Source organism: Brevibacillus centrosporus (genome assembly GCF_003710815.1).
Classification (GTDB): Bacteria; Bacillota; Bacilli; order Brevibacillales; family Brevibacillaceae; genus Brevibacillus; species Brevibacillus centrosporus.
This window is the reverse complement of record NZ_RHHP01000011.1, coordinates 57291-102375: the sequence shown is the minus strand read 5'-3', so window position 1 is coordinate 102375 and position 45085 is coordinate 57291. Positions and strand designations below refer to the sequence as shown.

Below are 45085 nucleotides of genomic sequence, written 5' to 3'. Positions count from 1 at the left end.
TGAGCTGCGAAAGTTGAGTTATTAATTATAGAATCGCGGGTATTTAGTCGTGAGCTTTTCCGCATGGCTCATTATTATTTTTTTAGTCACGTCATTTCCATGTCCTTGTATAAATACATTCTCATCGGGCCAAAAAGAAACGATAAAACTAGAGTCGTCATGAAGTTGGAAACGCAAAAAATATTTTTCACTCCTAAACATTGAAGTTTTGTAAATGTCTTTAAATGGAACATATTCTAAATTCAGAAATTCATCAATGAATTTTTTCGTAGCTTCTTCTGGAAATTCGACTGAAGGGGAGTTTTCAATAGGGTACTCGATAGTGATCTTCTTTATTTTTCCGGATATATCGAAAATGTCCCCAATTTTTTTTGCATAGGGATTTTCCAATGCTTCGTACAAATCATCACCTACGAAGATCCGAAATTTTTCTGTATATCCTTTTACTTGATAGATGGGGGTTCCAATCTCTGCCCATGTTGCATCTCCATGTTTCCTTTTGTAACCTAGGCAAACATTCCCGTTCATTTTAAACAATACTTCTCCGATTTTCTTGCCACGTTCTAACCCTTTCGTATCTGATTCATAGTTCTTCAAATATTTGATGTTATTCCACATCAATTCAGGATCATACTCATCGACTAATAAGCCGCATTCACCAGTAAATTCATTGTATTTTGATAGTTCTTCCTGCGTTACAGCATGGTGGTAGGAATTAAAAGAGTTGCTATCCATCAAGAAGATTAGTATTAGGGGAATTAACATGAGTTTCATAAGGTCACCTCCATATACTGCTGATCTTTAGATGATACTAACTTCTCTATTGTTACATCTTTATTTACGTTCGCGAATTTATATTAAAAATCCGAATGGAATTATTCCCAATCGGATTTTCATTTAATCAATCTACCAATTTATATTTTTTTACCACCTGCTCTTTTAATCTTTTAAAATGCTCTACATTTCCACCAAAGTAATCGACCTCATTTAAATCTTTATAGTCGAAACTTCTCTTCACACTTTTGCCATTTCCCTGTACTTTATTATAGTATTTCCCTTGATACATGCCAGCAATCGCGTAACCCTTTTTGTTTTTAACTGGTTTTAAAAACAATGTGTAGGTTTCCTTCTCGTCCATAAGATTATATCCATCGATAGTTACAAAAACGTCATTTTCATCTAAATAGGCTGGCTCGTACACAACGATTTGATCCTTTTTATTTAGATCGCCTTTAAATACTTTTTTGATTTCGACTAGCGAATCTGATCGGAAAAGTCTTCCTTCTGTTATATTCGGATAAACGGTTTCACGATCTCCAGTAAAAGTTGCCTGAACAATTATTGGAGCATCCTTTTCAAGATCATTCAAATCATCATACTTTATAATCTCACCAGGGTAAGAAATTATTTTTTCCTCTTTACTAGCTTCAGCAGTTAAATCATTTGTTGATAAAACGATAAATCCAATAGCTAGGACTAATATAGTAGTAACCATCGGGATTTTATTCTTAATCATAATTATCGCCACCTTTAATACTTAAATTGTAAGTTGCTAATATCTAGAGAAGTTGGACTTGTAATTGTTGATTTTCCGCCTACCATTACAGAATCGACACCGACAGGTTGGTGAACTAAAGCATAAGCATGACCTATTTCATGTACGATGGTCTTGTGTCTGTTTGTTTGGTTATAACCTTTCAGATCCATATTATCTGGAAATAAAAATACCGCCGCAGTGTCCCATCTACTCTGATAGCGTGTCTTTTCACAAGTAGGTGTTCTAGACCAGTCGCAAGGAATCATAATTCCCGGTAACCCATCATACGTGCCATCATCTTGTGTATTGAGAATTATTAGTTCTGCTTCATCAGCCCAATCAACTTCTTGGAAGTCAAAGTCGACTCCTGGGATAGAAGAATAATCAGAAAATGCATCCTCAATATAATCTCCAAATTCGTTCCAAGCATCTGGTGTTACATAATACTTCAAGTTCTCTGTTACACTCAGAACTTTGTATCCTCCTCCACTATAAAATGCGTCACTATTTCTTAGTTCTCCAGCTGCAACTGCTATCGTACTTAAAGATAGAGTCAATGCGAGAAATGTACCAATAACAAAACGCCTTTTAAATCCCATAAAAAACCCTCCTTTTACATTTTTTACTATAATATCTCAATTCCATCAATAAAACTGTCGATTTATGTCGAGTATACAGAACTATACATATGATATTTTCGACATGCGCTTACGGAAAACGCAAGGTAAACTCTTAGCACGAGCCATCCTCTTTGGCAAGTAAAGAGAGTTACGACATTGGGCGTTAAAAGATCGCTCCAACGCGCCAGTGCCCTAAACATTCTAATTAACGTTAACAGTGTTTGAAATACAGTGTTTCTGGCAAAAGCAGGGGCATCAAAAAGAGAGTGGTACGTTACGTGAAGTGCTTCTCCATCATATTTCCCCACTCGGATGGAACACATCTATTTCTTGGGCGAGTACAAGTTTAACCTAAATCAGCTAGGGGACCTACAGTCATTACGGCCACTTCGTATGTAAAACAGAAAGCCGGTATTCCTTAACAAAGGAAAAACCGGCTCTTTCACTATCGTGGGTCTGACGTCGTTTCGGTGGTGGGACCCTGGTATGAGTAATTAATCCGCGATGCAAAGCTTCACTCGATATGTAATCTAGAACAAATATGGTCCTTTCGAAACGTCCCATTTTACGCAACGCTGTGGCTAGTCGGTTTTGACGTGCAAAGGAACCGAGGTTCCGCATGATAAGTAAGGCGGACACTGTTCTGTTCCGGATGGAATGGGCCAAGCGTAGCACGTCATCATAATTTTCTTTAATGATCTTTGTATTGATTTGCCCGCGCAACTGGTTATCCAGCTTTTGCAAGTCGTTCCCTTTTCCAATAGTATATAGTTTGGAATCGGCCGATCACGCAGCTGTGGAGCAAAACGAAAGCCCAACAGGTGCGTCAAACCAAAAAACTTGATCCGTGTAACCTGCTGTATTAGTATAGAATTCCTCGATCATCAGATCTGTCTCATTATGTAAGCGTCCGTCAATGATGTGATCAGCATCACGTGAGTTCTTACTTAATTACCCCTGGAGTAAACGCTGGAGAACTGAACCCTTATGAATCGGTAAATCGTTGCTCATTTACCTGAGCAGTTATAAGGACTGGCATTAGCATGTAGGGCCACAACGTCAACTTGTACACGCATCCCGTCCAAGGAGGACGCGATTCCGTCTCCCCAGTAAGACAACAGTGCTAACTTATGATGGATATTGGCGAGTACATCCTGAACTTATTATTGCATCCTCGTAAAGCCGCCATTATGCAGCGTTGGTCATTTGATGATACGAAATACCTTTTGTGAAAAAACATGAGAAATATCTCAAAATGGCTGACACAACGACTTAGGGAAGTTCCGACTATAATTTGAAATCGGAATGTGGTGACTCTGGAGGATATAAACCCGGAACGTCAACTTGAAGACAGGCTGTGAGTTAAGGTTTTGTTCAAGTACTCATTATTTTAGGTACTTCTTCAAGTGTATTACCAATTTCTTTAAACGTTTGCCCCTGGCACCATTGGAATTTACATTAATTGCCAAAACAGTTCTTTCGCCCCTTTTTAATCACCAAATATTATAATATCATTCAAATGTAGTAAAAAAGAGGAGGGATCTTGATGTTGAAGAAACTTGTCCCATTCTTCTTGTCAGTCATAATTTCTTTAACTGGTGCTTCTGCATTTGCAGAATCTCCGAACTTTGGTGAAAATGGTGTCGCCGTAAAAGAAAATCCACCTGCCATTGAAGACATCGTACCAGAAGGATATGACTATGTTCAGTTGACAGATGAGGAAATCCAAAAGAACGCGAAAACCAAAAAAACTTATGACGAATTAAAGAAGCTTGAAAACCAAAAAACAAAAGTTGAAAAAATTGAGATCTTCCGGATATTCCCGAAAGATGGATCAAAACAGACAAGCCCCCTATATGATTCAGCTGCCGAATTTAGCACTGCTGCTACCTGTGATTATGGTAGTGGATATGATCACACAGCCCATGTGACAACTTCAAGCCAATACGATAACTACGCCGTGAGACAGTACTTAGATGCCTTTATGAACGTTTACAATGCTCCTCCTGGTAACGTTGGAAGCTTGTATAAATCCACTTCACTTACCACCTGGTGGACACGATCATCTACCGCCTACACAGTTAAAAACGCAAGAATAATTCTCGACATTTTCGGTACTAACTATTGCGGTAATTCTGTAAATATAAATACAGGAGCACCAAGCAACCCGTGGACACCTACTTGGAAAGACAATTCTACATCAAATTCATGGACATGGGCTACATCAACTGTTTCGGTAGAACCGGTGTACATCAATTCCCCAAGCTATATTCAACAAGTGGTTCTGTCCGATATCTACAAAAACGGAAGCAAAGTAAAAACAGACCAAAAAACAACAATCGATCCTTCAGGAATATAAGGATGGGGCATTTTGCCCCTTTTTTTATTTGATGTTGAGAAATAAAATTATAAGAAAAGGCGGTGACACCTTGAATAAAAAATGGCGGTACATTATCCTAATCGCAATTATTGTACTATTCGTTCTCATCTATAACTCTTTTGGAAAAGGAATCAAATTAACGGGTTCGTCAGAACATTGGACGGCGACCTTCAGCGCCCATGTAATAGACGAACGTTTACAGGTAAATGACTTGGAATTATCCTATCGAAAAGATGATATACCTATCTTGATTGAATCCATAGATGCACAATTATCAGGACAATTAGATCTACATAAGCAAATAACCTATCCCAACGCTTATAAATATGACAAAAAAATTTACACCATATCGTTTTCCCCTTCAATTGAGAAGAATCCACTACTGGATAATTTAAAGAATATGTTTGAGAACTCATCTGTCACTATCAATTGGAGTGACAAAAATGGAAAATTCTATTCGGAACGTATTGAGTTACAAACACAATGACTTCTTCAAAACTCCTATTTACGGTTTACAGGAATAGGAACATCAGCTGTACATGCAAACAGGGGTAGTACCAGTGCTGGTACTACCCCTGTTGATAGACTTTTCTTACTTTTCGTTGCTCCCGAATACGGGACGACCAATCGTATGAGGCGTCTGCCCTGATCCCCAAATAAAAATCGGAACTTCCCAAAATCGTTTTGGTTTCAGTGTTCGCGGTAATTACCATGCATTTTCATGCATTTGCGTTGCACTACGCTGATATTGTGCCAAAATTAGGGGCGAACAACAAAACTTAACTGGCTTTCCGGGGTCTGAAGGATAATCCATTTTATGTAAACAAGCGTCTGAATGTCCAAATTCGGGCGTTTTTCGCCGTTTTCAGCGATTAGCACAAAACAAGCAACCATCATTTGTCCGTCAGTGGTGGACAAACCGGCTTGCACACTAAATTTTACGAACTCATTGTAGCTCCAGAATGCTCCTCTTTGCGTAAGTTGAGAAACGGAGCTGTCCGCGCTAGTTGATTACGCAAAAGGCAAGGAGCAAAACATGATTAGCTTCCCCCAAATAGAGTTAAAGTTAAGGAAAGCTAGGGCCAGGATCGGCTAGTTGCCTCTGGACAGAAGCAGGCAAGCGATCCACGCTATAGCCGCGCACAACCAGGTCAAGCAGAGCAGAAGACATAGCCTGCCGTACGTAAGCAGTCAGATGAGCAATGCGCTCACGCTTGGTAGTACGGAGACAAGTCATGAGCGTCTGCTTGAGAATGAGCCAAGTATGAGTGGCAACTTCCTTCGCAGAGAGAGGATCCAGAGAGGCAGAAGCCCAACAAGATACAGTATCACGGTAAAGATCGCCAAGGTAGAGAGGGAGCGAAGCAGAGTAGGGCGCGATCAGATCCGCAGCAGAGCCAGGCAGAACAATGCCAACAGGCACAGCCCCACCCATCGCCACTTTAATGACAACTAGATGCTCTGGCTAAAGAAAGAAAAGAATATGATTCTCTCCGAATTATTCCCGATGGGGGACAAGATTGCTACAACAATTTTGCCAGAGATTGAGGAAACTGAACGGTTTGACCACCCCAATAGCGTTTCTTAATTGTACATAAAAGCCTTATTATGAATCATTTATGTACAAATATTTATTTAAGTGCATTTTTAATTGTGTTGTCTAACCTTAGATAAATAAAGGAGTGGGATAAATTTATTGTAGTGTACATAATTAATTTATAGAGATAAACCTGGATCTGTCGCGATGACGATCTCTTTCACGTCGTTTCGCCTCATTTGCTGTTTCACGCTGTGGAACTGCTTGTTGCTTTCCTTGATCACTACCAGCTTCAGTGGAGAAGGCATGATCGGCAAATCTTCTATTTTCCAGGAGCTGTAATGCTGCCCATACACCTCTGGATCAGCCAGAGTGACGAGATGCCCCAAGACCCACGTCACGATATATTTATCGCCTTCCAAATAACCGTTTCCTTTTTTCTGACACTGCAGCACGCGCGCAATGTCCCGTCCTACAGAAGGCTTTTCAGCCAGCACCAGTGTTTTGCTCATGTCCAACACCCTTTCCCACCAACTCATAACCAATAGTACCACACTAACTAGAAATTGCTCGGGAGTGGGTAGAAGGGGATATGAGAGCATCAACGCTTTGTGCAAAAACAATTAGAACAATCAGAAGGATCTAAAATATGGAGCATAGCGGTTTTAACGGATGGATGAGATACGTGGACGACAGAGGTAAAACAGTTTCTGTTACCTAAAGAGATGATGTTGTTGTTGGGCAAATTCATTGTGGAACCTGTATAGAAAACCGGGTTGTGTTCCCTAACAACTGTATTAGGTTCTGTGAATATTGTCCGAATTTCATTTTTAATCCTGCCATCAATGAACGGGAACAAGCAATCCAATGGTTAGCAGATTCATCGAAGTTTTAAAAGTGAAAATTCGTGAGTCCATCGAATTATTGAAAGAGATTTCAACGAGTCTGGCTAACTCATTAAGAAATGCAAATAATGATGTCTTAAAAACTTCAAGACAGTTATTATCCTATATGGATATAAAGGCAACCATTGACTTTAAGCTAATGGAGGAATCTGCATATGATCAAAAAAGCACCCGTTATACAAGAGGAAAACCACAAGAGTGGACTGATGAGCTGCTTAAAGAACTAACCTTAGAAGTGAAACATAAAAAAGAATAGTATAAAATTGACCCCTTCCCTTCTCCAAAAGGAAACTGAAGTCGGTAGAAATACTTAGAGTCGTCGAATGAAAGACTTTATTGACGAACTAAATCAACCTGTCATGAGATCTCATGAGCTTCGGGATAAAAATACAGTTTACCTTCCAAGTAAAGAGCTAATCCGCCAAAAGCACGGCAAAGACAAACAGGCTTTAAAAAACGAATTGCTGAATATGGAACTTACATTTCTTAAACAGTATAACGAGTTGAGGGAATATAAAGAAAAGGACAGACACTATCAGGAGTCATCAAAAAACAATTCAAGCGTTAAGAGATGAAGTAGTAAAGTATAAAAAGAAAGCACTACAAAAGTCAATTTTTTCAGAACAACAAAACGTATCAAAGATAAACGAGCCTCTTGTATCACTTCTAAGGCTCGTTTCGCATTTAGGAAGACCTTATTTGTCCCCCAAAATGATTTGACTTTTCCAAAGACAATCCATTGCAACAGTCTCACATAGAGAGGCCTATTATATTCACTTGTTTTATAAACCATGTGATCCTCTAATCTATGAAGAATTCATATGATCTTTGACACTATTCAGGGTATTACTGGATGCCCTTTCTAATAACGTCGAAAGTCGAGATATAACAGCCCCCTCGTCAGTTCCTTTTTGAAAAGGGAACTGGTTGTTTCTTGTTTTTATTCCTAATATTGTAAATTTTTACAAATATGATAGAATTAGGTTGTATAGAGTAAAAATTTGGAAAAGGGGTTGTGAAGAAGTGAAACGAGTTACACTTGGATTGTTTGCTGCTTTATTATCGCTTAGTGCTTCTAGTGCTGCGATCGCTCAAACTAAAAATGTAGATGAGGTTATTCCTATGTCTGATCCTGATGATCCTTATGGTTCTTTAGGATGGAGATGGCCAACAACCCTTTATACTATTACTGGAGATTATGGTGAAAGCCGCTCGGATGGACGACATAAAGGGATCGATATTGGAGTAAAACTTAAACCAGTCTATGCAGTTGCTGATGGTGAGGTAGTTGCGGTAGGAGAATATACTTCTGCTCCTATTAAATATGTAACAATCAAACATGATGATGAGGATCCAAATGGTAATAACCTCATTACTCGGTATCTTCATGTAAATGATTACTATGTTAGTAAGTATGAAAATGTTAGTAGAGGCGAAGAAATCGCAGAATCAGGTAATACAGGGGCGCCTGGAGAGGAAGAGGACAGAGGATATCACCTACACTTTGATGTAAACAATGAAAATACTAAAACTCCGTCCTACTCAGATACAATTAATCCAGAATTTTTTTGGCCAAATGTATTGAATTTTGCTACATTAACAGCTGAAAGTGATCATGATCATTTCGATAAAAACATTGATAATCCTGAGTATTACATCGATCAGATTTTGATAGACCATGTTGGCCAAGATAAGTTCTACGAGTGGATGAACAATAATGAGCCAGACGACAGAACATTGACTAATTTTAAAAAGCACTTTAATGTAACGGACAAGGATATTAAAAAAATTGACAATGAGGCAAAAGAAAAAGCAAAGGAGAAGAACAAAAAGAAAAAATTGAAAAACAAATAATTGATCTGAGGGGGTAAATCACCCTTATATGATATAACGTTCGGTATACGACGTTGATTTTGTCTACAACGACATCAAATTATACCACTACGATTCTAAGTCCTTGATTTTACCAGTACGCAATACCAAAGGCATAGGATGCTGCTGGTGTCTGAAGACCTCCTTACATGGCCAACGACTATACTAATAAGGAATCCCCTTCAGGGAAAGCAGGCAGGGCGAGCTACTGCCTGTTCACATGAAGGGGATTTTTCAGTCGTGCTGGGAAAAGAACTATTCTTCTTCCCCTTTTTCTTTATTATCCGTAACCGCCTTGGCAGTTTAAGTCTAATGCCTCTCCCTTTTCCGTGATGCTTCACATACGGAATGTCGACGTCGTTAGGTTCTTTGCCCAGTGTTGGTGCACATTGCGAATATCGGGCTTGTGTGATCAGTTTGTCATCCAATTGGTTGAAATCTGGAAGGTCGTGTTGTACAGTTATTTGATTTGCAAAGTTATATATTTTACAGGACTATTAGAGGTATCAAAGGTTATCTTAAATAAATAGTCACTCACAGAATACTCCAAAATGAAAGTGTTATCACCAGTATCATCTTGTATCTCCCGTGAAGGGATTCCCAGGATTCCCTTAATTTCATCAGGTGATCCGGTAAGACCGACAGTCTTTGGGTCAGCATTCATAAGTACAACTTTACTAGTTTCTTTTACCTGATCAATTGAATCAGCATAATCCTCAAATTCTAGACTAAAACCATCATAATAAAAAGTAAATCCATATTCAGAGTTCCCCGAGCGAATTGGATCCCCATATTTATCTAATACCTCTTTTTTCGTTGCTCCTAAATTGATTGAGATACCTTCTAATTCACCATTTTTCACCTTATCCAAAATACTAGATTTAACAGGAGTGGTTAAGCTATCTTCCGAGTTTATCGTGCAGCCAAATAACACCGCTACACATAACATACCCATAAAAAAAATGATCCTGTACTTTCTAATCAATGTAATCACCCTTTCCATTCTAGGGATGATTTTACCATTTTTTGGTCAATTTTCAATTAAATAACTTAAATAGGGATTTTAGAACCATATTTAGCGACTGAGTAGCCATCTCAATATCCCCTCGTATGCTTGTACTTTGGTAAAATACACCCATCCGCCAAATGTACAAATTCCCTGCATAAAATTGGAATTACATGGCTGAATTTTTATCCCCATTCAGGGACTCCAAATGTTTTCTAATTATATCTGTAAGAAATATTTAATTGCTGTATCTAAATTATAGAGAGGAGGAGAGAACACTGAAGGAAAATGAAATGATACCCGGCATGACGCTGTTAAACGAAACAATGGACTCGTCATTCGAACATCTAATGCAAGCACATCTTTACAAAGTGTATAGGCTATGTTACTGGTTAGTCAAAGATCGAACAGCTGCAGAGGATATTACACAAGAAGTGTTTTTGAGGGCATACAAGCATCTCTCAACTTTTCGAGGAGACAGCCGAATAGAGACCTGGTTATATCGAATTGCTGTAAATGAGTCTAAACGATACGTACGTTCATGGTCGTTTCGTAACATATTCTATTTCGCTCAGCCAGTGGACAAAGGAATTATTGATACTGAATCGCAAGTTATCCGAAAAGACGAACTTGCTAATTTAGCTTTACTAATTGATAAACTCCCTTTTCGACATAGGCAGATACTCATCCTCCATTATTATGAAGAGTTGAGTATTGAGACCATTAGTGAAATTCTCGGTATTTCGACAGGAGCTGTATATACACGATTGCATCGGGCGCGCGAACAAATAAAAACCTTGATAAGTAAGGAGGGAGAAATATGGATGTAGAGGACATGTTACGAAAACTTGGAAAGACTAGTCAACTGAATTTCGAAAATGACAGGGTACATGTTAAGGAGGTAGAAGAAAGAATCAATTTACGGATTAAACGTAAGGGGTCAAAATTGTTTAAGTTACCCATTCCTGCGATAGTCACTTTACTTGCTATCACCATCATAATACCAAGTTGGATGGGTTGGAATATCAGCCAGCAAAAAGGTATGAATTCTGTAACAATGCATTCCAACCTATCAATTGAAAATAATGATGCAGTTAATAACATTATCAAGATACTGCACGAATATTCTGATATAGAAGTTAATGATATAAGTAATTCTCAACTTACGAATGTTTTCTTGAGTGTAGAGAAAGTCGTTCAATTGAAGACGAACAAAGGACAAATTGATGTAGCCATATTCCCGGAAAGTGTTGATGTAGAGAGTGTAAAATTGGTTGAGGATTTTAGTGTGCCTGGGAATGTAACTTATACCTTTACAGGATTGGATATAAAGGAAGAATCTACACCACTGAAAGCTTCCGGGCCAAATTATCTGTTTAAGAAGAATCATACGTTATTCCTTACAAACAACAGTGCAATAGTAAAAAAACTGCATGATGTATATTATTTGATCGAAGTTCATGATGAAATATTTCATAGCTTCGGTCTCAATAAAGACGATTATCAGTATTATCGTCCACAAAATAACTCAAAACAAGAATTCGTTGAATCCGAAAATAATTTAGAAAAGCTTTCCTTAGAATCAATGAAAATCATTAGAAGTAAACTGAAGAAGGGGGACTTAATGCCAGCGATTTTTGTCAACAAAGTGGGAACAGAAGCAATTGTAATTTACAAGTCTTCAGATAAAACAAATCATATGTATAAATTTACATTTGAATCAACTAGTGAAAAGTGGATACTTAAAGATAATTTAAGCGTTCAGGGGGTAAAAAGCATTCCCACAAATTAGTGGAATACCTCCTTGAAAAACTCTCGTCATATCAGATCCTTTTCCTGCTTGATTTAAATAGAAAAAATACAGTCGGGTTCTCCCAACTGTATTTTTTTTGCACACAGATTGACAAAATGCTACTTGTCAATATTCTCTTTAACAAACTCTTTAAGCTTCTTTAGCTTGAGTTTTTCTACTTTTTTCCCTTTCTTTTCAGCACTTTTATCTAATTCCCATTTCCCCTTGGAAGCCGGTTTGAACCAGTAAATATGATTCTCACCAGTATCCCCCTCTTTAAAGGTAACAAATGCATCAGATCCATCATTCTTGATAAAAATACCAGGTTGGAAATCACCAGCTTTGATATCTTTCATGGCTGTTTTAAATATAGCCTTTTTAAGGGAGAGAACCGTTTTCTGATCGATTCCCTCCTGTTCTGTTGGTATAGCATGAATGCTATGGTATGTATAATCTGAAAGATTAACACCAAAACTATCAGTCGAATCTTCATAAGTATCGAACAATTTATCTTTGACCGATTTGTCTACATATTCCTTCCATGCTTTTTCTTCTTTTGTTTTAGCAACAAACTTATCAGTGCTTGCTTCAGTATGTCCTGATCCATTAAATACTACTAGCAATGCTAGTACACTTGTTATCATAATTCCTTTTACTTTCATAATTCCTTTTACTTTCATTATTTACACCCTCCGATTTCTCAATAGATTAAATGCCAGGATGTGTTTCTCCATCATAGTCCTCATCGGAATCTATCTCTTCACCATCTTCATAGAGATAACCATAAACAGACAAGTCCCACGTTATACTATCGCCTTCACGATCACTTCTGAAACTTAATGTAACAGGACTGGATCCTTCACGAGATTCATCAGAATCTATTACTTCTCCATCTCTTGTAAAAACGGAGTAGTTTTCAAGTGCTTGCGATCCAGTATTCGAACCTGATGAAGATACCTTCCCTGTGCCTTTTGCATAATAATATGAGGCGTAGTCAGTAAAAGTAACTGTTGCGTAAGCACTTACACTTGACCATGCAAAAGCCGGAGTAGCATAAGCAATTAATGCTGTAGCAACAAAAACCTAGTTTTTTAAGTAATGTCTTCTTCAAGTTGATTCCTCCCATATTAAGATTCTTACAAATATTACAATAAACTACATATTTTTACATGTAAATAAATTACAATTATATTTATTAGCTCTACACAGTTAAACTTGCTTAATCAGGACACAAGACTATTAACAAATCGCAGCAGTCGTTGAATATAGATATGACCATTCAGGGCATCTATAATCTTTTCAGATAATAGATGCCCTGAATGGTCAAACAAAAAGTGAAAGTGATCTTGCGAAGAGTCAGTGAGTCGTTTCGTCTTGTCGAGCGCCCAAGCTGAGAGCAACTTTCTCGGAAGGGCAGGTGAAATTTTAGCGCTTCTAAATTGCACATAAAGGAGCTTATAATCTATCATTTATGTACACCAATTAATTATGTGCATTTTGAACAGTGTTGTCTAACCTTAGAAAAATTCAGGTATAGGATAATTTTTTGTAGTGCACATTATTAATTTATAGGGATATAGCTGCATCTGTCGCGATGACGATCTCTTTTACATCGTTTCGCCTCATTTGCTGCTTCACGCTGTGGAACTGCCTGTTGCTTTCCTTGATCACTACCAGCTTCAGTGGAGAAGGCATGATCGGCAAATCTTCTATTTTCCAGGAGCTGTATTGCTGTCCATACACCTCTGGATCAGCCAGAGTGACGAGATGCCCCAAAGCCCACGTCACGATATATTTATCGCCTTCCAAATAACCGTTTCCTTTTTTCTGACACTGCAGCACGCGCGCAATGTCTCGTCCTACAGAAGGCTTTTCAGCCAGCACCAGTGTTTTGCTCATGTCCAACACCCTTTCCCACCAACTCATAACCAATAGTACCAAAAATACATGGGAAAGGTTAAAAACAACGAGAAAACGCAGTCCCTGGTGAGAGACTACGTTTTCGGCTTCCGTTTTCGATTGGCCATGCTGATTGTCTTGCGCGCCGTAGAAAACAGGATCGGCGTTTGGTTGATTCTATTCCGAAGCACATCTCGAAAGACAAACGCGGCTACCTGATTGAAATTGTTGAACAGGTCGGAAAGATCATCGTTGAAAAACTGGATGACTTGCGCCTTGAATACGGGGTACACGGCCGTAAAGCTGATGGATGCGCGCACTACTGCGAAGTTGAACAGACGATTCGTTCGGAACGCGGTTTGGTAGAGTGCCGCGATTTCACGAGGGGTCAATGCTCGTGTGATGGGCTGTACGCGATTCCCCTCGCTGGTGACAACTCTCACCTGTATCCGTAAGTTTCCGATTTGTTTGGTCGCTATGATCAGCGTTGCGAGCGCCCGTGCTTTTTGCATGCCTTGAACACGTATCGTGATGAGAAAGTCCCCACCTGCCAGTTGACGCAGTGGCTCTACTTGAACCAACGGGTCATTGCCGATCGAGAATTTGATTTCGTTAAAGTACGTAAATTCAGGCGGCGATAAACGGATTTGAGCTCTTCTGCGATGATTCGCCATGTGTTACCTACCTCTTTCTCAGACAACTTCTTGTGTTGTTCTATCCTATTGAGAGAAAGACAGGTTTGTAACTGTACATGCCTACCGACAACGCCCTTTTTCTGACAAGCACGCGATTGCCTCGTGCAAAATCACTCGAGATTCAGCTGAAGCTTACGCGTATTTTGTATCCCTTCCAGTCCAGTCGCTGCGCCAAACGTGCTGCAAAAAACTTTCTTCCCATAAAATGTAATTTTTCTAATTGACAGATTGGATCTTCCCGCTTACTGTTTGTTGTACATACAAAATAGAAATTCATCAAGCCTACCCCACGTGGAGGAAAGAAGATGACCCAACCTATGAATCAAAAGCCTGAAAAAGACGAGGCTTTTCTGCAAGACTGCCTGTACTTTACCACCAACCGTCTGAGTCGGGCGATTACGCGTATGGCCGACGAGGCGTTTGCCACCACCGGATTAGCACCAGCTTACGGGTATCTCATTCGTCTCGTGATTGGTTCCCCGGGCATTACCCAAAAGGAGCTTTCTGAAAAGCTGTCTATTACGCCTTCCACGCTGACTCGTTTCGTCGATAAGCTTGAGACCAAACATCTCGTGGAGCGTAAAGTTCACGGAAAGACCGTCATGGTATATCCGACCGAAAAGGGCATCGAGCTTGGACCGACGCTTCGCCAGGCTTCCAAAAGGCTGAAGCAGAACTACGAGGAGATCCTTGGAAAAGAACTCAGCGATCAGCTAACGGAATACTTGACGTCGTCCAGCAAGCAGCTGGAAAAATAACCAGCTGTTATGCCTTCAACTAATTTGTATGTACAAACAAAATAATAAAGCGTGGGGTGTATGTATGGATTCTCTCAATGCGCAAAACGGCTTCAAGCCAAAATCCCGCATGTTCTACGGCTGGATCATTGTCCTCTTGACCTTCGTCACTCTTCTGGTCTCTGCCGGGATTCGCTCGCTGCCGAGTATTTTGCTCGTCCCCTTCCAGGATGAGTTTGGCTGGAGCAGAGGCAGCATCTCCAGCGTTCTCTCCATGGGGATCTTTCTGTACGGCTTGGTGGGGCCCTTCTCTGCTGCTTTGCTTTTGCGCTTCGGCGTTCGCAAGGTCGTCGTCTTATCCCTTGCCGTGCTGGCCATCAGCCTGGCTGCTACCCCTTTCATGACCGCGCTATGGCAATTCCAGCTGTTATGGGGCCTCGTCTCTGGTCTTGCAACGGGAATGATGGCAAACGTACTGGGGGTAACGGTCAGCAATCTATGGTTCGTCAAAAACAAAGGGCTGGTAGTAGGCGTGCTAACTGCTAGTGCCGCTACCGGTCAGCTGATCTTTTTGCCGCTGATGGCAAAGCTGACGACCGACCTGGGCTGGAGATATGCCATCTTTACGGCTGTTGCCGTCCTGATCCTCGTCTTGGTAATTGTCGCGGTCTGGATGCGAAACCATCCATCAGATGTAGGCGCTGCCCCTTATGGAACCGATGAAATCGTGCCGCCTACACCTTTTGCCGGAAATATCTTTTTGGCCCCGCTGCAAAATTTACGCTATGCGATGAAGAATTCGACCTTTTGGCTGCTCTCGGGAACCTTCTTCTTCTGCGGTTTTTCCACCAATGGCCTTATCGGTACTCATCTTATCGCCGCCTGTGGAGATTTTGGTCTACCGGAAGTAACCGCTGCTGGCTTGCTCGCCATGATGGGCTTGTTCGATCTCGTCGGCACAACGATCTCCGGCTGGCTGTCCGATCGTTTTGACAATCGCTGGCTGCTTTTCTGGTACTACGGACTGCGCGGCTTGTCCTTGCTTTTCCTGCCGTATGCGCTCGATTCCACCCCCACGATGCTCATCATCTTCTCGGTATTTTACGGCTTGGACTGGATCGCGACAGTACCGCCGACTGCCAAGCTCTCCAGCCAAGTATTTGGCAAAGAGAAGTCTGGAATGATCTTTGGCTGGATTGTCGTTGCCCATCAGGTAGGGGCTTCTGCTGCTGCCTATGGAGCGGGTGTCATGCGCGACTGGCTCGGTACGTACTCCCAAGCCTTTATGATCGCGGGCTTTGTCTGCTTCTTCGCTTCGCTCATGGCAGTCAAGATCAAGAAGCAAGTAAATGCCAAAACGGCTGCTGCTATTCAATCATAAGCTTACACACAAAAAACGGTGCCTTGCGAAACGCTCGCGTTGGCACCGTTTTTATATGAAGAATGACCTCTTTCATGCCCTCTTTCGATCAGCTATCCTGTTTCTGCTCCGCTTCCCATTCGGCGACTTCCTCACGTACTCGCGGCGCCACCTCTGTTCCCAGCAGGTGAATGGCATTCATGACATCCTCATGTGGCATCGTGCCTACAGGTACGTGCAGCATAAAACGGGTAATGCCGACCTTTTTTCGCAGATGAATGATTTTTTGCGCGACCGTCTCCGGATCACCTACGTACAACGCACCTTCAAAGCTGCGTGCCGCATCAAAGGTGGCTCGATCGTAATGTCCCCAGCCACGCTCTTTACCAAGAACATTCATCGCTTGCTGGGTGGATGGAAAGAACTTGTCCGCTGCCGTCTCGTTATCCTTTGCAATAAACCCATGGGAGTGAGAAGCGACAGTGAGCTTGGACGGGTCATGACCGGCCTGCGCTGCCGCCCTCTTGTACAGATCCACGATTGGGGCGAATTGGACTGGACGCCCCCCGATAATCGCGAGAACAAACGGCAATCCCAACAGCCCCGCGCGAATGGCTGACTGGGCATTTCCTCCGCTGCCGATCCAGACCGGCAAAGGATTTTGGACTGGTCGCGGATAGACACCGAGATTGTGAATCGCAGGCCGATGACCGCCTCTCCAGGTCACCTTCTCGGACTGGCGAATTTTCAACAGCAGCTCCAGTTTTTCATCGAACAGCTCGTCGTAATCGTTCAGGTCGTACCCGAACAGGGGAAAGGACTCAATAAAAGACCCCCGACCAGCCATGATCTCCGCGCGCCCATTTGAAAGTGCGTCCAGCGTTGCAAAATCTTGAAACACACGAACGGGATCAGCAGATGACAGCACAGTCACTGCACTCGTAAGTCGGATCCGCTTGGTCTGAGGGGCAGCTGCTGCCAGCACAACCGCTGGAGAAGACGCCGCATAATCCTTGCGATGATGCTCCCCTACCCCAAAGACATCCAGTCCGACCTGATCCGCAAGAACGATCTCCTCCACGACATCGCGCAAACGCTGCGCATGGCTTATCACGACACCGGTCTTGGGGTCCGGTGTTGTTTCTACAAAAGTACTTAGCCCGATTTCCACTCGCGATTCCTCCTTTTCCATAGCTTGCTCTGGTTGATTTCAGAGCAATCGCATCTGTACCATCGCAATATCTCTATTTTGAGACATTATCATCTTAATTTCAAGATGTTTTATCCCGATGCCTCGTATGCCAATGATCGAATAAAGGATTTCCTGATCGTCCTGTTGTTTGTCAGCGTGCTCCAGTTTTTACGCTGGTTGAAGTCAAGGACGATGGCAAAGGAATGGATCAAGATACGATGCTTCACCGTGAAAGGGAAAAGCGGGATTGGGGTAGCAAATACGCACCGGCGTTTGACCCAGCTGTACGGTCAGGGCCTTTCCATTGCAAGCAGGCCGGATGAAGGATGAGCAGTAAAAAGTCCCTAACACGAAACCGTTAGGGACTTTTGCTTTGCTTGCTTTTCCATCACCCGAATTGCCAAACACTATGGCTCAGGTTGCCATAGCGATAACTGCGATGCAGCAATTTCGCCTCACGCTCCTGATCTGCTGCACCCATCGCGTAAAAAATCGGGACAAAATGCTCGCTGCCATAAGGAGGCACAGCATACTGAGACGCTGGTGCCAATGCTCGGTAGTCAAACAGGGAATCTACATCCCAAGCCTTCAAACGACCTTCCAGCCACTCATCGAACGCCAGTGCCCAGTCGTCTGCCTGCCCGTTATCTTCCGCCCACTTCAACGCCCGCAGGTTATGGACAGTCCCCCCGCTGCCAATAATGAGAATGTCCTGATCTCTGAGCGCTGCCAGAGCTTTCCCGATCTGGTACTGCTCTTTCGGAGCTAACTTCGAATTGACCGACATCGATATCACAGGTACATCCGCATTTGGGTATAGCAATCGCAATACGACCCATGCCCCATGGTCCAATCCGCGGCTAGTATCTACCGAAAAGGAGATTCCCTGCTTTTCAAATAGGCCTATAATTTCATGGGTGATGTCTTTCTGTCCCTTTGCCGGGTATTGAATGCGGTACAGTTCTTCGGAAAAGCCTCCAAAATCGTAAATCGTGCTGAATTCCTCTACGTCGCTTACTTGCTGCGTTTGCGACTCCCAGTGAGCGGAGAAAAGAACGATGGCTTTTGGTCTTGGCAGGGATTTTCCCAGCTCATTGATAAATTGGGTGTAGTCGTTGTTTTCCAGCGCGATCATGGGCGCCCCATGCGCGATAAAAAAGGACGGAAACATGGAAATCCTCTCCTTTGTCATTGGTTCTCACTTGGTCAGTGATGCGAGCAGCCACTGCTGAAAATCGTGCAGGTTTTGGATCGAAACGGCATGCCCATCCTGATAGGATTTAAACGTAACACTTGCACCAAGTCCTTGATAATACTCATGATTCGCGACCCCCCACTCGTACGGCAGCACCTGGTCCATCTCTCCGTGGGAGATAAATAAGCTCATGTGGTCGACCGATTTCTTCCCATACTCTTCTTTTACAAATCCCGGAATGTACCCGCTGAGTGCGACAATTCCTTTGATGCGATCGCCCAGTGTCAGACCCAGTGTCAGGGACAAAATCGCACCTTGACTGAAGCCGAGCAGGTACAGCTGGCTTTGCTCCACTGGATACTGCTCTGTCGCATACTCGATAAAGCTGGTCAGCTTGCCGATGGCGTGATCAAAAACCTCGCGATGCGGCTTCCCATAGCCCTGAATCGTAAAAAACGCATAACCCGGCGGCTGTGGCAAATGCCCTCGAATGCTGAAAATGAAGAACTGCTCCTCCATCCCACGAACCAACGACAGCATGTTTTGCTCATTGCTTCCGATGCCATGCATCACGAAAAGGGCTGGGTATTTTTTGTTCGGATCGATCGCCTTCGGACGCTGCAGCTCATAAATCATGGGCGTTTTCATCTAGCCGTCTCCCTTCCCCAAATACGATGTATAGAACGACACTGTTTTTAAATAAAGATATTACATTCATATTAGAAAACAATCGGGCAAAAAAATAAAGAAAAAGTTGTCTCTAAATGTTTCCCAATAAGAATATTATTCATCTATAAGATAACAACGATTGCTGTAGATTGTCAAATTTATTTTTGCTAATATAGGATTAAGTTTTTTATCAGGAAACATTTGAGGTGGACCATTTGGATATAGGATCAAAAATCCGTGCCATACGTAATCGAAAGAAAATCACCATCGCACAAATGTGCGAAGGAACAGGACTTTCCAAAGGATTTATCAGCAACGTCGAAAACAATAACACGTCTCCTTCCATACAGACGCTGCAGACCATCTCCAGCTTTCTCCGCGTTCCGCTTCCGTATTTACTGCTGGAAAAGGAACAGCATATGCGCGTCGTTCGCAAAGCGGAGCGTTCCTTTTCTACCCACAACAACCTGAAAATCGAGCATGTCACCTCTAAAGGCGGACTGCGCATGATGCTGGTGGAGTTCCCTCCTGGCGCTTCGATGGGCGAGGCCAATGCCCATGAGGGAGAGGAATGCCATCTAGTGCTGGAAGGAAAGGTGCTTGCCGAACAAGGGGAAGACTCGATGATTCTGGAGGAAGGCGACTCCTTCAGCTGGAACGCCAGCGTGCCGCACTTTGTGAAAAATATCGGGGATGAGAAAGCTGTTGTTTTGATCTCGGTTTACTCGGATACGGGATTGCATGACGTATTCTAGTTCTCGATCCGTGTGCAAAAAAGGAGTGACCACAAATGGGGCCACTCCTTTTTATCATCAGGCTTGCTTTAAAGTACGCTTCAAGAACTCTCTCGTGCGCTCTTGCTTCGGCTGATTGAATATTTGCTCCGGACTTCCTTCTTCTGCGATGACGCCTTTGTCCATAAACACCACGCGATCGGATACTTCCCGGGCGAATTCCATTTCGTGCGTTACCACCAGCATCGTCAGACCCGAACCCGCCAGCTCCTTCATGACTTTCAGAACTTCTCCCACCATTTCCGGATCAAGGGCCGATGTCGGTTCATCAAACAGCATGACATCCGGCTCCATGGAAAGTGCTCGGGCGATAGCCACACGCTGCTTTTGACCTCCTGACAGCTGCTTCGGCATGGCATTCACGTACTTGTCCATCCCCACGACCTTCAAATACTTCATGGCTACTTTTTCAGCCTCTTCTTTGGAGCGCTTCAGCACCTTGATCTGCCCGACCACACAATTGCCGAGAACATTGTGGTTATTGAACAAATTAAACTGCTGAAAAACCATCCCTAGCTTTTGACGATACGCAAAAATATCGTGCTTGTCGTCCAAGATGTTTTCCCCGTGGTAAATGATCTTGCCGCCGCTTGGCTTCTCCAGCAGGTTGATGCAGCGCAGAAGCGTCGATTTGCCGGACCCCGATGAACCAATGATGGTGACCACTTCACCTTTTTCAACGGAGAATTGGATGTCCTTTAAGACCTCGTGATTCCCGTAGGATTTTTTTAGTTGCTGGATATCAATGATCGTTTCCATGTCTGTGCCCTCCTTCCTCGATTATTTCTTGCCCGCTGTCTCCATGCCCACCATTGTATAGCTGTCTGGCCCGTCCAATTTTCTTTCGATGTAACGCAAAATTTGGGTCACGATCAGCGTCATGATAAAGTAAATGACGCATGCGACAAAGAACGATTCAAAATAGCGGAAGTTGTTTCCGGCGATCGACTTGGTTGTAAAATACAATTCTGAAACAGAAATCACGTTCAATACGGAAGTATCCTTGATATTGATGACAAACTGATTGCCCGTTGCCGGCAGGATATTGCGAATTACCTGAGGCAAGACGACATTCCACATCGTTTGCACATGATTCATCCCAATGGCTTGTGCCGCTTCGAACTGACCTTTATCAACGGAAATGATACCGCCGCGAACGATCTCAGCCATATACGCTCCTGTATTAATCGAAACGACAAAGATCGCCGCAAAAATCCGGTCCATATCGAAACCGAATGCCAAGGCAGAGCCGTAATAAATGACCATCGCCTGAACGATCATCGGCGTTCCACGGAAAAATTCAATATAAATAGAGAGAATGGCATTAACCAGTTTGAGAACCGCGCGTTTAGGGCCGCGTTCTGGCACAGGGATCGTACGGATGACCCCAACCAAGAGACCAATGATGGCCCCTACAATCGTACCGAGCAAGGCGACGAGAAGGGTCATCCCCGCTCCGCGCAGGAACATCGGCCAGTTATCGGAGACGATTTTTACAATCCACTCAAAGCTCATCTTACTCCTCCATTCCTTGATTAGAAAACTCGGCTACACTCCGCCCTTACATGTTGGACCTATCCCGTGATAAAACCGACTGCGGATCGTGCAGCCGGTTTTTGGGGAGTCGAGCTATTTTGCTGCTGGTTGATTCTTGATTGCCGCATCCATGATGCTCGTGCGCTCTTCCTCGGAGATGCCTTTCAAAATCTCGTTGATTTTGCCAGTCAGCTCGCTGCCTTTTTGTACCCCTACGGCAATCGCTGTATCGTCTTCGGATGTTTTAAATCCATCTTTAAACTCAACCATGGCAAAGTTAGGGTTTGCAGAGGAAGCACTAACTGCCTCTGGACGCTCGGAAACGTAACCGTCAATCATACCGGATTCCAGTGCCACGCGCATTGCCGGGAAGTTATCCATCGCAGGCTCTTGAGCGACACCCTCAATTTGATTGATTACAGAGTAGTGGAAGGTGTTCAATTGAGCCGTTACCTTCGCCCCTTTGAAATCCTGGATAGAGGTAGCTCCCTCGTATTTTCCGCCTTTTTTCACAACCATAACCAGATTCGATTTATAGTAGTTGTCCGAGAAGTCGATGGTTTGTTTACGCTCAGCTGTTGGAGACATACCCGCGATGATCGCATCGATCTTCCCGGAGGTCAACGCTGGTACCAGACCATCCCATTCCGTTTTCACGATCACTAATTCTTTGCCCAAGCCTTTTGCAATCTTTTTCGCGATTTCTACATCGTAGCCGCCTGCATATTCGGCGTTGCCGTCAATTTTCACGCCACCATTGGCATCGTCCATTTGCGTCCAGTTAAAAGGAGCGTATCCTGCTTCCAAGCCAACTTTGAACGTATTATCGGATGCTGCTGGTGCTGCTGCCGGACTGCTCGTCGTGCTCGAACCACATCCTGCTAAAGCTACCATTGCGGATAGAAACACTGCCAAAAATGTAGACTGTTTTTTCATGATGATTACCCCTCTTTAAAAATATTTGTATTTTTACAAAGCAAAAAGCGACCTGAGATTGTCTCAGGCCGCGTGAAATGCGCAGTTACCCAAAAACCTCTCTTTACCCAAATGAGATAGCACAACTCAATAAATCGGGACAATTTATTGAGACAGTCCTGCAGCTCTTAACTGCAGACCCAGCAAGTAATACCGAGCGTATTCCAAGCTTCGGCGACATTTCCTTCTCCCTAGCATCACAGCGTCTCAAGCTCCGCTAAGGACTGTTAAACATCGCGCCTCTACCTCACTGATTTAAGTGAGGTCTTATTTAATTATGTTGAAAGTGTACAATGATGTGTTTCTTGTGTCAATATGGCTTAGCGTAAGGGGGATGAATTACCAATCAAAGCTTAGGTTTCTCTCCCAAATCGTTTATGATTATTCTATTGGCATTTTACGAGGTGAACCTATTGGAATTGGATCATTATCTTATATTGGTAAAAGGTGAAGATAAAACCGAGCAAATTCAAGAGTACCAATACAAAAACGGAAAGTTTGAAATCACGTTTCAGGGTGGTAAAACCTATACCTATTTGGAGTCGAATGTTCTCATCTATACAAATCCGAGTGAGCTGGATCTCGATAAATATGCAATCTTCAGTCAAAATCAAATGCTCACTTCTATAGAGAAGACTTATTGTTTTGAAAAGCATATCCGCGTGATCTATAAATGGGGCAAAAAAGAGGTTATACCTACTAATAACGTCCAAATCGTCCGGTCGTGCCTTAGTGACACAAAATCCCGAAATACCTTTGAATACTTAAAGCAAATAGCCTCAGTGGTAAGCCTCAAGTCGGATGATGGAAACAATATTCTTGCAACACAATACAATCAGATCGATTTCATCCGAGACGATAGCATCCTCGCTGCTTTCCTCGATCCATCCAAAGTAGTGACCAGCCCTGAGAGCAACGTGGACGAACTTCCTCTATTTCCATTCGGTTTTAATCATAGTCAGAAGGAAGCCGTACATCACGCACTATGCCAAAAAGTAAGCATGATTGAAGGACCACCCGGTACAGGTAAGACGCAAACCATCTTGAATATTATAGCCAACATCGTCAGGCACGGCCGAACTGTCGCAGTGGTTTCAGGTAATAATTCTGCGACATTGAACATACTCGAAAAGCTCAAGACGTATGAGCTTGATTTTCTCGTTGCTTCTCTTGGCAGCTCCTCAAACAAAACCGCCTTTATACAAAACCAGCCTCTTCTACCAGATATGACGAGTTGGCAAATAACACACGATGAACAGCAAAGAATGGCTGAGCAGTTATCTCAGCTGGGAAAAGAGCTTGATCTACTGCTTCTCAAGAAAAACAAACTTTCTCAGCTTCGCACAGAAAAGATGGAGCTTGAAACAGAGATTCACTATTTCGAGGATTATTTTAAGGAAACCTATGACAGTAAACATCGGATCAAAAGACGGAACACCCTCCGTTCCCACACCTTCTTGAGGTTATGGAACGAGTATCAGTTGGCCCGAGAAAGGAACCTTTTTCTCCAGCTATGGATGGAATGCAAGCATTTTTTCCATTACGGTCTTTTCAACCTAAACGTATATCGCCTTCCTTGGGAGCATCGGATCGCTTTATTTCAACAGCATTATTACATGCACAAAAGAAGGGAGCTTCATTCCGAAATCAGTGAGCTAGAGCAAGAGCTTTTTGCATTTAACTTTGACGTAGAGATACAGAAGTACGCAGAGCTTTCTATGAAGCTATTTAAATCGCTTTTAGTTGAAAAATATAACAATAAAGATGAGCGTCATGTCTATTCGCTTGAGGATCTAAAGAAAAACACGAGATCATTTCTTGAAGATTATCCTGTTATTTTGAGCACTACTTATTCACTCAGGAGTAGCCTATCCCCCACCACAACATATGATTACTTAATTATTGATGAGGCATCCCAGGTTGATGTGGTAACTGGAGCACTCGCCTTTTCTTGTGCCTCCCGAGCCATAATTGTAGGAGATCGAATGCAGTTGCCAAACGTCGTATCACAGGAGACAGCAAACGCAACCAATGTGATTTTTCATTCATTCGAGATTCCGGAATCGTATCAATTTGCTACGAACAGTTTACTTTCTTCCGTTGTGAAGGTGTTCACCCATGCGCCACGTACCCTTTTGAGGGAGCATTACCGTTGCCACCCCAAAATTATTGGCTTTTGCAATCAGAAGTTTTACGAAAACCAACTCATTGTGCAAACTGAAAGTAATCCTAAAGATAAACCACTTACATTGTATAAAACAGTCAAGGGTAACCATTCACGTGGAAAAGTGAATCAAAGGGAGATCGATGTGATCTTTGATGAACTCATTCCAAAAGAGAAGCTAGATATAGCAGCTGATTCAATAGGAATTATTACTCCCTACAATAAACAAATCGAAGCCTTGCAAAGCAGAATTCAAGGAACAGCAATAGAAGTGGCAACAGTACACAAGTACCAAGGTAGAGAAAAGGATCGCATTATATTATCAACCGTCGATAACCAGATCACCGAATTTACAGATTCGCCCAACCTATTGAACGTGGCCGTATCGCGCGCTGTGAAACAGCTATTTGTTGTAACAAGTGGTAACAAAGATACGAGGAACACAAATATAAATGACCTCGTAAACTATATCGAATATAACAACTTTGAGATTATCAATAGCCAGCTTTATTCTGTTTTTGATTATTTGTATAAGGAGTACACCGAACAACGTAAAGAATTGCTTAAACGTATGAAAAAGAAAATTTCGGTCTACGACAGCGAAAATATTATGTACGAATTACTAATAAAAATCACAGCTGACCCAGAATACCGGAAATTGAAAGTTGTCTCTCACATTCCGCTAAAGATGATGATTCGAGATTTTTCAAAGTTGAATGAAGAGGAAGTAAGGTATACTTCTAATCTCATGACGCACGTTGATTTCCTAATCTACGATCGAATCAGCCACGCCCCGGTACTCGTGATTGAAGTAGATGGAGTGACCTTCCACCGTGAGGGTAGCAGACAAAAAGAGCGAGATAATAGGAAAGATACAATTTTACAAAAGTACTCGATCCCTTATATAAGACTGAGAACGGACGGCAGTAATGAAGAAGTAAAAATCCGATCTGCTCTAGAATCTTGGAACAGCCACCTCCATTAAAAATGCAAGCACTGCCCGAAGCATATAAACGTTACATTTGGTAAAGGCTAGATTCAGCACTATTATGAAATAAGTATAAAAAAGACCAAATCGCAAGTATATTCCTTCTTCAAATGATCAAGACTAGCTAGTAATTACTTCTTAATTAAAATTATTATTATTTTCATTGACAAACAGAAGAACATGAGTGATAATGGTTATCAGGTTAGAATTATTACATTTAATAATAATTCTCTACAACAAATATTTAGGAGGAATTTCAGAATGTCTCTCATCGGAAAACAAGTACTGCCTTTCAAAGCACAAGCTTACAAAAACGGTGAATTCGTAGAAGTTACAGATGCAAACTTCAAAGGTCAATGGAGCGTTGTTTGCTTCTACCCAGCAGACTTCACTTTCGTTTGCCCAACTGAACTGGAAGATCTCCAAAACCAATACGAAACATTGAAATCTATGGGAGCTGAAGTATACTCCGTTTCCACAGATACTCACTTCACTCATAAAGCATGGCATGACACTTCCGAGACTATCGGCAAAATCACTTACACCATGATCGGTGACCCAACTCACACCATCTCCCGCAACTTCGATGTATTGATCGAAGAAGATGGACTGGCTGATCGCGGTACTTTCATCATCGACCCAGACGGTGTTGTACAAGCTCTGGAAATCAACGCTGGCGGTATCGGTCGCGATGCAAGCGCAGTTGTCAGCAAACTGAAAGCAGCTCAATATGTTCGCAGCAATCCAGGTGAAGTTTGCCCAGCAAAATGGCAAGAAGGTGCTGCTACCCTGAAACCTAGCCTGGATCTCGTTGGTAAGATCTAAGGAGTGGTATAAATGATACTGGACGCAGAAATTAAAGCACAATTGGAGCAGTACCTTCAGCTGTTAGAAGGCGACGTACTGCTGAAATATAGTGCGGGCTCCGATAGCGTATCGCGTGACATGCTGGCTCTCCTCGATGAGCTGGCCACCATGTCTACGCGAATCAAGCTTGAAGAAACAACCATGCAGCGTACACCAAGCTTCAGTGTAAATCGCATCGGCGAAGACACCGGGGTAACTTTCGCAGGCGTACCACTGGGACATGAATTCACTTCTTTGGTATTGGCTCTGCTGCAAGTCAGCGGAAGACCGCCAAAGGTTGATCAGAAGCTGATCGATCAAGTGAAGGGCATCCAGGGCGAGTACCATTTTGAAACGTATGTAAGCCTGAGCTGCCACAATTGTCCTGATGTTGTACAAGCCCTGAACGTGATGAGCGTTCTCAATCCTGGCATTACCCATACCATGATTGACGGTGCTGCGTTCAAAGAAGAAGTAGAAAGTAAAGACATCATGGCTGTTCCAACTGTTCTCCTGAATGGAGAAGCCTTTGGCAGCGGCCGTATGACTCTGGAAGAAATCCTGTCCAAGCTGGGCAATGCTCCCGATGCTTCCGCTTTTGCGGACAAAGAGCCTTTCGATGTGCTCGTTGTCGGCGGCGGCCCAGCTGGGGCAAGTGCTGCAATCTACGCAGCGCGCAAAGGCATTCGTACCGGCATTGTGGCTGAGCGCTTCGGCGGTCAGATCATGGACACCATGGGTATTGAAAACTTTATCAGTGTGACGTACACCGAGGGTCCTAAACTCGCAGCAAGCCTGGAAGAGCATGTCAAAGAGTACAATGTCGATGTCATGAACCTCCAGCGTGCAAAACGTTTGGAAAAGAAAGACTTGATCGAAATCGAACTGGAAAACGGTGCTGTCCTCAAGAGCAAAACGGTGATCCTTTCGACTGGTGCTCGCTGGCGCAATGTAGGTGTTCCTGGTGAAGCCGAGTTCAAGAACAAAGGCGTAGCTTATTGCCCACACTGCGACGGTCCTCTCTTCGCTGGAAAACGCGTTGCCGTAATTGGCGGCGGAAACTCCGGTATCGAAGCAGCGATTGACCTCGCTGGTATTGTGAAGCATGTTACCGTTCTCGAATTCGCAGCTGAGCTGAAAGCCGACTCTGTTCTGCAAGAGCGTCTTTACAGCCTGCCAAACGTAACGGTGATCAAGAACGCGCAAACCAAGGAAATTACCGGTACCGACAAGGTAAATGGTATTTCCTACATGGATCGCGAGACAGAAACCGTTCACCACGTTGAGCTCGAAGGCGTATTTGTTCAGATCGGTCTTGTACCAAACACGGATTGGCTGGGCGATGAGATTGAGCGCACTCGCATGGGCGAGATCGTCGTCGACAAGCATGGTGCTACCACCATCCCTGGCGTATTTGCTGCAGGTGACTGCACGAATAGCCCGTACAAACAGATCATTATTTCGATGGGATCGGGTGCGACCGCAGCATTGGGTGCATTTGATTATCTGATTCGAAATTAATTAGAAAATTTGGCTTCGCCATTAGAACAGCGAAAGCCGCTTTGTCCTCCGTCATGGAGCAAAGCGGCTTTCTTTTTGCTACGATTCGACTGCTTCCTGAGCGGACACATTTTGCAGATGAGCAAACTGGCTGTGATACATTTCGAAATAAAAGCCCTTTTTCTGCAAAAGCTCCTCATGGGTACCCGACTCGATGATTTCCCCCAAGTGAATGACCAAGATCAGATCCGCATTTTCTATGGTTTTCAAACGGTGAGCGATGACAAAGCTTGTTCTTCCCTCCGTTAAGCGGTTGAGTCCCTTTTGAATCTCGATCTCTGTGCTGGTATCGATGCTCGAGGTGGCCTCATCCAAAATCAAGATGTCGGAATCGGCCAAGATAGCTCTCGCGATGGCGAGTAATTGACGCTGCCCCTGACTTAAGTTGGCTCCACCAGATGTGATGCGCGTCTGGTAGCCATCAGGGAGATGCTTGATGTATTGGTGTGCCGAAGCCATTTTGGCTGCTGCGATGACTTCCTCATCCGTTGCCTCTAAACGTCCGTAACGAATATTCTCCATGATCGTACCGGAAAACAGGAACGTATCCTGAAGCACGACACCGATTTTTTTCCGCAGTCCGCTAAGCTGATAATCGCGAATATCGCGGCCGTCCACTTTTAGCTCGCCAGCTGTTACATCATAGAACCTCATCAAGAGATTAATGATGGTCGTCTTTCCGGAACCAGTGGGCCCCACAAGAGCGACCTTCTGTCCTGGCTTCACCGCGAAATGGATGTCCTTTAGGATCGGTTTTCCCTTCTCATAGCCGAAGTGAACGTGAGAGAATTCCACATCGCCCCGAAAAGACTCCACTGCGATGGCATCCTTTTTATCAACCATATCCGGTGTCTCGTCCATGACCTCAAATACGCGCTCCGCCCCAGCAATGGCCGATTGAAACATATTAAACAGATTGGAGAGCTGGTTGATGGGTCGAAAGAATTGCCTTGAGTAGGTCACAAAGGCAGCAATAATCCCAACGGTAGCCATCCCCTTCACCGTCAGGACTGCTCCGACCAGAATCACTAGACCAAGTCCAAGATTGTTGATGAAATTGTTCACAGGACCAAGGAATCCTGAGACCGTATCAGCCGCCATCGCCGAATGGCGCAATCGTTCATTGACGCCTGAAAATTCCCGGTCAAACTTCCCCTCTTTGCCGAAAAGTGTGATCACTTCGTTACCCGAAATCGACTCCTCGATAAATCCGTTCAGCTCTCCCAGATCCTTTTGTCTCTTCTTAAAGTGCTTGCTGCTGTACGTGATCAGCTTTTTCGAGGCTAGCATCATGATGGGGATCACGAGCAGGGTCACGATGGCAAGGAGCCAATTGAGCGAAAACATCGCAATCGCCACTCCCACAACCATCAAAACTGATGAAAATATTTGAACAACACTCTGACTAAGGGCATTATTTAAGCTATCAATGTCATTCGTTACCCTGCTCATGAGATCGCCGTGCGCGCGGCTGTCAAAGAAGCGCAGGGATAAGGTCTGAAATTTATCAAATAAATCCTGGCGCAAATTTCGAATCGTTTGCAGCGATACGCGAACCATCATAAACGTTTGCAGCCAAGTAAATACCACGGTTGCGATGTAGACAAGCGCAAGGATAGCTAGAAGTCTGATCGTTCCTGCGATGTCCCTCGGTATGATGTATTCGTCCATGATTATTCCGATCAGATAGGGACCGAGAATTCCCAGCAGCGTAGAGATGATGACAAAAAAAATTGAAGCTACCAATTGTGCTTTTTGCTTCTCCATGTACAGCCAAATCCGTTTGATGGTTCCCTTCCGATCCTTTGCTTTTACCACTGGTCCACTAAAGCCCATCGGTCCCCTCGCCCGGTTCATGATGTTGGGATTAGACGCTGACGAAGGCTTGCTCATGAGTACGTAACCTCCCTTCCGCTTTGCGAAGTGTAAATATCGCGGTATACCTTGCTCGTCGCAAGCAATGTCTCGTGTGTCCCGCTCGCTTCCAGCCTTCCATCCTCCATGACCAGGATCTGATCCGCATCGATGATAGAGGATATTTTGGAGGAAATGATAAATACGGTCGAATCGGTGTAAGCCTCCCGCAGCGCCTGTTGGACAGCTGCTTCAGACAAGGCATCGATCGCCGAGGTCGAATCATCCAGAATCAAGATTTTTGGTTCCCGGATAAAAGCCCGTGCCATGGACAGCCTTTGCTTTTGCCCGCCGGATACATTCGTTGCGCCTTGCAAAAGCTGATGCCCGAATCTTCCGTCAAATCTATCAATGAATTCCGATGCCGCGGCTGCCTGTGCGGCATGCTCCATGTCATCCGTTGTAGCTTCTTCTTTCCCAAAACGCAAATTATCCTCAATCGATCCTGAAAACAGAGTCGCCTTCTGCGGGACAAATCCAATCGCGGTACGGAGCTTCTCCAACGGCATATCCTTGACGTCGATCCCATCGATGAGGACATGCCCTGCATCCGGATCATACAGACGGGGAATCAGCTTGACGAGCGTTGATTTCCCACAACCGGTAGACCCAATAATCCCGATTTTTTGACCAGCCTTAGCCTGAAAGGAGATGTCCTTTAGTACGTATTCTCCATTTTTGCTATAGCTGAAATCCACATTTCGAAACTCCACTTCTCCGCGTAGTTCTGGTCCGGCGATCGGCTGTTCCCGCTCTGTTATGTCGATTTCTGTATCAAACACCTGCACAATCCGTTCTGCGGACGAAAACGAGCGTGCAATCTGCATGAGGACATTGCTGCTGCTCACAAGTCCGTTCAACATAATGTTTAAGTAGTTGATAAAGGCTAAAATAACCCCGATCTGAAGCGTCCCTTCACTTACTTTGATCACACCCATCCATAGACCTGCCACGATTCCGATATTGACGATGAACATCATGAGAGGCATCAGGGTGACAATCAGCTTTTCGGCTGTCATGTTCCGTTTCATCAACCAATCATTGGCGGTTTGAAAATGGCTCTGCTCATAATCATGGCGATCAAAAGCCTTGATCACCCGAATCCCTGCCAGCATTTCCTGAAGCTTGGTATTCACCTGGTCCATCGCCTTCTGCACGTGGGAGAACAGCTGTCCTGACCTGACCGTAAAGAAATAGATTAGAGCGATCAGAATAGGGATCGCCACCAGCAACACCGGAAACAGCTCTCGTGCCGTAAGCCAAACGATCACGACCGACCCGATAAACAGCAGAGGTCCCCGTACAAAGACACGCAAGGTCATGATGACAGCCTGCTGCAGGGTCGCAATATCATTGGTTAGTATGGTAATTAATTTGCCAGTCCCAAAGGTATCTGTATTTTGATTGGAAAATTGCTCTGTCTTCTTGAACACATCCTGCCGAATATCGGTAGCAAAATTAACAGCTGCTTTTGCGGCATAAATCGAGCTCCCTGCCCCTCCAATCAATCCGATAATCGCACTGATCAGCATAAACACCCCGAGCTTGATCACATACCCGTTATCTTGATTGGCAATCCCGATATCGATCATCTCCTGCATGATCGTCGGCTGCAGCAGATCCATCGCTACCTCAATACACATCAAAAACGGCCCTACTATGGCAAATAACGCGTATGGCTTGAGATATCGCAACAGCTTTCTCATCGCATTCATGATACTTCCCCTTATTGATCCCTGTGGTTTTTTAAGCGATTGGTCATTTCATCGATTAACGAAATCAGCTCCTCGACACGTTCCGGGTTGCCACGTATTTGTCTCATCGTTCGTTTAAGCTGTGTTTCCCATCCCTCCAGCGCCGCTCTCAGCCGTAGCGATTCCTCGGAATTCCTCCAGACCATGCGTTCCTTCCACTCGACCCAGAAGTCCCCCTCCCCCTGGTTCGCGAATTCCATCAGCCTCTCATTGCCTTTTTCGCTGAGGAAATACACTTTTTTATCTGCACCTGATTCCAGTTCAATCATGTGTTGATCCAGCATTTCCTGAAGAGCAGGATAAATCGTCCCGGCACTTGCCGAATACGCCCCATCAGATCGTTCCTCCAGCTCCTTCATGATCTGGTAGCCATGCATGGATTCCTCTTTCAGCAAATGCAGGATGGCCAATTGGACAAACCCTCTCCGACGTCTCATTTTCATCCTCCTCCGTTATATCGAAAATAATAATCGATATATCGATTATTTTCAAACGCAACACGATTAGCATGTGCCATACAAATAAAAAAGACTTGCCCCTAAAGGCAAATCTGGTTGATGTATAAAAGATAAACGGCCTTCGTCCCGACTGATGGGGGCGAAAGCCGTTTATCTCATCTTCAATATGTTCGTTCTACTTGACGAGGGCAAGCTCTCTGGTAAGACCAAGCGTGCGCCCTGTTGAAGTATGAATTTCTTCGATCAGCTCTGGGTGTTCCATGAGAGACACGCCATAGGTAGGGATCATTTCTTTGATTTTTGGTTCCCACGATTTGATTTGCTGCGGGAAGCATTTGGTGATTACTTCGAGCATAACGTGTACGGCCGTAGAAGCACCCGGAGATGCACCAAGCAATGCTGCAATCGAGCCATCAGCCGCTGTAATGACCTCTGTACCGAATTGAAGCGTTCCTTTTCCGCCTGCTTCTGTATCCTTGATAACCTGAACACGCTGACCGGCTACGACCAAATCCCAATCCTCGCTTTTCGCATCAGGGATAAACTCGCGCAGCTCTTCCATGCGCTGTTCTTTGGAGAGCATCACTTGCTGAATCAGGTACTTGGTCAAAGACATTTCTTTTGCACCTGCTGCCAACATGGTCAACACGTTATCCGGTTTTACGGAAGTGACCAAATCGAGCATGGAACCCGTTTTGAGGAACTTCGGCGAGAAGCCGGCAAACGGTCCAAACAGCAGCGATTTTTTGTTGTCGATATAACGGGTGTCCAGATGCGGAACAGACATTGGCGGCGCGCCAACTTTTGCTTTCCCGTATACCTTTGCGTGGTGCTGTTCAACGATTTCCTGGTTCTTACAGACCATAAATAGACCGCTTACAGGGAATCCACCAATATGTCTGCCTTCAGGAATACCGGACTTTTGCAGGAGATGCAGGCTTCCACCTCCGCCTCCGATAAAGACGAATTTTGCTGTATGGCGCTCTACGCTGCCAGTATTCACATTTTTCACTTTCAATTCCCACGAACCGTCGCTCGTGCGTTTAATATCATCCACACTGTGTCCGTAGTTGATTTTCACGTTCTTCGTTTGCAGATGTTCAAACAGCATGCGTGTTAAAGCGCCAAAGTTGACATCTGTACCCGAGTCAATTTTTGTTGCTGCAATCGGCTCGTTCGAGGTACGACCTTGCATGACGAGAGGGAGCCACTCTTTCAGCTTTTCAGGGTCATCGGAAAATTCCATACCTTGGAACAAAGGGTTTTTAGACATCGCTTCAAAACGTTTCTTTAAAAACTCTACATTTTTTTGACCTTGAACCAGGCTCATATGCGGCAGTGGCATGATGAAGTCCTCTGGATTCTTGATCAATTTGCTATTTACAAGATAAGACCAAAACTGTTTAGAGAGTTGGAACTGTTCATTAATATTGATTGCTTTCTTAATATCTATCGATCCGTCTGGCTTTTCGCTTGTGTAGTTCAGCTCGCACAGAGCAGCATGCCCTGTTCCCGCATTATTCCATTCGTTAGAACTTTCCTCTCCTGCCTTTGCAAGCTTCTCAAACACTGTAATTTCCCAATCTGGTACTAATTCTTTCAGCAGTGACCCTAAAGTCGCACTCATGATTCCGGCACCAATTAAGATTACGTCTGTTTTACTCATTTTAACCGTCCTAACTAGTATAATTTGAAGAAATGTTGCAGGCGCTCCTGCTTTATGCTCCACAGCAAGCCAGGGTGAGACACCGTCACACCCCTTGTTTTAGATCAATTATAACCTTATTCATATTGTATCACTATTAGTTATAGAATAAAATGTTTGTCATTATATACTATTTAAATACAAGAAAATCATATATCGTGTCTTGATTCTCTTGTATTTATAAGGAAAAAGCTGTATTTGCGCGATAATTTAACAGAATCTTCACAAAGCCTAGATTTCATTTTGTTGATGATTTAAGCTTATTGTAGAAATTTTGTTTTATTTTTCCACTTATTTTAGAGATGAAAGCGAGGTGTCTTTCCTTGAATACTATCATTGTCATACTCGTCCTCTTCTCAAGTTTGACGGCGGCAGTGACGGTCGCATTTGTAGTCAAAACCTTAGGGGCTAATAAGAAACGCTATTCGCAGCGCAAAACGATCCTCGAGCAAGGGACGTCCGCACAAGCGGTGATTAACTCGATCCAGCAAACCAAAGCACAAATGGATGATCAGCCAGAAGTCTTGCTCGATCTAACCGTCTCGATGCCGGATGGCAAGGTTATTTCTACTGTGGCAAAAACCTTTATTCCCATCATAAATGTCCCTACTTTTCAAAAAGGCAACGTCATTGAAGTAAAGGTGATGACCATAGACAATGAGCAAAAATTCGAAGTAGTGGGTTCTTATCTCCCTTGATCAGAAAAGAGTAGCACCCGCTAGAAGCCAAAGCATTAGGCAGCATCTGAACATGGCTCGGGGATATCGCCCTGGTATCCTCGCTCCCTTGCCGCGTCCATCATGCGTATATTCCTAACGGCTAGGACGACAGAAACTCGGCCACGCTGACTTTCCGCACCTCATATTCAGCACCGATGCTTTTTAGCTGTTCCCCGGTTTTCGCGGCACCAGGCTCAAGTCCTTTATACACGAGTAAGGGAGCCGCCTCTAAATATGCCTTCGCTTGTGAAAAATCGCACGAGAACATTTTCTTGATGAACAGCAGCGTTTTTTTCTTATCGCTGCCCTCACCTGTCAGAAACACTTTGTAGTACTCGTACGGTTCATCTCCGCTCGTATCCCATTCCTCAAAGCCCCGCGGTACTAATACACTATGAAGAAACTCCTCAAGATTGCCACAGGCAACGGAAAAATCCCATGTGCCCATCCCGTGCGCTGCCGTATAAATGACCGTATCTCCTCTGGAAAGATCGATGCAGTAAGGGTCGCCTTCGTCTGAAGCAATCACCACATAACTGCTCGGTCAGTCCACAATATCCTCGTGGGTTACTGGATTGTAGTTGTATCCCCATTGCCCCTTCAGAAGGTCCTTTGCCCCGTAAATTTCCAAATTGGTATATTCGTCCGTACTCCAGGTCACCGACTCTGGGACATAATGCTTCAGGAAGTACACGTAGTCATCAGGCAGGCTCCATTTGTTCGTAACCTCATGTACTGCTTGATCGTCCGCTAAGGTCCCGAGATTGATTGGATACTTCGCGTAAAATTTGGGATCTTGTTCACGCTTTGCCGCTACAACCTCTTGCATTTTCTTTATGACCGCGTCCATGTCCGTAAATTTATCTGCCAAAGCTCCACCCCTGTCATTAGCAGATTCATAAGCTTATTCTTTGAGTTTATCATTCAAAGCAGGGAAAATGACATATTTTCTTTACTTAAATAAAGTGTGCTTGGGTGTAACCACTCGCCTTCATTGTAGATCTCTTCAGTTACAAATCTGGTTCGATTCTAAGAGGGAACAATGTGGCCTAAGAAAAAACCACTCTGTGCGTAGAGTGGTTTTGTATTTACTCTTAAGCCCCGAAATTGGATTTGAGTCTACCCCCCTTATCTTGTTAAGCTGGTATCAGAAGAACAGAGGGGGATTTTTTATGCAACGGAAACGCTATCCAATCGAGTTCAAACAACAACTGATCCAAGAGGCACAAGAAGCAGGAAACGCGAGCCAGGTAGCCAGACGGCATGAGATAGACGGAGGTAGTTGACTAGCAACTGGCTTGGATGTGGTTATGAGAGATGGTTACCCCCACCAGCACCTGATGCACGATGCCTAAGCCTGCCGGAGCCGCCAGAGCACAAGATTTCCCCAAGGCTAGAAGCCACCAACTAGTACCACCTTCATATTGATCTCGGCGCGGCGGCTGACATCAGTTTGACAGTTGCCATGTTCGAGTGTCAATTTGAGATGCCGCTGCATGAGGGAGAGCAGATGCCGCTCGGTCGCAGGGTCGATTTTCGAGTTGATATACATGGATAGGTTTGTTCATGAAAAACGCTTCCTTGGAAGTTTGTCGTGTGGTAGATTTCTTGGGGCGTTGTTTCAAGATATTCTCATCGTTTTGGTTGAATTTGCTGAAATGAAAAAAGCATCTGGAATGAGGGACTGGAGATAGGATACATGTACGGAAACATGATACAATAGTTTTAATATTCAAGTTATTTAGAGGAGGTAGAGACATGGCTAGATGTACAGCCCCAGTAGAAGGACATCGTTCGGCGAGTGCCGCAGCCAACTGCCCAGCATGCAGAGGGAGTTATCGCCGCTATAGTAGTGGTGGCGGCTACATGTCATACTCGCCCTCGCCTTACTCCACTTCCCCGACAAGTGGGGGCGGCAGAAGCAGCGGCGGCGGTTCCGTCCGCAGTTCAAAGCCGCGCTGGTCAGGAGCAGGTTCGGCTCTATTGTACACGTCCGAAGAAATTCGGTCATTAACACCAATCCGCAACAGCGTCGAAACCCTAGCAAAACAACCTGACCTTCGTGACGTCTTCCTTTGCCATGCGTGGGACGACAGGAAGGGAGCCGCCAAGGAGTTGCACGATCTGCTAGAGTCACACGGTGTCTCCGTCTGGTTTAGCGAGAAAGACGTTGGCCTTGGTATGCCGCTGCTTCGCTCTATTGACAAAGGCTTGGCCAACTCGCGAGTTGGAATTGTGCTTGTGACTCCTGCATTGCTACGCCGCCTCCCAACAGAGGGCATCGCCGACAAAGAACTTTCGGCACTCCTTGCAGGTGATCGGCTCGTTCCGATTGTGCATGATACAACATATGAAGCTCTCCGCGAAGTCAGTCCCTTGCTCGGATCACGAAGCGGATTGAACACTGCAGAAGAGCCCATGGCAGACGTCGCGGCCAAGCTCGCAGAGTTAGTCGCCCTTTAAGCTCTATTAATCTACCAAAGTTTGCTGTTCAGTTGGGACTGTTAGGATGCTTTGTTGTTTCACGCTTACTTGGCAGACGCCGTTGTACAAGGGTTAGAAAAGGAGACCTCGCTATATGCAAGGTCTCCTTTACTTTAGATTTGAGCAGTACTGTCACATCTCATTTCGTACCATCAATATTAGGCACTCCACATGTGTGGAATGCTTTATATTGTTGTAAAACATTGGATGAAATACGCCTCCGTACTTATAGTCGGAAGTACGGGTCGAAGAAGCATTGGGAGCGAAACGGCTCCCGCCGTCTCAATCCCGCCGGTCGCATACTTTTACAATGTGGCGAGTGTTCGCCTGCATCTTCTTGAAGCCTAGCCGTTAATTCCCGTACTGGCTCTTACTCCATTCTGCCACTCTGCGGTAGCTTTCTTCCTCAGAAATATCTTCAACCCGTGTCATGATAGACCATCTGATGCCAAACGGGTCCAGAATGCTGCAGTAACGATCGCCTGAAACAAAGCTCGCAACCTGCTCTCTGACTGTCGCTCCGTTGGCTACGGCCAAGGCAAAGGTCCGGTCAACGTCGGGTACATAAATCCCAAGCGAATAACACGCGTTGCCTTCCCCCGTTGGTAAAACGAGTCGATAGGCTGGGTTTGCGGCACCGAGTTGCAAATATCCGTTGCCGAAATCGATATCTGCATGTACGATCATTTTGTTGCCGTCTTCGCCAAATTCCGTTACGCTTTTCGCCTTTGCGTTAAATACGGTTTCGTAAAAGGCGATCGCTTCAGCTGGTTTGTTTACAACGATAAACGGCGTAATAGCGGTATATCCGTTTGGCGTTCCATTTTTGGTGAATTTCCCTAAAGATCCTGCATCGTTTTGGTGGTTGTCCATTGTTATTCCTCCAATTCGTCAAGTCAGCTGACAATTGCGACTTCATCGAAATTGAGAAATCGGATCGCAACTGCTATTCTTTATTATAGGCGTTTCGCACTTCCTAAGTATTGTAAAAAGGCGACATCGCCGACTTACCGGGAGGTTGACCAGGCATGAAGGAAAAAGACGGCTCGTCGACGCGCGGCATCTTGCATGCGACCGCCGGACGAGACAAGTTTGCGTTGTCCCGTTTCGAACCGGGTCCGTTGCTCGAACCGTTCATCGAGCATTACTGGACTATACACTTCGATGTGCACCCCGAAACGCCTTATTCCCAAACAGTCTTGTCGTATCCGAACGTGCATCTGGTTTTCGAGCACGATGACCTGGGACGCCGGGCGCTGCTGTATGGCATTCCGAAGCAGTCGTTCGTCCGCAAGCTGCGCGGAGTGGGGCGTGTGCTTGGCGTGAAGTTTCGTGCGGGCGGCTTTTACCCGTTTTGGCAGCGAGACATCTCATTGTTGACCGGGGCGACGGTCAAGGCGTCCGAAATGTTCGGTTCTGTGGCGGACGGGTGGAAGCACGCAGTACTGGACGCTGGCGACGATGCAGTGGACTTTCTCCCATAATTCTATTGAAATAATTGCTGGGTGCTTACCGTTTCTTTCAGGCATTTCTTCAAGTGTTCCTTTTCTTCTTTTAAGGTTCCAGTCTTCCTTTTTCCCCCAAGTATTCACTCCCACGTACTCTTTATTGTGTAAGATCAATCTAACGGCACAAATACCAAAGTTGTTTCCTCTCTTGGTTTTATAACCATATGAATTAAGACTGTTTACAATAGTTTTATAGCCCATGCCTTCTGCTCGCATCTCAAATATCCTTTTAACTATCTCGCTTTCCTGCTCATTAACTATCAATTGTTTATTGACTATATCGTAGCCTAGTATGGTTCCTCCGTTAAATTCACCATTGCTGGCTCTTTTTTTCATTCCTGACTTCACTCTATTAATGGTTACATTTCGCTCATACTCAGCAAATGTTCCCTGCAAACTGATAAACATTTTTCCTTCCATTGTTGAAGAGTCAATTCCGCATGTACTGACTAACAGCCGCATATTCCTTGGGTGCAACTCATTATCTATCAATATCAAAATGTCCTTGTTGTTTCTTGAAAGTCTATCTAGTCGCCATACAACAATAGCTTGAAACCTATTTTGTGCCATGTCAGAAAAAAGACGTTGCACTTCAGGGCGGTTAAAGTCTTTACCTGAATATCCACCATCACAATAAACATCAAACACAGTAAGACCGATTGATGCAACATACCGACGGAGTTCTTCTTCTTGTGCCTCTAGTGAGCAGCCAGCGTTCTTCTGCTCCTCAGTACTGACTCTAATGTAAATTGCTAGATTGTCCTTATCCATAATTTACCCCTCAATTCTGTCTATAAGAAAAACGGCAAGTGCTTAATCCTCATGCACTTACCGTTCAGCACAAATTAGCTCCCCGAAATCGCCTGTTCATACTCGGCAAATATTCCTTGTAGTGCGACGAACATCTTACCTTCTGGTGTTGACGACTCTATATCGCATGAACTGATTAGAAGTTTTATTTTTCTCGGCTCCAATTCATTATCTATCAATGTCAAAATGTCCTTGTTGTTTCTTGAAAGCCTATCTAGCCGCCATACAACTATATACTGAAATTTACCTTCCTTCATATCCGCAAAAAGACGTTGAATTTTCGGTCGGTTGAAGTCATTTCCTGAATATCCACTATCACGGTATACATCAAACACAGAAAGTTCCTTTGCAGCAATGAACCTTCGTATTTGCTCTTCTTGTTCCCTCAACAAACAACCAGTATTTGCTCTAATATAAATTGCCGCTTTGTGTTGATTCCCCACGTTTTTCCTCTCCTTTTCTGCCAGAAACAGGTAAGCACTAAAATCCAATGCGCCTACCTATTCCTGAACAGTTCATTATTTTGATTTCTGATAGGCATACTTCCTGATTAGTTCAGCAAGAACTCTAACAACTTCTATTCTCTTTACTTCTTCCGCTGATGGCATGACAATTTGATTACCAGTCATAATGCCACCCCTTAACCAGCACTTTTCGTAGACTGCTTCATATGTTGTTCGAGAATGTAGCGCCTAACATGGTACAGTTCTTGCTCGGCCTTGGCCTTATGTTCGTCTAACAGATCCACAACATCGGCTACCTCACTGAGGTTTAGATTTGTGCCGCCAACATTAGTATTGAATCTAACCAAATGCCCGATTGCAGCATCTAACGCTTGAATCCTTTGCTTCAAGTACTCTTCCCTTACATAATGCCCTTTGACTTGGTGCTTCTTCATTGTTTGTTCCTCCCTCATGATATTTGCTTGCAATAGACATATATCAAAAGAGGCGATTTTTTTAAGGGGATAGCAAAAAAAGTTGATGTTTTTTTGACGAGCTCTTGAAGACGGCACAATCGAATGGGAATCAGTCTTCTTTCTCAACTCAAATACACCAGTCATTCTTTGCTGGTTTAGTCGTTTGCGTACTCCTGTATTGTTGCGAAGTATACGATATTTTCCAAAATCTGCACAACCTTCGTTTTTAATGTCGTTTTCTTCCTTGGGTTCATCGTATACTGTATTCGTTACTGCCATTTGTAACTGTCGCTCTTGAACTTGTGGTTCCTGCTGCCCAAGCAATACCCCACATAGTTCTTCTAATAGCGGCTTCCATGCTTCCCTTGCTAACTCGTTCAAATCCACTTGAGACGAGGGAGCAAGGGTTTCTTTTATCTTCTTTCGTATATATGGCGATACATGCTTACTTTCTTCCTTATCCATCAGCATACGAGCCTGTTCTGCCCGTTTCTTTGGAATGCTGCCCCAGTCGGTAATCACCGCTGCAAAGTAATCTTCATTCTGTTCTGGTGGATGATAAAGCAACTCTGCTAACGATATCCTCTTTGCTGGCTTGTACACGATCTCACTTCGGGTTAATTCGTGGTCAATCACTTTGCCTTGATTCTCTAACATTTCCAACTGCTTGTTATATATCTTGCAATGACCATTCGTCTTCCGTTGATGCTTCTCCCCGAAATAGCGTGTACCTTTGAATTCCCTCAATTTTCGGCGTCCATCTAGGGGAATTACCAGCACATGTTCCATTGAAGTCTTTACATCGTAGGCAATATCACAGCTAACAAAGTAAATGCCGCTAGAAACTCGGCGAAGAGCATCCAGCACTTCTTTAAAATGAAAGTAATACTCAGGTCTTGTCTCTAGCCGCAACGTGTATGACATGCCTTCCGGCTCGCACCCTTTTCGGCTTTTTTGAATTTGATATTAAAAAAGCAAAAGCTGATGGTTTTAAAAAGGAATTACTGAATGGCCAACAAAAACATCTTCAGCAGCTGAATTCTGAAATAGCAAAAGGAAATTTAAAGGCATCTAGTAATTTAAACATTACGAAAATTCTACCAAGTAACTCCGGAATTGCATCAGATATTAACATCGCATCAACTTGCGGTGGCGTAACAACTTCCGTAGAAGAATATTGGTGGGGTTATAGCAGAATGTTGGATAGCTGCGATACTGATGAACTTGCGGCTGATTTTGCTAGTGCTGCATCAGTAGCTGGAGGTGTTGCAATTGTAGCAGGTATTTGGGGTGTAGCACCTGCTGTTCCTCCTGGATTGGCTGGATCTTATTGGGCTTTATTGTCTTCTCGTCTATATGCGAATAACAGCAGAAGTACTGGCGTAATTTTGGATATGACATGGGCATATGTATTTGATATAGAACCTCAGTAACAAGTATTTTCTTATTCACCTTAAAAGTTTCCTCTATTAAAATGTAGGGGAAACTTTTAAATTTCTTTCTGTACAAGGAGGAGATAAAGACATGCAATATTTGGCAAATTTAATTCTAATCTTTTCTTTAACTTTCACGGTTGTGTGTATTTTCAGAGCAGTAAACCAGTATAAGAAAGGGAATGTTGCTGAGAAGAAAAAACTAGTAAAAACCGGTCTTATTTCTTTTGGAATAACCTTGATTGCAATCGTATTTGTAACAATGTTAATTGTTAGTTCCTCTTAGGGGTACCACCAACCAAATGCGAAAATTGTACGGTAAGACCTTAGCGGACATGGATTTGTTGCGTTAACAAAACCAGCGTAGCTGTCACAACCCCGCAAAGTGGTTACCATCTGTTTCCATACTTTTGCCCCTGGAGACAAGAACGCTGGTATAGTGCTTAGCGTAAGGTTTTCGATCCTTAGCGTACAAAATCCGCATTATGTTGGCGGTCGCCCTATGAAGAAACTAAAAGGGGGGAACGAACAAGCCTCCTCGCCTGTTTGCTCCCTCTGCTATCTGCGTATATGTTCCTTCCTTGCTCGGCCAAGTATCTCCACCAATTGATCTAAAGACCCGTCGCTCTTACTTTTGTTCATTTCTAATAGCCTACTGCTCTCCCTTATAAGGTTCACCGTGTTCATCCCAACTCTTGTTATCGCTTCCTCAATGGCTCGTACTTCCGCAAGGTTCGGCTTTTCTTTTTGTTCTTCCTGCTTAATACGGGTCATCATGCGCCGTATGCGTATTTCCGAAAGCTTCAACCCATTATCAACTTGTGTCTTCGGGTCAGTTGAAGCCAAATTAAACAGTTCCCTTTCTTCATCCGTCAACGTATCCGCCCAAATCACTTCATACAATCCATGCTTCAATGCGTTTTTGTTACCCTTTAGCTTGCTGGGGTCTTTCGGTCCAGTGGATTTCCCCCCATGTAACCTACAACGCCCGTTTGCTAGAGCAGCTTTCTTACATGGTCCGCCGCTTCTTGTCTTTGCTCCGCACAGCTTTTTCTCCATTCTCTCACCGCCTAACCTCATGTCATGGGGTTTGTTTCCCCGACCGGGGGGAGGTCTACACCCCCAGCCGCTCAATCCATCAATGTTTATCAGTTGCTTTTCAACTAACCGCATTTCAGTTACTCGCATTTGCTTCTTGCTGTGCCTTTACTTTCCTAAATGCTTCAAACTCTTCATGCAGTCCTGCTGCATTGATGTAGTCTATATAGTCCTCTAACAGGAAGGCATTTCGTAGAAGCATATCGTTTGCTGCACTTAGTTCTTCCCATAGAAACCTTTCATGTTCTGTCATTTCGTCCATCTTTGTTATTCCCTCCTGTAACCGTCAAAATTGGTTTGTGTCGTGTTTTCTGTTTCGGGGGTTAGTAAATTATGGTATGAGTTCCCCGCAACGTATATTTGCCCCCGTCTCGTTGGTTTGCACGTATTAATACGTTAGTTCCTTTGCCTTACGCTCCCAATATCTCCGTCTGTACTCTTTTTCCTTCTGTTTGTTCTCCGGCTTCTGCCGCCACTTCCTTCTGTACTCCCTCTCGTGCTGGCGGCGTGCTTCCAGTGCTTCGTGGCTTAATTGTGCCATATGACTAATCCCCCACTATTTCAATTACTTCGTCTTCGTCCACTATCTCAATGACAAACTCATCTTCAGCCTTTACCCCAGTTATTTCGTGACCATTCAGATAATGGGGCTTCTTTGTGCCGTATTTCCGCCTAAGGTGTTTTGCCGTTGGTTCAAGTTCTCTAGGTAGCTTTTTATTCAACTCCGTTCCCCTCCAGTTCTGCCAGCTTCGCCATCTCGTAAGCTAGAATCCGTTCTGTTTCCTGCACTCGTTCATCTGCTCGCTGAACCATTGCCGCCGCTTCTTCCCTTGCTTCCTCCAGCTCCTGCTGTTGACGGGCTAACACACCTCAATGCAGATGCATCACGCTGTAAATCTTCAATGTACCGAAGTGCTTCCAATCTTGGGTATCCGTCCTTCTGATCGGCTAGCATTTCAAGTTGTTCAGCTTGATCTAATAGCTGCCGCTTTTCTGCCCCTACCTGCGAATCCGTCCGCCCTGACCGGCTCAACTCTGCGGCCTGCTCCCGCAAGTCCCTAGCCTGTTGGCAATAGTCCCGAATCTCATCCATAAGCTGTTCATAGTCTGCTTGTGCCTAGGCGATCGAACGCACCGTTTCCTCTACCACCTGTGCCTCTACTACTTCCGCTACTACCTGTTCACGTTTTGCCATTGTCTGTCCATCTCCTTAGATTTTCTGCATGCAAAAAAGGCTCACTCCATCTTCAACAAGTGGAATAAGCCTTCTAAGTGTGGTCAAGTTTGTAAAGTGTGTACGTTGTAATGTGTACAGTGTACGACCCTTCTTACAAGAAGTAAACCCATCAATTAACACAATCGTTTTAATCTGCTGATATAGCTACTATCAAAAACTATTTCTTTCCTCATCGTGTTTACCATCACTTGTGGTACGGTTCACCGTAACAGGTCGGACGGTCAATTTTTATAGGTAGTAATAATTCTTTTCTTTGGTTTCCCTACTTCGTCTATTCTTTATTAGCTGATCTGATTACATAAAACACGGTTATAGGAACCCCAAAATTTACCCATAATTGTTAAAGAAGGATATCCACTCAATAAAATTTTCAAGAACGTTCAAATGCTATTTTTCAACATTCCAAAATGACATATGGAGGTATCTCCATGAGGAATATTAATGATAAAACAATTAGAATTTTGATATCTAAGACTTTAAAAGAACATAAAATGTATTTAAGAGCTGACACATCATCAGATTTTCATATGAATATGCGTGAACTTGATAACACTCTTACATTTATTCGAGAACAAAGGAAAAATAGTTTGGATTTAATAACGAAATACTTTAATAAAGAATCCTCATTGGCTTATTTATCCATTGTAACCATCGGAGCGCTAAGTTTAGCAATTAATCAGCAAGATGTACATAAAGGTCCTTTGCCAGAAGATTGGGCTAGTGATAATAAATTTAATCCCAATGAAATTCTTAGTAATTTATTTGTTCAAATTACAAACTACTCATG

At 43.8% G+C, this 45085-nt stretch carries 49 protein-coding genes, 4 pseudogenes and 1 riboswitch (1 of these 54 running past the window's edge); of the genes and pseudogenes, 21 read left to right on the top strand and 32 right to left on the bottom strand.

What is annotated here, in order from left to right; all coding sequences use genetic code 11:
• Positions 1 to 21: 21 nt before the first annotated feature.
• The 3 genes from EDM55_RS12300 to EDM55_RS12290 all read right to left on the bottom strand — a co-directional run bounded on the left by EDM55_RS12300 (position 22) and on the right by EDM55_RS12290 (position 2136).
• Positions 22 to 774: a hypothetical protein gene (locus tag EDM55_RS12300; RefSeq protein ID WP_122960468.1), complete on the bottom strand. Its 753-nt coding sequence runs from the start codon at positions 772 to 774 to the stop codon at positions 22 to 24.
• A 127-nt stretch (positions 775 to 901) separates the two neighbouring features.
• Positions 902 to 1516, bottom strand: coding sequence for a hypothetical protein (locus EDM55_RS12295; protein ID WP_092271727.1), 615 nt, complete (start codon positions 1514 to 1516; stop codon positions 902 to 904).
• Between the two features lie 14 nt (positions 1517 to 1530).
• The gene (locus EDM55_RS12290; protein WP_092271724.1) at positions 1531 to 2136 is read right to left on the bottom strand and encodes a hypothetical protein; all 606 of its coding nucleotides are present in this window, start codon (positions 2134 to 2136) and stop codon (positions 1531 to 1533) included.
• Between the two features lie 133 nt (positions 2137 to 2269).
• Here EDM55_RS12290 and EDM55_RS30955 point away from each other — a divergent pair.
• A pseudogene (locus EDM55_RS30955) lies at positions 2270 to 2556 on the top strand (Tn3 family transposase); the annotation flags it as partial.
• Here the strand turns inward: EDM55_RS30955 and EDM55_RS31435 are convergent.
• Both EDM55_RS31435 and EDM55_RS31430 read right to left on the bottom strand, forming a co-directional pair.
• Positions 2536 to 3090 (bottom strand): annotated as a pseudogene (locus EDM55_RS31435) (Tn3 family transposase); the annotation flags it as partial. The pseudogenes EDM55_RS30955 and EDM55_RS31435 overlap by 21 nt on opposite strands.
• 74 nt (positions 3091 to 3164) lie before the next feature.
• Positions 3165 to 3275, bottom strand: a complete 111-nt coding sequence (locus EDM55_RS31430; RefSeq protein WP_373863384.1) for a hypothetical protein — start codon at positions 3273 to 3275, stop codon at positions 3165 to 3167.
• Between the two features lie 428 nt (positions 3276 to 3703).
• Here EDM55_RS31430 and EDM55_RS12280 point away from each other — a divergent pair, with 428 nt between their 5' ends.
• A complete protein-coding gene (locus EDM55_RS12280) occupies positions 3704 to 4516 on the top strand; it encodes a hypothetical protein (RefSeq protein WP_092271721.1) in 813 nt (270 codons plus the stop codon).
• Positions 4517 to 4586: 70 nt separating this feature from the next.
• Positions 4587 to 5024 (top strand): hypothetical protein, encoded by a 438-nt coding sequence (locus EDM55_RS12275; RefSeq protein ID WP_139228100.1) that lies wholly within the window; start codon positions 4587 to 4589, stop codon positions 5022 to 5024.
• A gap of 579 nt (positions 5025 to 5603) precedes the next feature.
• On the opposite strand, the gene EDM55_RS12270 is transcribed toward EDM55_RS12275, so the two are convergent.
• Both EDM55_RS12270 and EDM55_RS12265 read right to left on the bottom strand, forming a co-directional pair.
• Positions 5604 to 5960 (bottom strand): hypothetical protein, encoded by a 357-nt coding sequence (locus EDM55_RS12270; protein ID WP_139228099.1) that lies wholly within the window; start codon positions 5958 to 5960, stop codon positions 5604 to 5606.
• A gap of 305 nt (positions 5961 to 6265) precedes the next feature.
• A pseudogene (locus EDM55_RS12265) lies at positions 6266 to 6586 on the bottom strand (toprim domain-containing protein); the annotation flags it as partial.
• 385 nt (positions 6587 to 6971) lie between these two features.
• Between EDM55_RS12265 and EDM55_RS12260 the strand changes: the two are divergent.
• The 3 genes from EDM55_RS12260 to EDM55_RS12250 all read left to right on the top strand — a co-directional run bounded on the left by EDM55_RS12260 (position 6972) and on the right by EDM55_RS12250 (position 8833).
• Positions 6972 to 7235 (top strand): hypothetical protein, encoded by a 264-nt coding sequence (locus EDM55_RS12260; RefSeq protein ID WP_139228098.1) that lies wholly within the window; start codon positions 6972 to 6974, stop codon positions 7233 to 7235.
• 67 nt (positions 7236 to 7302) lie between these two features.
• A complete protein-coding gene (locus EDM55_RS12255; RefSeq protein WP_092271709.1) occupies positions 7303 to 7554 on the top strand; it encodes a hypothetical protein in 252 nt (83 codons plus the stop codon).
• A 448-nt stretch (positions 7555 to 8002) separates the two neighbouring features.
• Positions 8003 to 8833 carry a M23 family metallopeptidase gene (locus tag EDM55_RS12250; protein WP_141296400.1) on the top strand — a complete coding sequence of 277 codons (831 nt, stop codon included), beginning with the start codon at positions 8003 to 8005 and terminating at the stop codon, positions 8831 to 8833.
• Positions 8834 to 9311: 478 nt separating this feature from the next.
• Here the strand turns inward: EDM55_RS12250 and EDM55_RS12240 are convergent, their stop codons facing one another.
• Positions 9312 to 9854 carry a DUF4309 domain-containing protein gene (locus tag EDM55_RS12240; RefSeq protein WP_174769338.1) on the bottom strand — a complete coding sequence of 181 codons (543 nt, stop codon included), beginning with the start codon at positions 9852 to 9854 and terminating at the stop codon, positions 9312 to 9314.
• A 296-nt stretch (positions 9855 to 10150) separates the two neighbouring features.
• Between EDM55_RS12240 and EDM55_RS12235 the strand changes: the two genes are divergently transcribed.
• Both EDM55_RS12235 and EDM55_RS12230 read left to right on the top strand, forming a co-directional pair.
• Positions 10151 to 10687 (top strand): RNA polymerase sigma factor, encoded by a 537-nt coding sequence (locus tag EDM55_RS12235; protein WP_122960465.1) that lies wholly within the window; start codon positions 10151 to 10153, stop codon positions 10685 to 10687.
• Positions 10678 to 11649 (top strand): hypothetical protein, encoded by a 972-nt coding sequence (locus tag EDM55_RS12230; RefSeq protein WP_092271697.1) that lies wholly within the window; start codon positions 10678 to 10680, stop codon positions 11647 to 11649. Before EDM55_RS12235 ends, EDM55_RS12230 begins: the two co-directional genes overlap by 10 nt.
• Positions 11650 to 11768: 119 nt before the next feature.
• On the opposite strand, the gene EDM55_RS12225 is transcribed toward EDM55_RS12230, so the two are convergent.
• From EDM55_RS12225 to EDM55_RS12215, 3 genes and pseudogenes are all read right to left on the bottom strand, one after another.
• The gene (locus EDM55_RS12225) at positions 11769 to 12329 is read right to left on the bottom strand and encodes a hypothetical protein (RefSeq protein WP_092271694.1); all 561 of its coding nucleotides are present in this window, start codon (positions 12327 to 12329) and stop codon (positions 11769 to 11771) included.
• Positions 12330 to 13230: 901 nt separating this feature from the next.
• A pseudogene (locus tag EDM55_RS12220) lies at positions 13231 to 13548 on the bottom strand (toprim domain-containing protein); the annotation flags it as partial.
• Positions 13549 to 13643: 95 nt separating this feature from the next.
• Positions 13644 to 14222 carry a hypothetical protein gene (locus EDM55_RS12215; protein WP_122960464.1) on the bottom strand — a complete coding sequence of 193 codons (579 nt, stop codon included), beginning with the start codon at positions 14220 to 14222 and terminating at the stop codon, positions 13644 to 13646.
• 326 nt (positions 14223 to 14548) lie between these two features.
• Between EDM55_RS12215 and EDM55_RS12210 the strand changes: the two genes are divergently transcribed.
• Complete coding sequence (locus EDM55_RS12210; protein WP_092271684.1) at positions 14549 to 15001, top strand: MarR family winged helix-turn-helix transcriptional regulator; 453 nt, start codon at positions 14549 to 14551, stop codon at positions 14999 to 15001.
• 64 nt (positions 15002 to 15065) lie between these two features.
• Positions 15066 to 16361: an MFS transporter gene (locus EDM55_RS12205; protein WP_122960463.1), complete on the top strand. Its 1296-nt coding sequence runs from the start codon at positions 15066 to 15068 to the stop codon at positions 16359 to 16361.
• A gap of 88 nt (positions 16362 to 16449) precedes the next feature.
• Here EDM55_RS12205 and EDM55_RS12200 read toward each other — a convergent pair whose 3' ends face one another.
• On the bottom strand, positions 16450 to 17511 hold the full coding sequence (locus EDM55_RS12200; RefSeq protein WP_092271678.1) for an LLM class flavin-dependent oxidoreductase: 1062 nt from the start codon (positions 17509 to 17511) through the stop codon (positions 16450 to 16452).
• A gap of 213 nt (positions 17512 to 17724) precedes the next feature.
• Between EDM55_RS12200 and EDM55_RS30250 the strand changes: the two genes are divergently transcribed.
• Positions 17725 to 17862, top strand: coding sequence for a hypothetical protein (locus EDM55_RS30250; RefSeq protein ID WP_170184531.1), 138 nt, complete (start codon positions 17725 to 17727; stop codon positions 17860 to 17862).
• A 58-nt stretch (positions 17863 to 17920) separates the two neighbouring features.
• Here EDM55_RS30250 and EDM55_RS12190 read toward each other — a convergent pair whose 3' ends face one another.
• Positions 17921 to 18703 carry a DODA-type extradiol aromatic ring-opening family dioxygenase gene (locus EDM55_RS12190; protein ID WP_122960461.1) on the bottom strand — a complete coding sequence of 261 codons (783 nt, stop codon included), beginning with the start codon at positions 18701 to 18703 and terminating at the stop codon, positions 17921 to 17923.
• 27 nt (positions 18704 to 18730) lie between these two features.
• Entirely contained in the window at positions 18731 to 19375 is a 645-nt protein-coding gene (locus EDM55_RS12185; RefSeq protein WP_122960460.1) for an alpha/beta hydrolase, read from the bottom strand.
• A 236-nt stretch (positions 19376 to 19611) separates the two neighbouring features.
• On the opposite strand from EDM55_RS12185, the gene EDM55_RS12180 reads away from it, so the two are divergent.
• Positions 19612 to 20151 carry a cupin domain-containing protein gene (locus EDM55_RS12180; protein ID WP_092271952.1) on the top strand — a complete coding sequence of 180 codons (540 nt, stop codon included), beginning with the start codon at positions 19612 to 19614 and terminating at the stop codon, positions 20149 to 20151.
• A gap of 57 nt (positions 20152 to 20208) precedes the next feature.
• Here EDM55_RS12180 and EDM55_RS12175 read toward each other — a convergent pair whose 3' ends face one another.
• From EDM55_RS12175 to EDM55_RS12165, 3 genes are all read right to left on the bottom strand, one after another.
• Positions 20209 to 20949 (bottom strand): amino acid ABC transporter ATP-binding protein, encoded by a 741-nt coding sequence (locus EDM55_RS12175; RefSeq protein WP_092271666.1) that lies wholly within the window; start codon positions 20947 to 20949, stop codon positions 20209 to 20211.
• A 21-nt stretch (positions 20950 to 20970) separates the two neighbouring features.
• Positions 20971 to 21705, bottom strand: a complete 735-nt coding sequence (locus tag EDM55_RS12170; RefSeq protein ID WP_092271663.1) for an amino acid ABC transporter permease — start codon at positions 21703 to 21705, stop codon at positions 20971 to 20973.
• A 114-nt stretch (positions 21706 to 21819) separates the two neighbouring features.
• On the bottom strand, positions 21820 to 22662 hold the full coding sequence (locus EDM55_RS12165) for a transporter substrate-binding domain-containing protein (protein WP_122960459.1): 843 nt from the start codon (positions 22660 to 22662) through the stop codon (positions 21820 to 21822).
• A 109-nt stretch (positions 22663 to 22771) separates the two neighbouring features.
• A riboswitch (Lysine riboswitch) is annotated at positions 22772 to 22954 on the bottom strand.
• A 160-nt stretch (positions 22955 to 23114) separates the two neighbouring features.
• On the opposite strand from EDM55_RS12165, the gene EDM55_RS12160 reads away from it, so the two are divergent.
• The 3 genes from EDM55_RS12160 to ahpF all read left to right on the top strand — a co-directional run bounded on the left by EDM55_RS12160 (position 23115) and on the right by ahpF (position 28220).
• Positions 23115 to 25850 carry an AAA domain-containing protein gene (locus EDM55_RS12160; protein WP_170184530.1) on the top strand — a complete coding sequence of 912 codons (2736 nt, stop codon included), beginning with the start codon at positions 23115 to 23117 and terminating at the stop codon, positions 25848 to 25850.
• A gap of 264 nt (positions 25851 to 26114) precedes the next feature.
• The gene (ahpC, locus tag EDM55_RS12155; protein WP_092271654.1) at positions 26115 to 26678 is read left to right on the top strand and encodes an alkyl hydroperoxide reductase subunit C; all 564 of its coding nucleotides are present in this window, start codon (positions 26115 to 26117) and stop codon (positions 26676 to 26678) included.
• Positions 26679 to 26690: 12 nt separating this feature from the next.
• Positions 26691 to 28220 carry an alkyl hydroperoxide reductase subunit F gene (gene ahpF / locus EDM55_RS12150; RefSeq protein ID WP_092271651.1) on the top strand — a complete coding sequence of 510 codons (1530 nt, stop codon included), beginning with the start codon at positions 26691 to 26693 and terminating at the stop codon, positions 28218 to 28220.
• A gap of 78 nt (positions 28221 to 28298) precedes the next feature.
• Here the strand turns inward: ahpF and EDM55_RS12145 are convergent, their stop codons facing one another.
• The 4 genes from EDM55_RS12145 to EDM55_RS12130 all read right to left on the bottom strand — a co-directional run bounded on the left by EDM55_RS12145 (position 28299) and on the right by EDM55_RS12130 (position 34051).
• Positions 28299 to 30116 (bottom strand): ABC transporter ATP-binding protein, encoded by a 1818-nt coding sequence (locus EDM55_RS12145; protein ID WP_092271949.1) that lies wholly within the window; start codon positions 30114 to 30116, stop codon positions 28299 to 28301.
• 32 nt (positions 30117 to 30148) lie between these two features.
• Entirely contained in the window at positions 30149 to 31888 is a 1740-nt protein-coding gene (locus tag EDM55_RS12140; protein ID WP_122960457.1) for an ABC transporter ATP-binding protein, read from the bottom strand.
• Between the two features lie 11 nt (positions 31889 to 31899).
• Positions 31900 to 32364, bottom strand: coding sequence for a PadR family transcriptional regulator (locus EDM55_RS12135; RefSeq protein ID WP_170184529.1), 465 nt, complete (start codon positions 32362 to 32364; stop codon positions 31900 to 31902).
• Positions 32365 to 32560: 196 nt separating this feature from the next.
• On the bottom strand, positions 32561 to 34051 hold the full coding sequence (locus tag EDM55_RS12130) for a malate:quinone oxidoreductase (protein WP_092271641.1): 1491 nt from the start codon (positions 34049 to 34051) through the stop codon (positions 32561 to 32563).
• A 362-nt stretch (positions 34052 to 34413) separates the two neighbouring features.
• On the opposite strand from EDM55_RS12130, the gene EDM55_RS12125 reads away from it, so the two are divergent.
• Positions 34414 to 34788, top strand: coding sequence for a hypothetical protein (locus tag EDM55_RS12125; protein WP_092271638.1), 375 nt, complete (start codon positions 34414 to 34416; stop codon positions 34786 to 34788).
• Positions 34789 to 34909: 121 nt separating this feature from the next.
• On the opposite strand, the gene EDM55_RS30950 is transcribed toward EDM55_RS12125, so the two are convergent.
• Both EDM55_RS30950 and EDM55_RS30945 read right to left on the bottom strand, forming a co-directional pair.
• Positions 34910 to 35338: a hypothetical protein gene (locus tag EDM55_RS30950; RefSeq protein ID WP_246071148.1), complete on the bottom strand. Its 429-nt coding sequence runs from the start codon at positions 35336 to 35338 to the stop codon at positions 34910 to 34912.
• Between the two features lie 15 nt (positions 35339 to 35353).
• Positions 35354 to 35680 (bottom strand): hypothetical protein, encoded by a 327-nt coding sequence (locus EDM55_RS30945; RefSeq protein WP_246071147.1) that lies wholly within the window; start codon positions 35678 to 35680, stop codon positions 35354 to 35356.
• A gap of 301 nt (positions 35681 to 35981) precedes the next feature.
• Here EDM55_RS30945 and EDM55_RS12115 point away from each other — a divergent pair, with 301 nt between their 5' ends.
• Together EDM55_RS12115 and EDM55_RS12110 are read left to right on the top strand one after the other, a co-directional pair.
• On the top strand, positions 35982 to 36095 hold the full coding sequence (locus EDM55_RS12115; RefSeq protein WP_221175500.1) for a transposase: 114 nt from the start codon (positions 35982 to 35984) through the stop codon (positions 36093 to 36095).
• 472 nt (positions 36096 to 36567) lie between these two features.
• Positions 36568 to 37272, top strand: a complete 705-nt coding sequence (locus EDM55_RS12110; RefSeq protein ID WP_122960455.1) for a toll/interleukin-1 receptor domain-containing protein — start codon at positions 36568 to 36570, stop codon at positions 37270 to 37272.
• A gap of 372 nt (positions 37273 to 37644) precedes the next feature.
• Here EDM55_RS12110 and EDM55_RS12105 read toward each other — a convergent pair whose 3' ends face one another.
• Positions 37645 to 38166 carry a VOC family protein gene (locus tag EDM55_RS12105; RefSeq protein WP_122960454.1) on the bottom strand — a complete coding sequence of 174 codons (522 nt, stop codon included), beginning with the start codon at positions 38164 to 38166 and terminating at the stop codon, positions 37645 to 37647.
• Positions 38167 to 38390: 224 nt separating this feature from the next.
• Between EDM55_RS12105 and EDM55_RS29945 the strand changes: the two genes are divergently transcribed.
• A complete protein-coding gene (locus EDM55_RS29945; RefSeq protein ID WP_183191717.1) occupies positions 38391 to 38777 on the top strand; it encodes a DUF6597 domain-containing transcriptional factor in 387 nt (128 codons plus the stop codon).
• On the opposite strand, the gene EDM55_RS12100 is transcribed toward EDM55_RS29945, so the two are convergent.
• The 3 genes from EDM55_RS12100 to EDM55_RS30245 form a co-directional block, all read right to left on the bottom strand.
• The gene (locus EDM55_RS12100) at positions 38664 to 39572 is read right to left on the bottom strand and encodes a recombinase family protein (RefSeq protein WP_122960453.1); all 909 of its coding nucleotides are present in this window, start codon (positions 39570 to 39572) and stop codon (positions 38664 to 38666) included. The genes EDM55_RS29945 and EDM55_RS12100 overlap by 114 nt on opposite strands.
• A gap of 74 nt (positions 39573 to 39646) precedes the next feature.
• Entirely contained in the window at positions 39647 to 40054 is a 408-nt protein-coding gene (locus EDM55_RS12095) for a recombinase family protein (protein WP_122960452.1), read from the bottom strand.
• A 197-nt stretch (positions 40055 to 40251) separates the two neighbouring features.
• Positions 40252 to 41454 carry a hypothetical protein gene (locus EDM55_RS30245; protein WP_174769321.1) on the bottom strand — a complete coding sequence of 401 codons (1203 nt, stop codon included), beginning with the start codon at positions 41452 to 41454 and terminating at the stop codon, positions 40252 to 40254.
• Between EDM55_RS30245 and EDM55_RS29940 the strand changes: the two genes are divergently transcribed.
• Positions 41448 to 41963 (top strand): hypothetical protein, encoded by a 516-nt coding sequence (locus tag EDM55_RS29940; RefSeq protein ID WP_141295988.1) that lies wholly within the window; start codon positions 41448 to 41450, stop codon positions 41961 to 41963. The genes EDM55_RS30245 and EDM55_RS29940 overlap by 7 nt on opposite strands.
• A 558-nt stretch (positions 41964 to 42521) precedes the next feature.
• Here EDM55_RS29940 and EDM55_RS12075 read toward each other — a convergent pair.
• From EDM55_RS12075 to EDM55_RS30940, 5 genes are all read right to left on the bottom strand, one after another.
• A complete protein-coding gene (locus EDM55_RS12075; RefSeq protein WP_141295991.1) occupies positions 42522 to 43022 on the bottom strand; it encodes an HGGxSTG domain-containing protein in 501 nt (166 codons plus the stop codon).
• 115 nt (positions 43023 to 43137) lie between these two features.
• On the bottom strand, positions 43138 to 43323 hold the full coding sequence (locus tag EDM55_RS12070; RefSeq protein ID WP_122960448.1) for a hypothetical protein: 186 nt from the start codon (positions 43321 to 43323) through the stop codon (positions 43138 to 43140).
• A 126-nt stretch (positions 43324 to 43449) separates the two neighbouring features.
• Positions 43450 to 43602, bottom strand: coding sequence for a hypothetical protein (locus EDM55_RS30240; protein WP_170184494.1), 153 nt, complete (start codon positions 43600 to 43602; stop codon positions 43450 to 43452).
• 4 nt (positions 43603 to 43606) lie between these two features.
• Positions 43607 to 43783, bottom strand: a complete 177-nt coding sequence (locus EDM55_RS30235; protein ID WP_170184495.1) for a hypothetical protein — start codon at positions 43781 to 43783, stop codon at positions 43607 to 43609.
• Positions 43776 to 43928 (bottom strand): hypothetical protein, encoded by a 153-nt coding sequence (locus EDM55_RS30940; protein WP_246071107.1) that lies wholly within the window; start codon positions 43926 to 43928, stop codon positions 43776 to 43778. The genes EDM55_RS30235 and EDM55_RS30940 overlap by 8 nt, the downstream gene beginning before the upstream one ends.
• Positions 43929 to 44726: 798 nt before the next feature.
• On the opposite strand from EDM55_RS30940, the gene EDM55_RS12060 reads away from it, so the two are divergent.
• A protein-coding gene (locus tag EDM55_RS12060; protein ID WP_122960447.1) for a DUF5677 domain-containing protein crosses the window boundary here: on the top strand, positions 44727 to 45085 show its 5' end (the start). The gene runs 610 nt beyond the window's last position; 359 of the gene's 969 nt are visible here — the first part of the coding sequence; the start codon lies at positions 44727 to 44729; its stop codon lies beyond the right edge, outside the window.

What these genes read in the sequence shown, in the direction of transcription:
- EDM55_RS12300 (WP_122960468.1), bottom strand. Translation starts at nt 774, where the DNA reads ATGAAACTCATGTTAATTCCCCTAATACTAATCTTCTTGATGGATAGC.
- EDM55_RS12295 (WP_092271727.1), bottom strand. Translation starts at nt 1,516, where the DNA reads ATGATTAAGAATAAAATCCCGATGGTTACTACTATATTAGTCCTAGCT.
- EDM55_RS12290 (WP_092271724.1), bottom strand. Translation starts at nt 2,136, where the DNA reads ATGGGATTTAAAAGGCGTTTTGTTATTGGTACATTTCTCGCATTGACT.
- EDM55_RS12280 (WP_092271721.1), top strand. Translation starts at nt 3,704, where the DNA reads ATGTTGAAGAAACTTGTCCCATTCTTCTTGTCAGTCATAATTTCTTTA.
- EDM55_RS12255 (WP_092271709.1), top strand. Translation starts at nt 7,303, where the DNA reads ATGAAAGACTTTATTGACGAACTAAATCAACCTGTCATGAGATCTCAT.
- EDM55_RS12240 (WP_174769338.1), bottom strand. Translation starts at nt 9,854, where the DNA reads ATGGAAAGGGTGATTACATTGATTAGAAAGTACAGGATCATTTTTTTT.
- EDM55_RS12235 (WP_122960465.1), top strand. Translation starts at nt 10,151, where the DNA reads ATGATACCCGGCATGACGCTGTTAAACGAAACAATGGACTCGTCATTC.
- EDM55_RS12230 (WP_092271697.1), top strand. Translation starts at nt 10,678, where the DNA reads ATGGATGTAGAGGACATGTTACGAAAACTTGGAAAGACTAGTCAACTG.
- EDM55_RS12225 (WP_092271694.1), bottom strand. Translation starts at nt 12,329, where the DNA reads ATGAAAGTAAAAGGAATTATGAAAGTAAAAGGAATTATGATAACAAGT.
- EDM55_RS12215 (WP_122960464.1), bottom strand. Translation starts at nt 14,222, where the DNA reads ATGGCGAATCATCGCAGAAGAGCTCAAATCCGTTTATCGCCGCCTGAA.
- EDM55_RS12210 (WP_092271684.1), top strand. Translation starts at nt 14,549, where the DNA reads ATGACCCAACCTATGAATCAAAAGCCTGAAAAAGACGAGGCTTTTCTG.
- EDM55_RS12205 (WP_122960463.1), top strand. Translation starts at nt 15,066, where the DNA reads ATGGATTCTCTCAATGCGCAAAACGGCTTCAAGCCAAAATCCCGCATG.
- EDM55_RS30250 (WP_170184531.1), top strand. Translation starts at nt 17,725, where the DNA reads ATGGCAAAGGAATGGATCAAGATACGATGCTTCACCGTGAAAGGGAAA.
- EDM55_RS12190 (WP_122960461.1), bottom strand. Translation starts at nt 18,703, where the DNA reads ATGTTTCCGTCCTTTTTTATCGCGCATGGGGCGCCCATGATCGCGCTG.
- EDM55_RS12185 (WP_122960460.1), bottom strand. Translation starts at nt 19,375, where the DNA reads ATGAAAACGCCCATGATTTATGAGCTGCAGCGTCCGAAGGCGATCGAT.
- EDM55_RS12175 (WP_092271666.1), bottom strand. Translation starts at nt 20,949, where the DNA reads ATGGAAACGATCATTGATATCCAGCAACTAAAAAAATCCTACGGGAAT.
- EDM55_RS12170 (WP_092271663.1), bottom strand. Translation starts at nt 21,705, where the DNA reads ATGAGCTTTGAGTGGATTGTAAAAATCGTCTCCGATAACTGGCCGATG.
- EDM55_RS12165 (WP_122960459.1), bottom strand. Translation starts at nt 22,662, where the DNA reads ATGAAAAAACAGTCTACATTTTTGGCAGTGTTTCTATCCGCAATGGTA.
- ahpC (WP_092271654.1), top strand. Translation starts at nt 26,115, where the DNA reads ATGTCTCTCATCGGAAAACAAGTACTGCCTTTCAAAGCACAAGCTTAC.
- ahpF (WP_092271651.1), top strand. Translation starts at nt 26,691, where the DNA reads ATGATACTGGACGCAGAAATTAAAGCACAATTGGAGCAGTACCTTCAG.
- EDM55_RS12145 (WP_092271949.1), bottom strand. Translation starts at nt 30,116, where the DNA reads ATGAACCGGGCGAGGGGACCGATGGGCTTTAGTGGACCAGTGGTAAAA.
- EDM55_RS12140 (WP_122960457.1), bottom strand. Translation starts at nt 31,888, where the DNA reads ATGAATGCGATGAGAAAGCTGTTGCGATATCTCAAGCCATACGCGTTA.
- EDM55_RS12135 (WP_170184529.1), bottom strand. Translation starts at nt 32,364, where the DNA reads ATGAGACGTCGGAGAGGGTTTGTCCAATTGGCCATCCTGCATTTGCTG.
- EDM55_RS12130 (WP_092271641.1), bottom strand. Translation starts at nt 34,051, where the DNA reads ATGAGTAAAACAGACGTAATCTTAATTGGTGCCGGAATCATGAGTGCG.
- EDM55_RS12115 (WP_221175500.1), top strand. Translation starts at nt 35,982, where the DNA reads ATGCAACGGAAACGCTATCCAATCGAGTTCAAACAACAACTGATCCAA.
- EDM55_RS12110 (WP_122960455.1), top strand. Translation starts at nt 36,568, where the DNA reads ATGGCTAGATGTACAGCCCCAGTAGAAGGACATCGTTCGGCGAGTGCC.
- EDM55_RS12105 (WP_122960454.1), bottom strand. Translation starts at nt 38,166, where the DNA reads ATGGACAACCACCAAAACGATGCAGGATCTTTAGGGAAATTCACCAAA.
- EDM55_RS12100 (WP_122960453.1), bottom strand. Translation starts at nt 39,572, where the DNA reads ATGGATAAGGACAATCTAGCAATTTACATTAGAGTCAGTACTGAGGAG.
- EDM55_RS29940 (WP_141295988.1), top strand. Translation starts at nt 41,448, where the DNA reads ATGACATGCCTTCCGGCTCGCACCCTTTTCGGCTTTTTTGAATTTGAT.
- EDM55_RS30245 (WP_174769321.1), bottom strand. Translation starts at nt 41,454, where the DNA reads ATGTCATACACGTTGCGGCTAGAGACAAGACCTGAGTATTACTTTCAT.
- EDM55_RS12075 (WP_141295991.1), bottom strand. Translation starts at nt 43,022, where the DNA reads ATGGAGAAAAAGCTGTGCGGAGCAAAGACAAGAAGCGGCGGACCATGT.
- EDM55_RS12070 (WP_122960448.1), bottom strand. Translation starts at nt 43,323, where the DNA reads ATGGACGAAATGACAGAACATGAAAGGTTTCTATGGGAAGAACTAAGT.
- EDM55_RS30240 (WP_170184494.1), bottom strand. Translation starts at nt 43,602, where the DNA reads ATGGCACAATTAAGCCACGAAGCACTGGAAGCACGCCGCCAGCACGAG.